The sequence below is a fragment of the Streptomyces sp. NPDC002156 genome (assembly GCF_053593675.1).
On record NZ_JBSFDA010000015.1, the window covers coordinates 23,601 to 81,137 of the forward strand.

A 57,537-nucleotide genomic window follows, 5' to 3' on the forward strand; every position below is an offset into this window, starting at 1 on the left:
ACTCCCGCTGCCGCCGCCCTCGATCTCCAGGCGCTCCGCTGTCCGCTCCGCCGTCCGCCGGGCCCAGCTGCCGGTCGTGACGGCACCCAGGACCAGTACGGCCAGACCGCAGCCCGCGATGATCCACCAGCCGGGCCGCGCCGCGGCGGCGAACACCTCCTTGTACGGACCCGATCCGATGCCCGACGCCAGCGCCGCGCCGATCACCGCGACCCCGAGCGTGCCGCCGGTCTGCCGGCTGGTCGAGGCGATCGCGGCGGCCACCCCGGCCTGGGAACGGGGCATGCCCGAGACGGCCGTGTTGGTGATGGGCGCGTTGACGAAGCCGAAGCCGAGGCCGAACAGGAAGTACCCGATCACCAGCGTCACGTTCGACGTCTCCCCGTCGAACCCCGCGAACAGGACCCCGCTCGCCGTCATCGTGACCCCCGCCGTGAGCAGCGAGAACCGTGGACCCCGGCTGCCGACCAGCCGCCCCGATATCGGCGCGCACACGAAGCACATCACCGCCATCGGCAGCATCCACAGACCGGCGTGCAGCGCGGACAGCCCCCGCACGTTCTGCAGATACAGCGTCGACAGGAACAGGAACCCGCTCAGCGCGGCGAACGCGCTCACCGCGACCACGGTCGCCCCACTGAACGGCACCGACCGGAAGAACCGCAGGTCGATGAGGGGTTCGGTGCGCCGGGGCTCGTAATACAGCAGCCCGAGCAGCGCGGCCAGGGTGACCGCTCCGAAGGCGAGCGTGTGGGTGACGGGCGAGTTGGGCGCCTCGATGATCGCGTACGTCAGTGAGCCGAGCAGCGCGATGACCAGGATCTGGCCGACCGGGTCCGGACGGCGGGCCTTCGGCGCGCGGGACTCGGGGACGTACCGCCAGGTGAGCAGGAGCGCGACGAGGCCCACCGGCAGGTTGAGCCAGAAGATCGAACGCCAGCCGACGGAGTCCACGAGCAGGCCGCCGACGATCGGGCCGGCGGCCATGGATATGCCGACCACCCCGCCCCACACCCCGATCGCCCGGGCCCGCTCGCGCGGGTCGGTGAAGGTGTTGGTGATGATCGACATGGCGACCGGGTTGAGCATCGAGCCGCCGATCGCCTGGATCATGCGGAACACGATGAGCGAGTCGAGGTTCGGGGCGAGCGAGCAGAGCACCGAGCCGAGGGTGAACAGCACCAGCCCGGTCTTGAAGACCCGGCGGCGGCCGATCCGGTCGGCGGTCGAGCCCGCCAGCATCAGCAGCGAGGCCAGCACCAGCGTGTACGCGTCGAGCGCCCACTGCATACCGGCCACGCTCGCGCCCAGGTCCTTCTCCATGGAAGGCAGCGCGACATTGAGCACGGTGACGTCGAGGCTCACGATCAGCAGGCTCATACAGCAGATCGCGAGCACCAGCATGCGGCGGCGGGGACTCAGCTCGGACATGCGAACCATAGTACGCCTAACTAACGACTTTGGCTGTACTCCATTCGGTGCGAGAGAATGGCGCAATGTCCACGCCCGTGACCTCGCCCGCGACCCCGCTCACGACCGCGCCCGCCGGCCTGCTGCGGATCGGTCCGCACACCGTGCAGCCGCCCGTCGTCCTGGCCCCCATGGCCGGGATCACGAACGCGCCCTTCCGCACCCTGTGCAGGCACTTCGCCGGAGGCGAATCAAAGGATGCAGCCAGCGGCGGCAAGGGCCTGTTCGTCAGCGAGATGATCACGACCCGGGCGCTGGTCGAGCGCAACGAGAAGACCATGCAGCTGATCCACTTCGACGCGACGGAGAAGCCGCGTTCGATCCAGCTGTACGGCGTGGACCCGGCGACCGTCGGCAAGGCCGTCCGCATGATCGCGGAGGAGGGCCTGGCCGACCACATCGACCTCAACTTCGGCTGCCCGGTCCCGAAGGTGACGAGGAAGGGCGGCGGGTCCGCCCTCCCGTACAAGCGGAACCTGCTCCGCGCGATCCTGCGCGAGGCGGTGTCCGGCGCCGGGGACATCCCGGTCACGATGAAGATGCGCAAGGGCATCGACGACGACCACATCACCTACCTCGACGCCGGCCGGATCGCGGTCGAGGAGGGCGTGACGGCCATCGCCCTGCACGGCCGCACCGCCGCCCAGCACTACGGCGGCACGGCGGACTGGGACGCGATCGCCCGCCTCAAGGAGCACGTCCCGGAGATCCCCGTACTCGGCAACGGCGACATCTGGTCGGCGGAGGACGCGCTGCGGATGGTCCGGGAGACGGGCTGCGACGGGGTGGTGGTCGGGCGCGGGTGTCTGGGGCGGCCGTGGCTGTTCTCGGACCTGGTGGCCGCGTTCGAGGGGCGTACGGAGGCCATTGCCCGCCCGACGCTCCGCGAGGTCGCCGACATCATGGTTCGGCACGCCACGCTGCTCGGTGAGTGGATCGGGGACGAGGCGCGCGGGGTGATCGACTTCCGCAAGCATGTGGCCTGGTACCTGAAGGGGTTCGCCGTCGGCAGCGAGATGCGGAAGCGCCTTGCGATCACTTCGTCTTTGGAGGAACTCCGGGTTGGCCTGGACGAGTTGGACCTCGACCAGGCCTGGCCCGTCGGTGCGGATGGGCCTCGGGGGCGTACGTCCGGCAACAACCGGGTGGTGTTGCCGGACGGGTGGTTGAAGGATCCGTATGACTGTGCGGGTGTGAGTGAGGATGCGGAGTTGGATACGTCGGGCGGCTGAGTTCTTCGTCTGCGGGCCCGGTGGGGGCTGGTCGCGCAGTTCCCCGCGCCCCTAAAGGCGCCTTCGGCCCTTTACGGGTGGGGCGTTGAGCCGTACGCCGTGAGGAACTTGTCTCGGAACGCGCTCATCTTCCAGACCGGGGCATCGTCGGCGGGGCGGATGCCGTCCGTCCAGTTCCAGTCGGTGATCTTGTCGAGAATCTTCGGGTCCTTGGCCACGACCGACACCGGGACGTCGCGGCTGGCGTTGCTGCCGCTGACTCGGGACATGGGCTGGTGGTCGCCGAGGAAGACGAGGACGGTGTCGTCGGTGCCGTAGCGGGTGAGCCAGTCGATGAGGCTCGTCACCGAGTACTGGATCGACTTGCCGTACTCCTGCTTGGCCGCCGTGCCGTCGTACAGGACGTCCTTGGGGTCCTTGCCCGCTTTCTGGATCGAGTCGAACACCGAGCCGTCGCCGAGCTGGTCCTGCGGGACGGTCGTCGGAAGGGGCGCCCACGGCTGGTGACTTGAGGTCAGGATGATCTCCGACATCAGCGGCTTGGCACTCTTCTTGCCGTGCTCCAGGCGCTGGAAGGCCTCCAGCGTGTACTGGTCCGGCATGGTCGACCAGCTGAACTTCGGTCCCTTGTAGCCGAGATCCCTGGACGAGTAGTTCTTCTCCAGGCCGTAGAACTTCGACTCCGGCCAGCCCTTCTGGACGCCCGGCATCACGCCGACCGTCCGCCAGTCGCCGGTGCGCCGGAAGACCTCGGGGAGGGTGAGACGGTCGCTGTTGACCAGGGTGTTGTAGCGCTGCTGGTTGTTGATCCACAGGCCCGACAGGAACGTGGAGTGGCCGAGCCAGCTGTTGCCGCCGAACGTGGCCGACGTCAGCCAGCCGCTCTTCGCGGCGAAACCGGCGTCCGTCAGGGCCTGGTTGCTGTCGGCGAGGGTCTTGTCGACGCCGGGGGAGATCTCTGGGTCCTCGATCGCGCTGCGGCCGTAGCTCTCGATGAACGTGAAGATGACGTCCTTGCCGCGCAGGTCCGGCACCAGCTGGTCACCGGGCGTCTTGGCGAAGGGGTCGTTCTTGGCGAACTTCTCGAACGCCGCCTCGTCGCGGAAGGTGTCGCTCGCCCGCCGCAGATGCACCTTCACGACTCCGGCGGTGTGGTCCGAGGCGATGGGCACCCCGCCGATGCTGAGGCCGAGGGACATGCAGGTGATCCATACGGTGCCCGCGATGAGCGTGGCCTTGGTGGCGACGGTGTTGTTGCGGGCGAGCAGGTTGCTGAGCCGTACGCACGCGAGGGCCGTGCCGATGGGCAGGAGCAGCGTCAGCAGGATCACGAGGAGGGTGACGGCGATCGACCCCGTCGTACCGATGGCGTCGGAGATGTACGACTGGGCGTCGTCCAGCAGCACCCAGTCCAGCACGACGTTGAAGTGCCGGCCCAGGAACTCGACGAACCCCATGTCCAGCAGGTTCAGCACGGTCAGCGCACCGAGGAACGCGCCGATGCACGCCGCCGTGATCACCCGGGGCCGGCGTGGCATCGCGAGCAGCACGACGGCCGCGACTATCGCCTCCGCGGGGAGTCGCAGGAACTCCGTGATCCGGAAGTTGCCCACGGTGTTCGGCATCTGGAGGGCGAACAGTACGAGGAGGACGGCGAGGGCGGTGGCCGCCCAGCGGAGATTCCGGGCGGCGACTGGGCGACGGGTACGCCAGTCGGGCTTGGGGGTTTGGGCAGGCTTGTCGGCTGAGGTGGCCGAGTCTGCCGGTAGTGGTTGGCTGTCGGCCGTGGGGGCTTCTCGCGCAGTTCCCCGCGCCCCTTTGGGGCGCGTCTCTGTGACCGGGGTTTCCTCAGCAGGCGTCGCCTCAGCCGGCGTATCCGTCGATGGGTTGGTGCGCGTGAACAGAGGCACCCCGAAGGTCCTTCCGTGTGGAGCCCGTGCAGGAGCGGCGGACCCGGGCGCGGGAGCCTGGGTCCGCCACCATCCCGTACGGCGGGCCCTCGGCCTCCGTTCAGCCTCCGCGCCCAAGCACCCGGCAAACACCGGGCAAACGCCTCACCAAGCGACGGACCACACGTCTCCTTCCCGCACCCCTCAGGCGCCCCCGACCGCCGTGAGCAGCGCCAACGGGGCCGCCGCCGAGCGGGATTCGCGTACGCACGCGTGCGGGTACGGCACCGGCTCGCCGTGGGTGTCGCGGCCGTAGCCGGCGAGGACCTCGGGGAGACGGTGACCGGTGGCGGTCGCCGCGTCGACCAGGGCGTGGGCGACCGTACGGGCCTCGTCGTGCAGGCCGTACCGCGAGAGACCCAGCGTGATCAGGGCGTTGTCGTGCGGCCAGACCGAGCCCCGGTGGTAGGAGAGGGGGTGGTAGGCCGACTGGCCCGACGCCAGCGTCCGTACGCCCCAGCCCGAGAAGAAGTCCGGTTCCAGCAGGCGCCGGCCGACCTTCTCCCCGTACTCCTTGTCGAGGAGTCCCGACCAGAGCAGGTGGCCCGCGTCCGAGGCCAGCGCGTCCACCTGGTTGCCCTCGCCGTCGAGCGCCAGCGCCGGGAAGGAGTGCTCCGGCATCCAGAAGTCCCGCTGGAAACGGTCCCGGAGGTCACCGGCCGCCTGTTCGAGGAGGGCGGCGTACGTCTCGTCCTCCCACACCGTGCGCGCGAGCCACGCCGTGCGGCGCAGCGCGTCGTACGCGTACCCCTGGGCCCCCGCCGCCATCACCGGGCCGCTTGCGCGGGTGCCGTCGGCCGAGCAGATGGCGCCGGGGGAGTCCTTCCAGTTCTGGTTGGCGAGGCCGCCCTGGTCGGCCCGGTACACCAGATAGCCACGGGACGTCAGGCCGCCGTGGTCCAGCATCCAGCCGATCGCCGCGCGGGCGTTCCCTTCCAGGCGGCGGGCCAGTGTCGTGTCGCCGGTCTGTTCGACGTACGCGCCGAGGAGCACGAGGAACAGCGGTGTCGCGTCCACCGAGCCGTAGTAACGCCCGTACGGCACCTGCCCGAAGTGCGCCAGCTCGCCGTGCCGTACCTCGTGCACGATCTTGCCCGGCTGGGCCACGGAGTCCGGGCCCACCTCCGTTGCCTGGGTCGCGGCGAGCGCGGGCAATGTGGCGGCGGCCAGTTGGGGGCGGTACGGGAGTGCGAAGAGGGAGGTGAGCAGTGCGTCCCGGCCGAGGAGGGTCAGGAACCAGGGGGCTCCTGCCGCCGGTACGCGCAACTCCTCGCCGTCCGGGCCCGTCGCGGGGACCTGGAGTGCCGCCAGGTCGGAGAGGCCGCGTGCGCAGGCCGCCGCCAACTCCGGCCAGCCGGTGGGGAAGGCGACACCCTCGACGAACTCCCCTTCGAGGGCGAGGAGTTGGTCGTTCGCGGCGGCGGGGGACGCGGGGACCTGCGGTTCCTGGGTCGCGCCGTGCGGGCGGGCCGCCACGCGCAGCGCCAGCTCCGCCGAACCGTGCGGCTCCAACTCCAGTGTCCAGACCAGGCGTCGGGCACCCGTGCCGGTCTCCTCGACGCCGTCGGGGGCGGGCTCCGCGGTGACCGTCGTACACGACCGCCACTCACCGCGCCGGTAGCTGAACTCGACGCCGTCGTCCCGGACTTCACGCTTGCGGACGGCGCCGGACTTGACGTACGTACGGTGGTCGGAGCGCAGCTCGAACTGGTCCGTGAAGTCGGCGTCCGCCGTGACCGCGATCCGGACCGTCGTCGGCACCGGACGGTTGCTGGTCACCCGCAGCGCCTCGACGAACCCGCCGTCCCCGACGGCCTGTTCACGGAAGAGCGTGTACGCGGGCGGCTCCTGCCGGCCCCCGCGCGGTACGAGGATGCAGCGCGCGGTGTCCCCGTCTGCGACCGGGCTGAGCGTCTCGGGCACGGCGCCGTCGACGGTGAGCTGCCAACGGCTCAAGTGCCGTGCGTCGCGTACGAATAACCCGTCGGGGTGGCTGCCGCCGCGTACACCGCTGATGTCCCCGCCGTCGCCGACGGCCGCGAACGTCCCGCCGTGCACGAGCAGATGATGCCGGTCCGTCATCGCCGTTCCCCTCCCTTGTCACTCATGTCGCTCATGTCGAACGCGCCGACGGCACTTATGTCGGCGATGGGCTGCTGGTGGAGCAGATCCAGAGTCAGCGCGGCCGTCCAGCCGAAACCGAGCGCCCCACAGGCCTCTCCGGTGTACGGATCCACGTACTCCGCGAAGTCGGTGGCGTCGGCGGTCTCCAGCAGCGCCGTGCGCAGCGCGTCGGCGTGCGCCCGCTCGCCGTGCTGCCGCAGCCCGCGCTCCACCAGCCACCCGGTGTTGAACCAGGCCGGGCCGCGCCAGTAGCGGTGCGGGTCGAAGGCCTCGCCGAGGAGGTCGTAGGACGGTACGAGGCGGGCGGCGCCGCCCAGCTCGAAGTGCGGCCCGCGCGCCGTACGGACGAGGGTGTCGGCGATGTCCCGGGGGAGCGTGGGGAGGAGGAGCGGGATCAGGCCGGAGACGCTGCGCTCGGGGATGAGGGAGCCGTTCCGTACGTCGCGGCAGAAGAACATGCCCTCCGCCGGGTCCCACAGCCGCTCCACCAGCGCCGCCGTCAGCCGTTCCGCGCGCGCGTGCCGGGCCGTCCCCGTCGCGCCCAGCTCGCGGGCGATCCGGGCCAGGGCGTGCTCGGAAGCGATCAGCAGCGCGTTGAAGGAGGGGTCCTCGACGGCGAACTCGCTCGCGCCGTCCTCGTACCCGCCGTCCCTGTAGTCCGTCGCCAACCGCACGTACCGCCCGTAGTCCAGGTCCGTCGGGCGGTCCTCGGCGGCGCCGTGGTCGAGGTCGGCGCGGCGGAAGGAGCGGGCCGGGGCCGGCGTGATGCGGCTCAGCGGGGCGTCCCAGCAGGGGCTGTTGTCCATACCCTGTTCCCAGGGGTGCACGACCGACGCCAGGCCGCCCCCGCCCAGGTCGCGGCGGTGCAGCAGATAGCGGTGCCAGGCGGCGAGCCGCGGGTAGGCGCGGGCGAGGAAGCCGCGCGAGCGGGACAGCCCGGGGTCGGCCTGGTGCACCAGCCAGACGGCCAGCGCGTGCACCGGTGGCTGCACGATGCCGGACGTCTGTACGGTGCGCGGGGCGCCCGCAGCGCGCCCCGCGGTCGAGGAGCGCCAGAAGTCGGGGCTCGGGAAGTACGCGTCGAGCGGGACGGAGGGATTGAAGACGATGTGCGGGATGCGTCCGTCGTCCCACTGGGCCGACAGCAGCGTCTCCAGCTCCGTCTGCGCGCGCAGGGGTGAGAGATGGCGCAGGCCGATCGCGATGAACGCGGAGTCCCAGGACCACTGGTGCGGATACAGGCCGCGCGAGGGGACCGTCGAACTGCCGGTCCAGTTGGCCTCCAGTACGTCCGCCGCTCTGACGTGCAGGGAATGTGTCGTAACGTCCGGTTCGTATACGACGGAGTGCGTCGCGGCGCGGGCGGTCAACTGGGCAGTGCGATCCACTCGGGGCTCCCCGAAGACGTTCGGCCTGACCAGTTCGGTCGCGGCCACCTTAGAGTTACGTCTATTTAACACGCAGAACTCAATATGTAATGCAAGCTTGAGAAACACAAGGGGGTGCGCATGAGTAGTCGTGCTCAGACGAGCGCGGGCGATCTGCTCGAACTGGTACGCAGTGGGCGCGCCACGACTCGCGGTGCCCTCCAGCAAGTGACGGGTCTCTCACGCGCGACCGTCGGCCACCGTCTGGACAGGCTGTTCCGCGCGGGCTGGCTGCGCGAGGGAGCCTCGGGCCCGGTCGACTCGCCGCTCGGCGGACGCCCCTCGATCACTCTGGAGTTCGACGACGCCCACGCGGTCGTCCTCACCGCCGACCTCGACACCCGTCATGCCCGTGCCGCCGTGCTCACCCTCACGGGTGAACTCCTCGCGGAGCACTCGGGTGTGCTGGCCGTCGACGACGGCCCCGACGTCGTACTCGGCGAGATCGGCCGCTGGTTCGCGGAACTCCTCACGAAGGCCGGCCACGGCCCGTCCGAGGTCTGCGGTATCGGCCTCGCGGTACCGGGCCCGGTCGACACGGACGCAGGGCGCGTCGTCCAGCCGCCGATCATGCCCGGCTGGGACGGCTACGACATACGCACCCGCCTGGCCCGCGCCCTCGCGGAACAGACGGGGGAGCCGACCGCCGCGAACGTCCCGGTCCTGGTCGACAACGACGCCAACCTCATGGCGTACGGCGAACAGCGCACCGGGTACCCGGACTGCTCGGCCTTCGTCCTCGTCAAGGTCTCGACGGGTATCGGCGCGGGGGTCGTGGTGGGCGGTTCGGTCTTCCGGGGCATCGATGGCGGCGCCGGGGACATCGGGCACATCCGGGTTCCGCAGGGCGCCGAGGCGCTGTGCCGGTGCGGGTCGTACGGGTGTCTGGCCGCCGTCGCGAGCGGTGGCGCCGTGGCGCGGCGGCTCGTCGAGACCGGGGTTCCGGCGGCGTCCGGCTCGGACGTACGGGACCTGCTCGCGGCCGGGCATCCGGAGGCCGTCGCGCTTGCGCGGGAGGCGGGCCGGAGCGTGGGGGACGTACTCGCGACGGTGGTGACGCTGCTCAACCCCGGCGTGCTGATGATCGCCGGGGACCTGGCGGGCACACCGTTCCTGACCGGCGTACGGGAGTTGTTGTACCAGCGGGCGCTGCCGCGCTCGACCGCTCATCTGGACGTGGTGACGTCGAGGCTGGGGGAGCGGGCGGGGCTGGTGGGGGCCGGGGCGATGGTCGTCGAGTACCTGTACGCACCTGAGCGGGTGGAGGAGCGCTTGGCGGCCCTCGGCGTGTGAACCGCGTCAACGGCTGAAGGTGCCTGTGACGGGGGTGTTTCCCTTTCGGGTCGGCGTCCGCATGGTGAAATCCCGTTGCTGGATCGTGCGTGATTCTCGCCACCCTTGATAGGGGTTGCGCTCAGATGAGCGGATCATGGGCGGCTGCACTTCTCAAAGGGTGGCACTGAGTGCCACCCTTTGATCGTTCATCGATAAAACTCAGACGTGTTGCCATCTGCTCATGTGAGCGACAAAATGGGCATGTGCCTGCCAGTGTGTTCAAGAAGTGAAAACATGGCGCTTCCACTGCTTGCCAAGCCTTGACTTTGGATCTGCTGGCGGACGGCTGGTTACAGGCGCATGACACGCAAGTGGACGTACCCAGACGCCTTCGATCTGGGTATGTTCCTCGCCGTCAGGGCAGCCACCGCGTCCCGAGGGAGTCGAGACCCGTGTCGGAAAACAAAGAACCCCACGTAGCGAAGTTCGTTTACGACTTCACCGAGGGAAACAGGGACCTCAAGGACCTCCTTGGTGGCAAGGGTGCGAACCTCGCCGAGATGACCAACCTGGGACTCCCCGTTCCCCCCGGCTTCACCATCACGACCGAGGCCTGCAAGACCTACCTCGACAGCGGCGAGGAGCCGGCGGCACTGCGTGACGAGGTGAGCGCGCATCTCGCGGCCCTCGAAGAGGCCATGGGCAAGAAGCTCGGCCAGGCCGACAACCCCCTTCTCGTGTCCGTCCGTTCCGGGGCGAAGTTCTCGATGCCGGGCATGATGGACACGGTGCTGAACATCGGCCTCTCCGACAGGTCGGTGCAGGGCCTCGCCAAGCAGGCAGGCGACGAGCGCTTCGCGTGGGACTCGTACCGCCGCCTCATCCAGATGTTCGGCAAGACGGTCCTCGGCGTCGAGGGCGAGCTGTTCGAGGACGCGCTGGACGCGGCGAAGACGGCGAAGAAGGTCGTGGTCGACACCGAGCTGGAGGCCACGGACCTCAAGAAGCTCGTCACCAAGTTCAAGAAGATCGTCAAGACCGAGGCGGGCCGCGACTTCCCGCAGGACCCGCGCGAGCAGATGGACCTCGCGATCCACGCGGTCTTCGACTCCTGGAACACGGACCGCGCGAAGCTCTACCGCCGCCAGGAGCGCATCCCGCACGACCTCGGTACGGCGGTCAACGTCTGTTCGATGGTCTTCGGCAACCTGGGCCCCGACTCGGGCACGGGAGTCGCCTTCACCCGCGACCCGGCCAGCGGCCACCAGGGCGTGTACGGCGACTACCTGCAGAACGCGCAGGGCGAGGACGTGGTCGCGGGCATCCGCAACACGGTCCCGCTCGCCGAGCTGGAGCAGATCGACAAGAAGTCGTACGACCAGCTGATGAAGATCATGGACACGCTGGAGAACCACTACAAGGATCTCTGCGACATCGAGTTCACCATCGAGCGCGGCCAGTTGTGGATGCTCCAGACCCGCGTCGGCAAGCGCACGGCGGGTGCGGCCTTCCGGATCGCGACGCAGCTGGTCGACCAGGGCCTGATCGACGAGGCGGAGGCGCTCCAGCGCGTCAACGGCGCCCAGCTCGCCCAGCTGATGTTCCCGCGCTTCGACGAGGAGTCGAAGGTCGCGCAGGTCGGCCGTGGCATCGCCGCCTCCCCGGGCGCGGCGGTCGGCAAGGCGGTGTTCGACTCGTACACCGCGGTGAAGTGGTCGCGTTCGGGCGAGAAGGTCATCCTGGTCCGCCGGGAGACCAACCCCGACGACCTCGACGGCATGATCGCGGCGGAGGGCATCCTGACGTCGCGGGGCGGCAAGACGTCCCACGCGGCGGTGGTGGCCCGGGGCATGGGCAAGACGTGTGTGTGCGGCGCGGAGGAGCTGGAGGTCGACACCAAGCGGCGCCGGATGACGGTGCCGGGCGGGCACGTCGTCGAAGAAGGCGACCTGATCTCGATCGACGGTTCGAGCGGCAAGGTCTACCTGGGCGAGGTCCCGGTGGTCCCCTCCCCGGTGGTGGAGTACTTCGAGGGCCGGATGCACGCGGGCGCCAACGACGCCGACGAACTGGTCGAGGCCGTCCACCGGATCATGGCCTTCGCCGACCGGAAGCGCCGCCTGCGGGTCCGGGCCAACGCGGACAACGCCGAGGACGCGATGCGGGCACGGCGGTTCGGCGCGCAGGGCATCGGCCTCTGCCGTACGGAGCACATGTTCCTCGGCGACCGGCGCGAGCTGGTGGAACGCCTGATCCTGGCCGACACGGACACCGAGCGCGAGGAGTCCCTGAAGGCGCTGCTCCCGCTCCAGAAGCAGGACTTCGTAGAACTGTTCTCGGCGATGGACGGCCTCCCGGTGACGGTCCGTCTCCTGGACCCCCCGCTGCACGAGTTCCTGCCGGACATCACGGAGCTGTCGGTACGAGTAGCCCTCGCCGAGTCCCGCAAGGACCCGCACGAGAACGAACTGCGCCTGCTCCAGGCGGTGCACCGGCTGCACGAGCAGAACCCGATGCTGGGCCTGCGCGGTGTACGCCTCGGCCTGGTCATCCCCGGCCTGTTCACGATGCAGGTCCGCGCCATCGCGGAGGCCGCGGCCGAACGCAAGAACGCGAAGGGCGACCCGCGCGCGGAGATCATGATCCCGCTCGTCGGCACCGTCCAGGAGCTGGAGATCGTCCGCGAGGAGGCCGACCAGGTCATCGCCGAGGTCGAGGCGGCGACGGGCACACAGCTGAAGCTCGCCATCGGCACGATGATCGAGCTGCCGCGCGCCGCTCTGACGGCGGGCCAGATCGCGGAAGCGGCGGAGTTCTTCTCGTTCGGCACGAACGACCTGACCCAGACGGTGTGGGGCTTCAGCCGGGACGACGTCGAGGCGTCCTTCTTCACGGCGTACCTGGAGAAGGGCATCTTCGGCGTCTCCCCGTTCGAGACGATCGACCGCGACGGCGTCGGCGCGTTGGTCAAGTCCGCGGTGGAGGCGGGCCGCGCAACCCGCCCCGACCTGAAGCTCGGCGTGTGCGGAGAACACGGCGGCGACCCGGAGTCGGTGCACTTCTTCCACGAGGTCGGCCTGGACTACGTCAGCTGCTCGCCGTTCCGGATTCCGGTGGCGCGGCTGGAAGCGGGGCGGGCGGCGTCCTCTTCGGCGGGGAGCGATCACCGGTAGGCCACAGGGCCTGTGTGCGCGGGCCCGTTGAGCTCCGGAGCTGTCGTCGGTCAACCCGACCCTCAGCGACCTGACGGTGGCTCCGGTGTACGAGAAGAGGCGGCACCCCTGTGCGGGGGGTGCCGCCTCTTTGCGTGGCGGACGCGGGTCCGTGGCACGTCACGGTTCGACGGGGCCCGTGGCTGCCGGGGCGGTGTCGGACGGTTCGGTCGGGCGGCGTTGGGCGGGGAGGGCGGGGGATTCGGTGAGGTGGTGCTGGATGCGGGCGTGGCGGAACTGGTGGACGGGGCCCACCTGACGCAGGACACCCAGTCGGTGGGCGTCCGCCAGGAAGGACTGCAGACGCCAGGGCAGCCGGGTGCGGGCGGCGAGGACCAGTCTGGCCGCGAGGTAGTGCGGCCAGGCGGCGGAGGCAAGGGCCAGGGTCACTCCCAGCAGGCCGACGGAGATGCAGTACGGCTGTACGGCCGTTTCCATGACCGTGAGGAAGTCGGGCGGTACGGGCCTGTTGAGGAAGAGGGTCACGGCGGCGGCGAGGACGCTCAGGAGCAGAGCGGCGTAGGCGCCGTGGAGCAGGGTGATCCGGCGGTCGCCCCGGATCGACGACGGGGGTGTGGTGACGTCGTTGACGGTCACCGAGTTCCTGGTCCACTGCAGGGCGGCCAGTCCGATGCCCACGACGAGGCCGATCGGGAGACTCGCGCTCCAGACGGCGGTCAACGCCGGGCGCTCGTCGTCGAAGAGCCAGTAGACGTTGAACGCCGCGCCGACGAGGAGGGCGATCCCGCAGGTACGGGCGGCGGCGTGGAGGAGCCGGCGGCGCCAGCGGCGGGTGGTGAAGGAAGCCCGGCTCGGGGACGACGGCGGCACGGGCGGGCCGGTGGTCAGGAGCACGACCAGGAACACGAACGTCCCGTCGAACACACCGTCCAGCAGGTCGGAAGGCACGTCGGCGAGCCTGAGGTCACCGGCCGCCATGTACCAGATCTGCAGGACCACAGCGCCGGCCAGGGCCCCGCACGCCGCCGTGACGCATGCCGTCGGGATGCCCCGGCGAGGCAGGGCCGCCGCCACGCACACCATGCAGAACGCCATGGCGGCGAACGTGGAGACGTAGTCCGCACCGGGGAACGGCGCGTTGTCCGTCAGTCCCTCGCTGAACTTCTCGGCCGTGGTCCACAGGAGCGGTACGGCGCTCGCGATCGCCGCCGCCAGGCTCCAGAGGAGCGCCCGGCTCCAGGTTCTGGTCAGTACGGGTACCGAGCGGTACAGCTGCCACCAGGCAAGGTCGTGCGTGCCCTGCGCGGTCAGGTACCGGGCGAGGTGGGTGAGATACCGCTGGGCCCGGTCCGGGTCCCAACGGCGGCTGCCGGGGTCGGCGGCGTGGGCGCGCCCGTAGAGCGCCGGGACGAGTCTGTCGAGGAGGTGGTGCTCGACGGCGGCGGAGGTGGGGAAGCGGGCGGGGTCGGCGAGTTCGGCAGGATCGGCGCCGGCGGCGTCGGCGTACACCGACCGCGCCAGGACGACCATCAGCGGGCTGGTCAGGGCCTGGGCCACCGGGCCTTCGGGGTGGTCCCGCAGATGGTCGGCGAGGATCGTCCAGCGGTGGCCGCGGCCGGGCGGGGCGGCGAGCCGCAGCAGGGCGACCGCGTCGTCGTGGCGGACCGGTGCGGGCTCGATCACGGCGCTGCCCGCCAGCACGCTGGCCTGGGCCACGGCACTGACGTAGTTGGCGGTACGGCAGGTGAGCACCAGCGGGGCGTCCGTGGCGTAGCCGTGGTTCAGCGCCGTGAGAACCGCGGCCTGGCCGGCGGCCGGGAGTTCGTCCAGCCCGTCGAGTACGGGCAGGATCCGGCCGTCGGCCAGCAGATCCCGTACGGCCGTCGGCCCGTAGGCCTCCGTGTCGGCCAACGCCGAGCAGTCCGCCGTCATCCTGCGGCGCAGCCATGCTCCCGGGCCTTCCCGCGCGGGGTCGAACGACGCGAGCGAGAGCAGGACCGGCACCGGGTCGCCCTCCTCGCGGGAACGCAGCAGCCCGAGCGTCAGCAGGACGGCGAAGGTGCTCTTCCCCGACCCGGCCGCACCGATGACGACGAGCCGGCGGCGTGGCAGCGCACGAAACGCGCGGGCCAGGTTCTGCGGTTCGTCCGCCCGGCAGTCGACGGGGTCACCCACCAGCTCCCGGTGGTCCCCCACACCGGGCAACAAGCTGTCGGACCAGGCCACCGGGAGCGGCGCCGGATCGAACAGCTGGCGCAGCGTGGCTTCTTCCTCCCACTGGCGCAGCACCAGCCGCGCCAGATCCTTCGCGGCCTCGTCCACCTGGTCGGCGCCGCTGTGGGCCCGCCCGTTGCGCCGGGCCCACGCCGCCAGCAGCGCGATCACGCCGACGGAGCCCAGCACGGAGGCGGCGTTCCCCGCGTCCGAGACACCCTTCAGCCACCACAGCAGACCGAGCCCGGCGACCAGCCCGGCGCCCAGCACCCACACCAAACCCCAGCGCCACCGCACCCATGCCCCCGTCGTCCACGCACGAACTGCCCCCGCACGAAGACCAACGACCCACCACCTGCACCGGTCACCAGGCGGCCTGACAGCCCCCGCCCTCCCGTCGTGCTACCAGCCGAACTCCGCGGGCCCGACAACGCGCGAGCCGACCTGCGCGGCCAACCAGGCGGGGCGTTCGTCGTCCCCGGGGCGGGCGTGGACGAAGACGGTGTGTTCGGCGGACCACTCCTCGCAGTGGATGGTGTGACTGTTGGCCGCGACCTGCAACTCGGCGTACTTGTACTCCTCGTTCAGCAGCCCGAGCTGTGGCACGGCCGGCCACGTCATGTTGTGCCAGAGGACGTAGCCCCGGCTGATGCCCGCCCAGATGCCGAGGGACTCGCGGGCCTGGGCGATCGAGTCGGCCCCCACACTCAGCAAGGCGGGCAGCCCGACATTGCCCTTCCCGTACCAACTGACCTGAACATCGGGCAGGGCTTCCGTCAGCCGTCGCACTTCGTCGTCACTGTGTGCCCAGGCATCCAGGTAGCAGCCGCTCGGGTCGTACCAGGACGCGACGGACAGCAGTTTCTCCGCGAGGTTCAGTGCCTCGTCCAGGTCCGTGGTCCGCAGGACCGGCCACGCACGTGTGTTCCCCATGTCGGCATCCTGGCAGAGGAGTTGTCCGGGGGCCGTTGAGTTTTTCGCCCGGCGCGAGTCAGGAGATCGCCCGGAGCGTGCCGTGCCGGGAGCTGTGGTGGAGTTGTTCGACGGCCTCGGCGGTCTGGTCGTCCGCGGGCAGGAAGATGATCAACTGTTGGGCCTCCGCGGTGAATTCGAGTGTCTCGCGGAGCAGCCGGAGGTTGTGTCCGGCTGGGTGGTCGATGCGGAGGACGCCGCGCTGTGGGACCACGTGCCGGTTCAGGCGGCGGGTCAGGTCGGGTCCTGCCAGGGGGGTGAGGTCCGAGCGGAACCACTCGGAGTTCTCGGCGGAGGGGGCGAGCCACAGGTCGAAGGCCTGCTCGTCGGCGACCTCGTCCCAGTCGGCGAAGAAGGTGTGGGCGCGGGGGTCCGTGAAGACGTAGCGGGTGATGTTCGGGGCTTCGGCGTCGAGCAGGCCGCTCGCCTTCATCACCGCGTCGTACGCGGGGGTGTGGGCGAGGATGTCGCCCAGCCTGTTGGTCACCACGGCCATGCCTGGTTCCAGGAGGCGGAGTGTCCGCTGGACGGTGGCCCGTACTTGTCGGGACGGGGGTTCGGGGCGGGTGTGCGTGACGCATTCCCCGCCGGAGATCTTCGTGAGGTAGCGCAGATGGGCGCGCTCGGACGGGGAGAGGCTGAGGGCGTCGGCGAGGGCGTTGACCACCGCCACCGAGGGATTGCGGTCACGGCCCTGCTCGATACGGGTCAGGTACTCGACGCTGATGCCCGCGCGCGCCGCGAGATCCTGGCGTCGTAGCCCCGGTGAGCGGCGGCGGCCCCGGTCCGGCAGGCCGAGTGTTGTCGGCTGGATGCTGTCGCGCTTGGCCCGGATGAAGTCCCCCAGCGGCGTACCCATGCCTTCGAGGATAGGGCGGGCCCGGCCGGTCGCGGTGGGCTCAGGCTGGCCCTGCGGGGGCCAGCCTGAGCCCGGTCTGGCTGCGGTCGGGGGGCGCCCCGATCGTGGTGGCCATGGACAACAACGTGGACAACAACAAGGACAGCAGCACGCACATCAACTCGCACAACAACCCGTACAGGCTGGTGATCGTCGTCGGGAGCGTCCGGGAGGGACGGTTCGGGCCCGTCGTGGCCTCCTGGGTCGCCGAACAGGCCCGTCTGCACGGCGGTTTCGACGTGGAGGTCGTCGATCTGGCCGGCTTCGAGATTCCGCTGTCGCTGCCCGCGGCGTCGCCGAAGTACGCCGGCGACGACTACCCGCGCCCGGCCGGGATGCGGCCGCTGACCGCCGCGCTGGAGAGCGCGGACGCGTTCGTCGTGGTCACGCCCGAGTACAACCACAGCTATCCCGCCTCCCTGAAGGCGGCCGTCGACTGGCACTTCACCCAGTGGACGGCCAAGCCCGTCGCCTTCGTCAGCTACGGGGGAGCGGCGGGCGGCCGCCACGCGGTCCTGCACCTGGAGAACGTGCTGACCGAACTGCACGCCGTGACGATCCGCGACGGCCTCGCCTTCCCGAACTACTTCATCGCATGGCAGGACGGCCGTCCGGTCGACCCCGGGACTCCCCGGTACGCCAAGACGTTGCTGGAGCAGCTGGCCTGGTGGGCGGGTGCGCTCAGGACCGCACGGGCGGCCACTCCCTACCCGGCCTGAAAGCGGCCACTCCCTGCCCCGGCTGAAAAGAGCCCCGGCTGAAAAGAGTGGGGTCAGTGGCCGTCCACGAACGTCACCGTCTCGTCCAGCGGTGCCCGGCCCGTGCGCGGCTGGTCCACCGTCGCGTCCTCGAAGCCGATCGACATGCCGCAGAAGAGCAGCAGCTCCTGCGGCGGTGACACGACCTCCGCGACGGTCCTGTGGTACTTCGCCCACGCCATCTGCGTACAGCTGTGCAGCCCCTCGGCGCGCAGCAGCAGCATCACCGTCTGCAGGTACATGCCGACGTCGGACCACTGGGCCGGGCCCATGTCGCGGTCGATGTAGCAGAACAGGGCGGCGGGCGCGCCGAAGCAGTCCCAGTTCGCGGAGGCCGCCCGCTGGCGTGCCTCCAGGTCGCCGCGCGGGATGCCGAGTGCGCCGTAGCGCTGCTCGCCGAAGGCGGAACGGCGGTCGCGGTACGGGGACTTCAGCTCGGGCGGGTACTGCTCGTACTCCGGCTCGTCCCACGGGTCGCCCGAGGCCACGCGTTCGCCGGCGCGCTTCTTGAGTTCGGCCAGGGGCGCGTCGGTCGCCACGTAGACGTGCCACGGCTGGAGGTTCGACGCGGACGGGGCCCAGGCCGCGTCGGTCATGACGCGCTCCAGCACCTCCCTCGGGACCGGCCGGTCGGTGAATCCGCGTACCGCTCGTCGGCTGCTGACCGCCTCATGGACGTCCATGATCGTCTGCCTCTCGTTTGCTCGACGTGTTCAGCTCCGTTGCGATCGCGACGGTATCATTCGATACCTTTCTTGTGTTTAACTATGGGTGAGAACAAGTCACATCGCCTATCCGCAGGAGAAAGTCATGGCCACGCTGCTGCACATCGACTCGTCCGTGTTCCCGGGCGAGGCGTCCTCGTCCCGTTCGGTCGCGGCCGCCTTCCGGGAGGTCTGGGAGGAGCAGCACCCGGGCGGCACGGTGATCTACCGCGACCTCGCCGCCGACCCGGTCCCGCACATCACCGCCGACGCCTGGAGCGCCGGTTTCGCCGCGCCGGCCGCGCGTACGCCGGAGCAGGCCGCCGCGTTCGCCGTGCGCGAGACGCTCATCGGGGAACTGGAGGGGGCGGACGCCGTCCTGATCGGCGCCCCCATGCACAACTTCTCGATCCCGTCGACCCTCAAGGCGTGGGTGGACAACGTGTACATGGTCGGCCGCACCGCCGGCGAGACCCCGTCCGCCAAGGGCACCCCGGTCGTCGTCGTCGCCAGCCGGGGCGGCTCCTACGCGCCCGGCACGCCGCGCGAGGGCTTCGAGTTCGTACAGAACTACCTGGAGGCCGTCCTCCGTGACACCTTCGGCCTGGACCTCGAGTTCATCGTCCCGGAACTCACCCTGTCCACCCGCGTCCCGGCCATGTCCGACCTGATCCCGCTGTACGAGGCCTCCCGTGAGCGCGCCTTCGAGGAGGCCGCGAAGAAGGCCAAGGAGGTCGCGGAGCGCGTCGCCGCCGCCTAGGGCGTGTCGGGCGGATCACCGCAGACGGGCTCGCCCTCGGCGTCATGCCGAGGGTGAGCCCGTCTGCGGTGGTGACGGCGGTCAGGAGCCGGCCGCCGCGTCCCACAGGTCGCAGTTGTGCGCCTTCCCGGTTTCCGAGGTGGCCGAGTTGCCGCCCCGCGAGGCCGTGCGCAGCTGAAGCACGGTGCCCGGGGCGGACTTCTGGTCCGGCATGACGGGCTGGCCGGGGGCGCTCGGGGCCGAGCCGTGGATGAAGGACGCCCAGTAGGCGGTCATCTGGTCGGCGAGCGCGCGCTGTTCGGCGTCGAGGCGGGCGCTGATGCCGTACGGCTTGAACAGGTAGTTCAGTTCGGCCGCGTGCGTGGCGCCGAAGTCGAAGTCGGCGTCCTGGGGGAGGGACGCGAACAGGGGCGAGGTGCGGTCGGCGAACTCGTACGAGTAGACACGGCCGCGCTGGGCGAGGCGGGTGTCGGCGCGCAGGGCGGGGCAGGCGAAGAGGTAGTCGCCGTAGGCCGCGGCATAGGCGTAGCCGGGGCGTTCGTAGGTGCTGAGGGGGTAGCGGGCCAGGGCCTTGGCGCCGATCGTGTCGCCGAAGGCCGAGGTCAGCGCCTTGGGGTAGGCGTCCGCGGTCAGTGCGTTGCCCCAGCGGTCGAAGCTGTCGTACGCGAAGACCAGACCCTCGTCGCTGGTGGCGCCGTTCATCACGGGGACGCGGGACGCCTGGCCGGAGGTGAACGCCTCGGCGGGCTGCACGGGCAGTTCACGGCCTCCGACGGTCGGGTTCCAGGTCTCGGGACCGGTTCCGTTCTGGGCGTCGAGGATCGCCTTGGCCGGCTTGGCCCGCAGACAGGCGGCCGCGGTGGCGGCATCGGTGCAGCCGAGCTTCTTGGCGAAGGCCAGCCCGGTGGTCTCGGCCTGGGCGCGGGTGCTGCCCCCGCAGTCGAAGTAGGCGCCGCTCTCGATGATCGCCGCCCGGAACAGGCCCCGGCCGGCGGGGGAGGCGAGCTGGGCGCAGACCGCGCTGCCGCCGGCCGACTGACCGGCCAGCGTGACCCGGCCCGCGTCTCCGCCGAAGGCCCCGATGTTCGAGCGCACCCAGCGCAGCGCCTGCTGCTGGTCGAGGAGCGCGAAGTTGCCGGTCGTACCGGGCAGCGTCAGGAAGCCGAAGGCACCGATCCGGTAGTCGACCGTCACCACGATGCTGTTCGTGCGGCGGGCGAAGGTGTCGGGGACGATGTCGCGGGCGTCCCCGCCGATGTTGGCGCCGCCGTGGATCCAGACCAGGACGGGCAGCCTGGCCGCGAGCGAGGCCGTGCGTGAGGTGGCGGGCGGGGTGTAGACGTTGACGTCCAGGCAGTCCTCGGTGGTGTGCTGGGTGCTGTAGCCGGGGGCCCAGTAGGTGTTCTGCGCGCAGTAGTCGCCGTATTCGGTGGCGTCCCGGACGCCGCGCCAGTCGGCCGCGCGGCGGGGGGCCTGCCAGCGCAGGGCGCCGGTGGGCGACTGGGCGTAGGGGATGCCGAGGAACTGCCGTCCCTCGGTGGTGGCGGCCCCGCGCACCACGCCGTTGGCGGTGCGGACGAGGAGGGAGTGGGCGGAGCCCGCCGTGGATTGGGGATGGCCGACGGTGCTCGCCTGTGCGGAGGTGAAGGCGACCGCCAGGGCGGTGACGGTGACGGGGATCAGAGTCCAGCGCACCGCGCGCAGGAGTCTTCGGGCATGGGACATAGGGTCTCCCGGGAATGGGCGGCCCGGCGGGACGACTCGGGCACCATGGAGACTAGGGGCAAAGTGCCATAGGTGACTAGTGGCATATGTTTCGGCGAGGGAAAGGTGGCGGAGCCGGCACATGAAGCTGGAGCACGTACTGCTCGGAATGGTGGCCATGCGCCCCTGCACGGGGTACGACCTGAAGCGGTGGCTGGACAGCGAGATGGGCCGCATGGTCCGCCTGCGCACCCAGCAGAGCCAGGTCTACCGAACGCTCAACCGCATGTGCGCCGACGGCTGGGTCAGCTTCACCGTGCAGCACAACGAAGGCCGCCCCGACGCCAAGGTGTACGTCGCCACCGACGCCGGCGAGCGTGAACTGCGGGACCGCCTGGCCGTGCCGTACGCGCCGTCGCCCGACTTCAGCGACCCCGAGTTCCTGATCCGCTGCACCCTCGCGATCTTCCTGGAGCCGGAGGAGCACGTCCGGCTCGTGCAGATCGAACTCGACGCCCGCCGCGCCCAGTTGGACCGGTTCCGGGCCCGGGAGATCCGTGAGGAGCCCTGGCTGTCCGGGATCGACCAGGCCCGGATGTCACAGATCCTCGACCACGTCCACGACTACAAGGACCGGGCTCTGGAAACGCATGTGCGCTGGCTGGAACAGGTGCTGGCCGAACTCGCCGGGACCAGTCACTGATCCTCGCCTACGCCTCGCCGCCCGAGGGGTGCGCGAACCGGGTCAGCAGATCCGCCAGTTGCTCGGCCTCGCCGGCCCCCAGCTCCGCGACCATGCGCTCGGCCAGCGGCTGCGCCGCCACATGGGCCGCGTCGAAGAGTTCGACGCCCTGGGGCGTGATCTCCACCGCCCGTACCCGCCGGTCGCCCGGGACGGACTTCCGTACGGCCAGCCCCTTGCGCTCCAGGTCGTCCACGACCCGCATGATCCCCGCCTTGTCCGAGCCCGTCGCCGCCACCAGGTCCCGCTGGACCGTGGGGCCGCGGTCGGCCAGCACGATCAGTACGGCGAAGTGCCGCAGCTCGATGCCGAGCGGCCGGAGCGCCTCCTCCATCACCGAGGCCGCCCGCCAGTGCGCCCGGCGCAGCAACAGGCCGAGCGCGAAAGGCGAGGCGTCCCCGGGGCGGTCGGTCACCCGCGAGGGGGAGGAGGCGGTTCCGTGGGGAGCGTCGGCGGTCATGGGGTCACATTACAGCCAATCGGCTCATTCGATACGGTCTCGTTTGAAATGAAATGACTGGCGGGAAGGATGGGGTCGGCGGGTGGGTCCGGCGGGTGTGATCGGTGGGGTGGACAGGACACCGATCGCGTCCCCTCCCCTCCTCCCCTCAACAGCAGTCCGGCAGCGCACCTCCGCTCGTGCCGCAATGAGGCGGCCACGTTCAAGGAGCACCGACGTGAGACAACAGCACCCCGCAGCCCTGCTACTGGCGGCCGCCGCCCTGGTCGTCACGGCGATCCCGGCCTCGTCGGCCGTCGCCGAGCCCGGCGCCTCGGCCACTGCCCTCAGCGGTACGCGGCCCTATCTCGACTCCCGGCTGCCGGTGAAGCAGCGGGTCGCCGATCTGCTGGGCCGGATGACCCTCGCGGAGAAGGTCGGCCAGATGACCCAGGCCGAGCGGGGGTCGGTCGAGAACGACCAGACGCAGATCACCAGCCTCGCCCTGGGCTCGCTGCTGTCCGGCGGCGGCTCGGTCCCCACGCCCAACACCCCCGAGGCGTGGGCGGACATGGTCGACGGCTACCAGTCGCACGCGCTCGCGAGCCGGCTGCGCATCCCGATCCTGTACGGCGTCGACTCCGTGCACGGCCACGGCAACCTGGTCGGCGCCACGATCTTCCCGCACAACATCGGCATGGGTGCCACCCGCGACCCGGCACTGGTCCGCGAGGCGGCCCACATCACCGCCACCGAGACCCGCGCCACCGGCCCGCAGTGGGTCTTCGCGCCCTGTGTCTGTGTCACCCGCGACGAACGTTGGGGCCGTTCCTACGAGAGCTTCGGCGAGGATCCGCGGCTCGTCTCCCGGATGACCACCGCCGTCGAGGGCTTGCAGGGCCGCAGCACCAAGGACCTCGCCCGGAACGACCGCGTCCTGGCCACCGTCAAGCACTACGCGGGCGACGGCGACACCACCTACGGCACGTCGACCACCGGCGACTACATCATCGACCGCGGCATCACGAGGACCAGCCACAAGCGCTTCGCCGAGATCGACCTGGCCCCCTACGTGACCGCCGTCCAGGTCCACGACGTCGGCAGCGTCATGCCCTCGTACTCCTCGGTCCAGTGGACCGACGTGCCCGGCAGCGAGCCGATCAGGATGAGCGCGCACAAGGAACTGCTCACCGACGTCCTGAAGCAGAAGATCGGCTTCGACGGCTTCCTCATCAGCGACTGGGACGCCATCGGCGAGATCCCCGGCGACTTCGCCACCCAGGTCCGCACCTCCGTCAACGCGGGCATGGACATGTTCATGCAGCCGTACAACGCGCCCCAGTTCATCCAGGCCCTCACCGCCGAGGTGCAGGCAGGGCGCGTCAAGATGTCCCGGATCGACGACGCGGTCTCCCGCATCCTGAAGGCCAAGTTCGAACTCGGCCTGTTCGAGCACCCGTACACGGACCGCTCCCACATCGACACCATCGGCTCGGCCGCCCACCGTGCCGTGGCCCGCCGTGCGGTCGCCGAGTCGCAGGTGCTGCTCAAGAACGACGGCAAGGCGCTGCCGCTCAAGTCCTCGCAGCGGCTCTACGTCGCCGGCGTCAACGCCAATGACCTCGGCAACCAGGCCGGCGGCTGGACCGTCACCTGGCAGGGGCAGTCCGGCAACACCGCCTTCCCCGGCACCACCATCCTCCAGGGCATCCGGAAGACCGCGAAGAACGTCACCTACAGCGCGGACGCCAGTGCCCCCACCGCCGGCCACGACGTCGGCGTCGTCGTCATCGGCGAGACCCCCTACGCCGAGGGTGTCGGAGACGTGGGCGTCGGCGGCCACACGCTGAACCTCTCCGCGACCGACAAGGCGAACATCGACCGCGTCTGCTCCGCCATCAGGACCTGCGTCGTCCTCGACGTGGCAGGGCGCACCCAGATCGTCACCGACCAACTGCCCAAGACCGACGCCTTCGTGATGTCGTGGCTCCCCGGCAGCGAGGGCGACGGGGTCGCCGACGTCCTCTTCGGCAAACGCCCCTTCACCGGGAAACTCCCTGTCAGCTGGCCCCGCAGCGAGGCCCAGGAACCGATCAACGTCGGCGACCGGAACTACAACCCGCTCTTCCCCTACGGATACGGCCTGACGACCCGTTAGGAGTAGATCATCGGACATCCGCGTCTGAGTGAGTGCTGTGCCGCACGGAGGTACAGCGCCACGTAGAAGGACGCGTCCAGATCCTCGCTCCAGGGGCCCGGCGCGGCGGCGGACAGTTCCTTCGCCGCGCCGTCCAGGAACCAGCCGGTCAGCTCCAGGTTGTCGCACATCTCCGGGACCTCGGACAGCGGCAGCGCGACCGCCGCCGCCAGCTTCTCGGCGATCACCAGCACCTGCGGGGCGCCGGCTATCACCGTCGACTCGGAGTACGACGACTCGACCGGCAGCTCGATCTCCTCGTCCAGGGACACCGGCACCAGCACGGACCAGCCGCAGAGCAGCTCTGTCTCTGCGTCCGAGAGCTGCGCCTGGCACAGCGCCAGGAAACTCTCCATCGACGGGACCATCTTCTCCTCGAAGGACTGGCCCGAACCACGTACGAACTCCGCCGCCACCGGCACGGACTCGTACGGTGGCAGCCCACGCCGGACCAACTCCGCGTTCAGCCCCGTGGCGATCTCCGCCCGCCCCTCCTCACCCTCACCGAACCATGCCTCCGCACCGACATCGACCAGGTAAATGCCCATGACCGCAACGTACTGCGCACCACTGACAACGCCGGTGCGCAGTACGAAACGTATGAACGTATGACCAGCGGCTATGACCGGAACGGGCCCGTCACCTCGTACGTGATCCCGCCCGAGGAGCTGCCGCTGGTGCCCCGCTGGCTGGAGAAGTACAGGCGGCTGCCGTTCGGGGAGAACGCCGGGCCCGTGATCTCCGAGCCCGACTGGCCGTCGATGCGCAGGAACGGGGCGATCACGTCGTCCGGCGTGATCACACAGATCTCCATGTTGCCACCGTCCTCGGCCACGAACAGGTCGCCGGAGGACGTACCCGTGATGTTGTCGACGCCGGTCAGCGGGGCCGTGCCCGAGGTGACGAGGGAGTCGTCGTACGCCAACTCGTAGGTGTTCGTGAGGAGGTTGAGCTGCCAGACCCTGTTGTCGCCCTTGGTGGTGAACCAGACCTTGTCGTCGGCGTAGTGGCAACCCTCGCCGCCGTTGAAGGACTTGGAGCCGGAGACCTGGGTGCGGGTGGTCGTCGGGGAGCCGTCCGGGTCGGGGATCGTCGTCCAGGTGTACGAGCCCGAGGTCGCCGTGCCGGCCACCAGGACCTGGAGGGTACCGGCCGACAGATCGCCCCAAGTCGTGGGAACGAAGCGGTAGAAGCGGCCGTTCGTCTCGTCCTCCGTGAGGTAGACGACCTTGCGCACCGGGTCCGCTGCCGCCGCCTCGTGCTTGAAACGGCCCATCGCCGCGCGCTGCGTCGCCGCGTTCGTGCCCCACGGGTCGGTCTCGTAGACGTACCCCAGCGACACCTCCTCGCAGGACAGCCAGGTGTTCCAAGGGGTGCGTCCACCCGCGCAGTTCTGGCGCGTGCCGGAGAGGATGCGGTACGCGGAGGTGACGGCGCCGGTGGAGGAGAACTTGACGGCGCTCGCGCCGCCCGACGGGTTGATCTCCGAGTTGGAGACGTAGATCCAGCCCGTGCCGTCGGCGTAACAGGCGCCGCCGTCAGGGGCGTTGTGCCAGGTGTACGACGTTCCGGTGACCGTCTGGCCCGAGCGGGCGATCACCCGGCTGGTGAAGCCAGCGGGCAGTCTGATGCCGTTGGCGTCGGGCGCGGCGAGCGCTCCGTACGGGCCGGTGCCCGGCTGGGCGGGGGCCGCGTGGGCGGCGCCGCGCCACAGGGTGCCGCCGAAGACGGCCGCCGAACCGCCGACGACGGCGGCGCGCAGGAGGGTACGGCGTTCCACGTGTGCGTTGACTCGTGCGTCCACTCTCGCTCCAAGGGGGGTGGCGTGACGTGCCGTGACGTCAGGGACCCTAGGGCGACGGGATGGAATTGTCATGTACGCGTGATGTCTCGTCGGTGGTCGTACGGGACGCTCCGGCCGCCGGGAGTTCGCCTCGAGGGAGGTGTCCGGCGGGGTTCGGTCCGGCGGGGTTCGTCCTACGCCCGCAGTGCCGACGTCTGCCGTCGCCGTACCCCCGCCCCCGAATCCCTGCCGCCGAACGCCTGCCCCTGCATGGCGTGTTGGGCCGACGGCAGCCGAACCACCGCGTCCAGGCCGCCCGTTGCCGCCGCCCGCAGACTCGCCTCCCCGCCGCTCGCCAGCGCGAGCCGCTGTACGAGGGCCAGGCCCAGGCCCGTACCGCCCTTGGGGGCGCCGGGCGCACGCCAGAAACGGTCGAAGGCGCGGGCGCGTTGGTCCGCCGTCATGCCAGGGCCCTCGTCCGTGATGTGCAGGTCGATCCAAGCGGCCCGGTTCTCACGGTGGTTGAGATGGTTCAGGTGGGGACGGCGAGGGTGGGGCGGCGCGACGGAACGCAGTTCCATCGCCACCGTGCTGTTCGAGGGCGAGACCCGCAGGGCGTTCGACAGGAGATTGTCGACGATCTGCTCGACCGCCCCCGGCAGCGCCAGCGCCGGACCCACCGGTCCCGTACCGCCCGTGAACAGGACCAGTGACACGCCCTGTTGCTCGAACAGCGGAGCCCAGGTGCCGTGCCGCTCCGCGCAGATGCCGGCCAGGTCGACCGGGCCGGGCGGCGCCGCGTCCTCCTCCAGACGGGCCATCGCGAGCAACCCCTCGACCATCCTGGCCAGCCGGTCCGTCTCCGTCATCGCGGCGGTCAGACTGCCCCGGGCGTGCTGGGCGATGTCCGGCTCAAGATTCTCCAGGCGCAGCCGCAGCGCGGCCAGCGGAGTCTTCAGCTGGTGCGAGGCCTCGCCCGCGAACGCCCGCTGCGAGGCCAGGAGATGGGCGAGCCGGGCGGCCGTACGGTTGAACGCGGCTGCCAGACTGCGGACTTCGGGCGGACCCGACGTCACCGCGACCGGCGTCGCCGCACCGCCGTCCGCCAACTCGTGTGTGGCCCGCTCCAGTTCACGGATCGGGCGCCCCGCCCAACGCGCGCACGCGAACGCCACGACGGCCACGGCCGCCAGGACCGCGAGCCCGACCGCCGCCAGCAGCAGCCACACCTGGTGGACCCGGGACTGCACCATCTCCGTGGGCAGCGTGATCCGTACCGCGCCCTTCACCTGGCCGGCCCCGTGCCCGACCGGCGACGCCACGGACAGATACCGCACCCCGCCGATCGTGGACGTACTGACATGGGTGGTCGCCGTGCCGTCGAGCGCGGCCGTCACCTCCGGGCGCGAGGTCAGCTCCTGCTGCTCGGCGCCCGTCAACTGGTGCGATGCGGCGATGAGTTGGCCGCGCGCGTCGACGATGAACACCTGACCGCCGATCCGGCGTGCGCAGTGCGCGGCGCGGGCCGCCAACTCGTCCGGACGCCCCGACGCCAGGGACAGCGCGGCGTACGCCGACACCGACTCGGCCTCCTCGTTGGCGGAGTTGACGATCCGCTCCCGCTCGGCCCGTGAGTAGACGAAGCCCAGCGGGATCTCCAGGCCGAGCAGGACGAGGGCGGCCAGACTGAGGTAACTCAGCAGCAGACGGCGGGTCATGAGGCCGCGGCCCTGGGTGCGCCCGGGGTGCGTACGGCGAGCCGGAAACCGACTCCGCGCAGCGTCTGGATCCACGCCGGGTCGCCCAACTTCCGCCGCAGCGTGGCGACATGGACGTCCAGGGTCTTGGTCGGCCCCTGGTAGTGGGTGTCCCAGACCCGGGTGAGGATCTCCCGCCGCGAGTACACGGCACCCGGGTCCTCCGAGAGCAGTGCCAGCAGCTCGAACTCCTTGGGCGTGAGCGCGACGGGCACGTCGCCGACCCACACCTGACGGGTACGGCGGTCGACCACGAGGGGGCCGGGGGCTGGGGTGGGGGTGGCGGTGACAGGGGTCGGCTCGGGTGCGTGGGGCGCGTCCTGAGAGACGTACGAAGCGTGCGAGGTATGCGAGTTGTGCGAGGCGGACGAGGCGTATGAGTCGAACGATTCGTAGGCCTCGTAGGAGGTCGACGCGGGAGTGGGGGCGGGGGGTGCGGGAGGCACGTACACGGGGGCCTCGTAGGTGACGGCCGGTTCCTGAGCCGTGGCGTACGCGTACGACTCGTACGCCTGCGCGGGATCCGGACGTCGCACGCGCCGTGTCACCGCCCGTACCCGGGCGACCAGTTCGCGCAGGCTGAAAGGTTTCGCCAGGTAGTCGTCGGCGCCCAGTTCCAGGCCCAGGACGCGGTCGGCCTCCTCGCCGCGCGCGCTGAGGATGATGATCGGGACCTCGGAGGTCTGACGGATGCCCCGGCACACGTCGATGCCGTCCATGTCCGGCAGGCCCAGGTCGAGCAGGACGACGTCGCCGTGCGGTCCTCTCAGGCCCTCGGCACCGGTGGCGACGTGCACGACCGTCAGCCCGAAGTTCCGCAGGCCCTCGGCCAGCGGTTCGGCGATCGTCTCGTCGTCCTCGATGAGCAGCACCCGTACGCCCATACGTCCTGTCTCCCACTCCCACGGCGTCCATGAATTCCTGAAGTCGACACGCTGTGATGACACGTTACAAGACGTTCGAATGCCCTGCCGAGCGAATCCAGGTCAATGTGAAAAGCCCCTCACGATAACCCGGTCCCGAAACCTGGCCTCGATTTAGTGTTCCTCTAACCTTCCGCTGGCCGTCCCCTGGGCAGCGCTCCTCTAGCGTTCTTGGTGGCAGGAGTAACCCCATGTCAAGCACCATCTGGAGGGGTCATGAAGGCATTGCTGGACCGCGCCCGGTCGTTCAAGCGGCATGTGGATTTCGAGAGCGGCGAATACCGGAAACTGGCCCAGGGGCAATGTCCGGAGGCATTGTTCATCACCTGCTCGGACTCGCGGGTGATACCCGCTCTGATCACCGGGGCACGGCCCGGCGAGATATTCGAGCTGCGGAATGCGGGCAATATCGTCCCGCCGCACAGCGCGTACGGGGCGGCTTCCGGTGAGGCCGCCACCATCGAGTACGCACTGGAGGTGCTCGGCGTTCAGCATCTCGTCGTGTGCGGCCACTCCCACTGCGGGGCGATGGGCGCACTGAAGTCCGGCGACGACCTGTCCGCGCTGCCCGGCGTGGACGCCTGGCTGGAGCTGGCCCGCCCGGAACTGGCCCCCGTGCTCACCAAGTCCTCCGACGACCCGGCGACACTGCCCGAGGTGGCACAGCGCAACGTCGTCAACCAGCTTGCCGTGCTGGGCAGTTACCCGGTGGTGCGGCAACGGCTCGACTCGGGCCGGCTGTGGCTGCACGGCTGGTACTACGAGGTCGACACCGGCCGGGTGTACGAGCTGGACGAGGACGACCGCTTCCGGGTGCACGCGGCATGAGCGGCCAGCACGCACGCCACGCACAGGGCACCCGTACGCGTCCGAAGGCCGCGGTCCCCACCACACCGCTGCGCAAGCCGACTTCGGCCCCGGGACGCACCAAAGGCGGCGATGCCGGACCTACCAAAGGCGGCGGTACCGGCCGCGCCAACCTCGCCACGGAGATCACCGCCTCCCTCGTCGTCTTCCTCGTGGCGCTGCCGCTCTGTATCGGTGTCGCCGTCGCGTCCGGGGTGCCCGCCGAACTCGGCATCATCTCCGGGGTCATCGGCGGACTGGTCGTCGGGGCGGCCCGGGGCAGCACCCTCCAGGTCAGCGGGCCCGCCGCCGGACTCGCCGCCCTGGTCGCGGAGACCGTCCTGGAGTACGGCGTCGCCTCGCTCGGCGTGATCGTCCTCGGCTCCGGGATCCTGCAGATCATCCTCGGCCTCGTACGGCTCGGCCGGATGTTCCAGGCCATCTCGCTCGCCGTCGTCCAGGGCATGCTGGCCGGCATCGGACTCCCGCTGATCTTCAGCCAGTTGTACCCGATGTCCGACTCAAAGGCCCCCGGCACCCCGCTGGAGAACATCGCCGGCGTGCCCGGACTGCTCGCCGCCACCCTGGCCGACCGTCAGGCGATGACCGCGGCCCTGCTCGGTGTCGTCACCATCGTGCTCAGCTTCCTGTGGAAGAAGATGCCGGGCCCGGTGAAGAAGATCCCGGCCGCGCTGGTCGCCGTGGGGATCGGGATCGGTGTCGCGGCGATGCCCGGCGTGGACGTGAAGACGCTCCAGGTGGGCAACCTGCTGGCCTCCGTGGACGTGCCGGGGCCCGAACAGTTGGCGGGACTTGCCGACGTGGGGATCCTGACCGCGATCCTCACCTTCACCGTGATCGCCTCGGCCGAGAGCCTGTTCACGGCGGCGGCCGTCGACCGGATGCACAGCGGTCCGCGCACCCGCTACAACGCCGAACTCGTCGCGCAGGGCGCGGGGAACACGGTCGCCGGGCTCCTCGGCGCACTGCCCATCACGGCGGTGGTGGCGCGCAGTTCGGCCAACGTGCAGGCGGGCGCGAAGACCCGTATCTCCCGTACGCTGCACGGCCTTTGGCTGCTCGCGTTCGCGCTGCTGCTGCCGCAGGTGCTTGCGCTGATCCCGATCTCGGTGCTCGCGGGAGTCCTCGTACACAGCGGCTGGAAGCTGTTCGCGCCCGAGGAGTTCCCGAAGATGTGGCGCCAGGACCGGGGCGAGTTCGCGGTCATGACGGTCACCACGCTGGTCATCGTGGCGACCGCGCTGCTCGAAGGCGTCCTCATCGGGCTGGCCGCCGGGGTCGTCCTGGCCGCCCTGCGCATGTCCCGGACGGTCATCCGCCAGGACGTCGAAGGCGATGCCGACGTCGCCCAGGTCGTCATGGCGGGCAACGCGACCTTCCTGCGGTTGCCGCAGGTCATCGAGGCACTGGAGGCGTCCGCCGCGTCGGGCAAGCCGCGCATCCGCCTCGACCTGACCGGCGTGACCCACCTGGACCACGCCTGCCGCAGCCAGGTCGAGGAGTTCACCGCGCAGCAGCGGGGCCTGGGGACGGAGGTGGAACTGCTGATGCCGGGCGCGGAGACGCCGCCGATCACGCAGACGGCCTCCCCGGAACGCATGGAGGAGGCTCTGGAGGGGAAGCTGATGCCGCCGGTGCCGGGGCCCGACGCCGAGTGGTTCTACCTGGACACGGGACCGGTCCCGGACAGGTACGCACCGCTCGTGCGCTGAGAACGGCGTATGGCCAGAACCCTACGGTGCGTGAACGCGGATCTTCACAACTCCCGGGCGGAGTCCATGAGTTGACCTACGTTGGTCCCTGATGATCAGCACCGGAACACAGGAGGCCCTGCCGTGTCAGACGACGACCCCACGCCCTCGACAGGTACGGGCGCCCGCCCCCGCACCCGTATCGACACCACCAAGCCGCACTCGGCCCGCTTCTGGAACTACTTCGTCGGCGGCAAGGACAACTACGAGGTCGACCGGGAGATCGGGGACCACATCAAGGAGATCTTCCCGGGTCTCGTCGACGTGGCCGTCACCAGTCGGCACTTCTTAGGCCGGGCCGTCCGCTACCTCGCCGACGAGCAGGGCGTACGACAGTTCCTGGACGTCGGCACCGGCCTGCCGACCGCCGACAACACCCACGAGGTCGCCCAGCGCGCCGCCCCCGACGCCAGGATCGTGTACGTCGACAACGACCCCATCGTGCTGGCCCACGCGGACGCCCTGCTCGCCAGCACCCCCGAGGGCCGCACGGTCTATCTGAACGCCGACCTCTACGCCCCCGAGACCATCCTGGAGGCGGCGGCCGACACACTCGACCTCTCCAAGCCGGTCGCCCTGATGATCCTCAACACCCTCGGCCATGTCGCCGACCACGACCAGGCCCGCGACCTGGTGAGCCGGCTGATGGCGGGCCTGCCGTCGGGCAGCCACCTGGTCATCAGCGACAGCACCGCCACCAGCGAGGGCATGATCGCCGCGTCGGAGGCGTACAACGCGAGCGGCGCCGTGCCGTACTACGTCCGCAGCATCGGCGAGATCGCCGGCTTCTTCGACGGCCTCGACCTGGTGGACCCGGGCATCGTCCAGGTACCCGAGTGGCGCCCCGACCTCAGGGACCCGGCCGCCCCCACCTCGGCTGTCGACGCCTACTGCGGGGTGGGGCGCAAGCCCTGACATGCGGGGCGTGGAACTGGCCATCGGGGCACTTCCGGCGCACTCTGGGACTCAGGCCTGGATCTACCGGGCACGACGAGATCCGCCAGACTCGCCAATGGAGGGACCCGGACATGTCGGGCTGGAACACGCGGGACATCCCCGATCAGAGCGGTCGTACGGCCGTCGTCACCGGTGCCAACAGCGGGCTCGGGTACGTCACCGCGCGGGAGCTGGCGCGCAAGGGGGCCCGGGTCGTGCTCGCGTGCCGGAGCGAGGTGCGGGGGGACGAGGCGGTCGGGCGGCTGCTCGGTGAAGTGCCGGACGCCATCGCCGAGTTCTGGCGGCTTGACCTCGGAGACCTGGGCTCCGTACGGGAGTTCGCGGCCGGGCTGCCGTACGAGCGGATCGATCTGCTCGTCAACAACGCGGGCGTGATGGCGCTGCCGTACGGGACGACGGCCGACGGGTTCGAGACGCAGTTCGGGGTCAACCACCTCGGGCACTTCGCGCTCACCGGGCTGCTCTTCCCGGCACTGCTCGGTACGCCCGGCGCCCGGATCGTGAACCTCTCCAGCGGTACCCACGCGTACGCCAACATCGACATCGACGACCTCAACAGCGAGCGGAACTACCGGCGTTGGATCGCGTACGGGCGGTCCAAGACGGCCAACCTGCTCTTCACGCACGAGCTGGCGCGGAGGCTGGCCGCGATCGGTTCCGGTGTCGTGGTGGCCGCCGCGCATCCCGGGTACGCCGCCACCAACCTCCAGGCCGCCGCGCCGAAGATGCAGGGCCGCAAGGGCGCCGAGCGGTTCATGGAGATCGGCAACCGGTACTTCGCCCAGTCCGCCGAGGCGGGCGCCCTGCCCACGCTGTACGCGGCCACGGCCCCCGACGTGCGGCCCGACGCGTTCATCGGCCCCAGGTTCCTGGGCTGGCGCGGTGCGCCCGCGAAGTCCTGGCGGGCCTCCTGGACGCTCAACGACCGTGCTGGGGAACGGCTTTGGGTCGCGTCCGAGCAACTCACCGGGGTGACGTACGAGGGCCTGAAGGCGTGAGGGGCGCCCCGGCCGATGGCTGGGGCGCCCCTCACGGACATCGGCCGGGTGCGTCAGGCGGCGGTACGCACCTCGTACACCGTCACACTCACCGTCTCGTCGTCCAGGCACTGGCCCGACTGCAGGTCGAAGCGCTGCTTCAGGAGCGGGGAGGCGACGAACGGGCGGCCCTGGTGGGTGCCGGTGAGGCCGCGGGAGAGGACGGCGGCGCCGCCGAACGGGTCGCGGTTGTCGATCGCGTACAGGGTGCCCGCGCGGTCGCGGAAGATGGCCGCCTGCCGGCCGTCCGGCAGCAGGGCCGCCACGCCGCGGCCCGGGAGCAGGACGTTCAGGTCGCAGACCGTGAACCAGCCGTCGGCGCTGTCGTCGATGCGGAGTTGGATCTTCAGGTCGGTGGTCTCGGGTGCCAGGGTCATCGCTGGGCGGATCCTTCCAGGACGTCGTCGGCGGGGCGGAGGCCGATGGACAGCAGCGGCAGGTCGGGCTTGATCTGGTCGCGCTCGGGGACGAAGCCGACGACCGGGTCGGGGGTGTCCGGCGCGTTCACGAAGGACACGAACCGGGCGAGCTTCTCGGGGTCGTTGATGGTGTCGGACCACTCGTCGCGGTAGTGCGCGACATGCGCGGTCATCAGCGACTCCAGCTCCTCGCAGATACCGAGGGAGTCCTCCACGACCACGTCGCGTACGTGGTCCAGGCCGCCGGGGATGCGCTCCAGCCAGGTCGACGTGCGCTCCAGACGGTCCGCCGTACGGATGTAGAACATCAGGAACCGGTCGATGAGCTTGATGAGTTCGGCGTCGTTCAGGTCCTGGGCCAGCAGGTCCGCGTGGCGCGGGGTCGCGCCGCCGTTGCCGCCGACGTACAGGTTCCAGCCGCCCGAGGTGGCGATGATGCCGAAGTCCTTGGACTGGGCCTCGGCGCACTCACGGGCACAGCCCGACACCGCCGACTTCAGCTTGTGCGGCGACCGCAGCCCCCGGTAGCGCAGCTCCAGGTCGATCGCCATCCGCACGGAGTCCTGGACGCCGTAGCGGCACCAGGTCTGGCCCACACAGGACTTCACCGTACGGAGGGACTTGCCGTAGGCGTGGCCCGACTCGAAGCCCGCGTCCACCAACCGGGTCCAGATCAGCGGGAGTTGTTCGACGCGGGCGCCGAACATGTCGATGCGCTGACCGCCGGTGATCTTCGTGTAGAGGCCGAAGTCGCGGGCGATCTCACCGATGACGATCAGGCCCTCGGGGGTGATCTCACCGCCGGGGATGCGCGGGACGACCGAGTACGAGCCGTTCTTCTGCAGGTTGGCGAGGAAGTGGTCGTTGGTGTCCTGCAGGGTGGCCTGCTCGCCGTCCAGGACGTAGACGTCGGCGCCGATCGTCGGGGCCAGGGAGGCGATGATCGAGGCCACCGCCGGCTTGCAGATCTCGCAGCCGTCACCGCCCCGGGCGTCCTCACGGCCGTAACGGTCCAGCAGGTCCTGGTACTTGTTGATGCGCAGGGCGAGGACGATCTCGTACAGCTCCTCGCGGGTCTGCGAGAAGCAGCCGCACAAACCCTTGTCGACGACGACACCGCTGGCCTCCAGCTCGGCGGTGACGAGCTGGCCGAGCACCTTGACGCAACTGCCGCACGTCGTACCGGCCTTGGTGCACTTCTTGACCTCGGGCACGGTCGTGCAGTTGTGCTCGGTGACCGCGCCGCGGATCGTGCCCTTGCGGACGTTGTTGCAGGAGCAGATGATCGCGTCGTCCGGCAGCGCGGACGGGCCGAGCTGGACCGACTCCCCGGCGCCGGCCGGCAGGACGAGGGACTCGGGGGAGACGGGCGGCACCGAACCGGTGAACGCCTTCAGCGTGCCGTAGGCCTCCGCGTCGCCGACGAGGATGCCGCCGAGCAGCGTCCCGTCGCGGCCGATGACCAGCTTCTTGTACAGGCCCGAACGGGAGTCGGAGTAGACGACGTCCAGGCAGTCGGCGGTCGCGCCGTGCGCGTCGCCGAAGGACGCCACGTCGACGCCGAGCAGCTTCAGCTTGGTGGAGAGGTCGGCACCCGTGAACGACAGCTGCTCGGCCTCGTCGGCGGCGATGGTCGCGGCGGCCGTCTCGGCCTGCTCGTAACCGGGGGCGACCAGGCCGTACACCCGGCCGTCGGAGGCCAGCGCGCACTCGCCGATCGCGAAGACGTGCGGGTCGTTGACCGTACGGCACTGATCGTCGACCGCGATGCCACCGCGCTCACCGACGGACAGGCCGCAGTCCCGGGCGAGTTGGTCCCTCGGCCGGACACCGGCGCTGAACACCACCAGTTCGGTGGCGAGTTCGGAACCGTCGGACAGCTTCATCCCGGTGACCGCGCCGTCCTCGTCGACGACGATCTCCTGCGTGCCCACACCGGTGTGGACGGACAGGCCCATCTCCTGGATGGTCCGCAGCAGCGCCGCGCCACCGCCGTCGTCGACCTGCACCGGCATCAGCCGCGGCGCGAACTCGACGATGTGGGAGGTGAGTCCGAGGCCCTTGAGCGCACCGGCCGCTTCCAGCCCGAGCAGCCCACCGCCGACAACGGCACCCGTCGTACGCGTGCTGGCGTACTCCTCGATCGCGAGGAGATCCTCGATCGTGCGGTAGACGAAGCAGCCCTTGGCGTCCTTGTTGGGGACCGGCGGCACGAAGGGGTAGGAGCCGGTGGCGAGGACGAGGATGTCGTAGTCGACGACCATGCCCGAGCGGGCGGTGACTCGCTTCGCCTCGCGGTCGATGGTCTCCGCCGGGTCACCGACGTACAGCTCGATGCCCTCCTTCTCGATGAACTCCATGTCGGTCATCGAGAGGTCCTCGGGCGTCTTGCCCGAGAAGTACGAGGTCAGCGCCACGCGGTCGTATGCCGGACGCGGCTCCTCGCACAGCACGACCACGCGGTGCGCGGCGGTCAGACCACGGTCCGCGAGGGCTTCCAGGAAGCGCTGGCCGACCATGCCGTGGCCGACGAGGACGATCGTGGGGGTGGCCCCATCAGTGGCGGGCATTAGGAGCCTCCATCGTTGGTGAGCAGGTGGAGCAGCGGGCCGCCGTCAGTGGGGAGCGGCTCTGCTCCCTCCCAGGCGCGCGCGAGGGCGCCGACGGTGCCGAGTTCGCCGACGAGCACTCCGCCGACCAGCCGGTCGTCACGGACGACGACCTTGCGGTAGGTGCCCCGGGTCGCGTCGGCGAGCTGGATGACGTCGTCGCCGGGGCGGGGGGTGGTCTCGCCGAAGGCGGCGAGATCGAAGGGGTTGCCGACGCCCCCGTTGTTGCCGGTGTCGCCGGTTTCGGCGGTGAAGTCGGTGAGGGTGAGCCGGGTGAGGGCGCGGGTGCCGGTGTAACGGGCGCCCGAGTCGCCACCCTCGTTGCCCTCGTGGGCGATCAACTCGGCCAGGACCTCGGCCTGTTCGAGGGCAGGGGTGGCCAGACCGTAGACCGTTCCCTGGTGCTGGGCGCAGTCCCCGAGGGCCCGGATGTGCGGGTCGGAGGTGCGCAGTTCGTCGTCGACGAGGATGCCCTTGTGCACGGCGAGCCCGGCATCGCGCGCGAGCCCGACCCGGGGGTGGACCCCGCAGGCCAGGACGACGAGGTCCGCGTCGAGGGCGTAGTGGTCGGCCAGTTCGACGGACCGGACCTTGCCGCCCACGCAGCGCACATTCCGTACCCGGCACTCGGTGTGCACCTCGACGCCCAGCTCCTTGAGGTGCCGCAGCACCAACTCCGACGCTCCCGGGTCGAGCTGACGTTCCATCAGCCGCTCGCCCTGCTGGGCGAGCACGACCTGTGCACCGCGTACGGCGAGGGCACGCGCGGCGGAGACACCGAGCAGCCCGCCGCCGATGACGACGGCCCGCGCCCCCGGACGTACGTCCTTGGACAGGCCGAGGCAGTCGTCCATGGTCCGGAACGCGTGGACGCCCAGCGGGAGTTCATGATCCGGAGTGAACAGCCCACGCAGGGGCGGGAGCACGGGGTTCGACCCGGTGGCGAGAACCAGCGTGTCGTATGCGATCGAGGACCCGTCGGAGCAGTGCACGACGCGCGCGGCACGGTCGACGGACTCGGCCCGGGCCCTGACCAGCCGGTCCGGCGACGGCAGAGCGATCACCTCGGGGGCGTACCGCCCGGCGAGGACTTCGGCGAGCAGCACCCTGTTGTACGGGCGGTGCTCCTCCTCACCGACGAGCACGACGTCCGAGGGGGACATACCGAGCTCGCCGAGCCGCCGGGCGAGCCGTACGCCCGCGAGCCCGGCGCCGATCACCACCACACGCGCATTCGAGGTCATGTACGGCAGCGTGCGTTGCCGGTGTTACCCGGCCGCATCACGTCTGTTTCCCGGGGGGCACGCTTCCCTCAGCGGGGGCGGGAAGTGGGTGTGAGGGTTCGGTGGGCGTGCGGGGGATGCCTGTGAGGTGCGTGAACGATACGGCGGATGGGCGCCCGCCCGCTACTGCCACCATCACCCCGGTTCCCACGGTCGCCACGGTGAGCTGCGGAACCTCTGAAGATCCTCAAGGTTCCGGAAATCCTTGGTGTCGGCACCTATCGCCTCCATAGGCTCGCGATCATGCCCGACATATCTCTGCCCCTGATCGCCGCCCTCTGCGCCGCCGCCCTCGCGGCGGGCTGGATCGACGCGGTCGTGGGAGGTGGCGGTCTGCTGATGATGCCGGTCCTGCTGCTGGGGCTGCCGGACACCTCGTCGGCGGCGCAGTACGCGCTCGGCACCAACAAGGCCATGGCGATCGTCGGCACAACGGGCGCGGCCGTGACGTACACGCGCAAGACACCGGTCGACGTACGCCTGGCGGTACGCGTCGGGCTGGCGGCGGTCGCCGGGTCGACGGCCGGGGCGTTCGTCGCCGCGGGCATGAGCACGGACACCCTCAAGCCGGTCATCATGGTCGTCCTGCTCGGCGTCGGCGCCTTCGTGATCTTCCGGCCCGCCTTCGGTACGGCCCCGGCGACCACCCCGGTCTCCGCCCGCCGCGTCCTCGCCGCGATCGGACTCGCCGGCCTGGGCATCGGCTTCTACGACGGCCTCATCGGCCCCGGCACGGGTACGTTCCTCGTCCTCGCGCTCACCGCACTGCTCCACCTCGACCTGGTGACCGCCTCCGCCACCGCCAAGATCGTCAACTGCTGCACCAACGCGGGCGCCCTCGCGATCTTCGCCTGGCAGGGCACGGTGTACTGGCAGCTGGGCGCCCTGCTGGCCGGGTTCAACCTGGTCGGCGGGACGGTCGGGGCGCACACGGCGCTGAAGAAGGGGAGCGGGTTCGTACGGGTGGTGCTGCTGGTGGTGGTGTTCACGCTGGTGGCGAATCTGGCGTATCAGCAGTGGGTGGCGTAGGCGGCGGGGTCGGCCTGTCCGGCCTGTCCCACTCGTCCGTCCTGTCCGGCCGGGGGGTTTCAGGAGAGCGGCGGCCAGTTGCGCAGGGCTGCGTCCGCCATCGTCTGGAGTTCGGCGCGGCCGATGCCGCTCGCGGCCTGCACGGAGATGCCGAAGGCCATGGTGGTGAGGTAGCGGGCCAGTAGCCCGGGATCGGCCTCCGGAGGCAGGTCGCCCTCGTCGACGGCTCGCTGGAACCGCTCCTGGATGCTGGCGCAGCCGTTGTTGCGCCAGGCGGCGAGGAGGTCGCGGACCGCCTGTCCGGCGTCGCTGGTGGTCAGGGCACCCTGGACGCCCAGGCATCCGTGGGGGTGGGCCGGGCGGGTGGTGGTCCGGACGGCACCGGTCAGGATCGCGGTGGCGACGCCATGGGCGGTCGGCTCGTCCAGGGCCCGGGTCACGTAGGCGCTCGGGCCTTCGGTGTAGCGCTCCAGGGCCTTGCGGAACAGCTCCTCCTTGTTGCCGAAGGCCGCGTACATGCTGGTCGTGGAGATGCCCATCGCGCTGGTCAGGCTCGCCAGGCTGGCGCCTTCGTAGCCGTGCTCCCAGAAGAGCAGCATGGCGCGTTCGAGAGCCTCGTCGGCGTCGAAGCCTCGCGGTCGGCCGATCGGGCCGTTCTGTTTGGTGCCCACTCCCGCAGTCTATCCCTTCCGCATCGATCGATACGGAAGTGCTAGTGTTCGAATTCCGCATCGATCGATGCGGAAATCGGAGGAGGTTGTTCGCATGGGACTGGCACAAGGACTCGGACTGCTTGAGGGGAAGACCGCTCTCGTCACCGGCGGCGGCACCGGAATCGGCCTGGCCAGTGCCGTACGGCTGGCCGCCGAGGGTGCGCATGTGTTCATCACCGGCCGGCGCAAGGCCGAACTCGACGCGGCCGTCGAGACGATCGGTGCTTCGGCGGCCACCGGGGTGATCGGCGACATCGCGGACCTGGCCGACCTGGACCGGCTCTACGAGACGATCGGCAGCCGGGGGCAGGGCCTGGACGTCCTGTTCGCGAACGCCTCCGTCGGCGAGTTCGTGACGCTCGATCAGGTCACCGAGGAGCACTTCGACACCCTCTTCGGGATCAACGTCCGGGGCACGCTGTTCACCGTCCAGAAGGCGCTGCCCCTGCTCAACGACGGTGCCTCGGTCATCCTGAACGGTTCCACCACCGTGGACGCCGGCACGGAGGCGTTCGGTGTGTACGCGGCGACCAAGGCCGCCACCCGGTCGTTCGCCCGGACCTGGGCCAACGAACTCAAGGGCCGCGGTATCCGGGTCAACACCATCACGCCCGGCCCGACCGACACCCCTGGCCTGTCGGGGCTCGCCCCCGACGAGGAGCAGGCGGCCGGTCTCAGGCGGCAACTGGCCGCGCAGGTACCCCTGGGCCGCCTCGCGCGCCCGGAGGAGATCGCCGCCGCCGTGACCTTCCTCGCCTCCGGGCAGAGCAGCTTCATCACCGGTTCGAGCCTGTACGCCGACGGCGGCCTGAACCAGATCTGATCGACGGCGGGCGGCGCCTCAACGGCCGCTGGGGCCGCTGCCGGTCAGGTGGGCGAAGACGACGACGTTCCCCTCGTACCCCGTCCCCGGCGTGTAACCGCCGCCGCACGTGATGACGCGCAACTCGGGCCGGGGCGCGGCGCCGTACACCTTCTCGTCCGGGAAGCGGTCCGCGTCGTACACCTCGACGGCGTCGACGGTGAAGCGGGCGGTGGTCCCGTCGCGCCGTTCGACCTCGATCGCGCCGCCCTTGCGCAGAGCGCCGAGGCGGTAGAAGACGGAGGGGCCGTCGGCGTTGTCGACATGCCCGGCGACGATCGCCGTGCCCGTCTCACCGGGGGCCGTCCCGGCCTCGTACCAGCCGGCGAGGTTCTCGCGCTCGGGGGGCGGTACGTCCAGGCTGCCGGTGGGGGTGAGGCCGAGGCCCATCAGCGGGGCGTCCACGCGGATGGCGGGGATGCGGATACGGAGGGGAGGGGAGGGCGGGAGCGCGGGGGACTCCGGTTCGGCGGACTCGGGGCGGTTCGTTTCCGTACGGGCCTGGGCGGGGGAGGGCTGCGGCGGGGCGTGCGTCTCACCGCCGCTGCGCACCAGCCAGGCGCCGGAGAGGAGGGCGGCGAGGGTGAGGGCGGCTATGACGAGGTTGCTGAATCTGCGCACGTGGGCCTCCGCGCCGGTGACACCTGATGACCTGCTTTTCTGTTGGGGGTCCGGGGGTCCGGGGGCCCGCGGCGGAGCCGCTGGTGTCACAGCCCCGGGAGAACGCGGCACCCCGGCCCCCCTCCGGGCCGCGAGGGGCGTCGGACCCGGAGGGGAGGGGGACATGCGGTACCGGCGGACGGACGGCGGAGGGTGTCCGTCAGATCCCGTCGCCTCTCGCCCGGCGATGCAGGAGCCAGGTACCGCCCGCGGCGGCGACGGCGAGAGCCGCCACACCGGCCGCGGTCTGCACGGGGTCGGGACCGAGCGCGCCACCGACCCCCGTCTTCACACTCCCCCTGGGACGCTCGGCGGGCGGCCGGGTCGAGGTGAGAGTGACGACAAGATCCCCACTCACCCGCCGCTCGTCCCCGGCCGTGTCCCCGTCACACCGGGCGACGATCTCGTACGTCCCCGGCTGCGCGCCCGGCGGCACCCGGAACTGCCCGACGGCGACCTCCTCGTGCGTGGTGGGCGCGAGGACGAAGGCCCCGGCGCCCACCGCACTGGCGTCACCCGCGGCGGTACCGCCCGCACCGCAGGCCGTCGTGTTGACGGTGACCTGGGAACCGGGGGTGACGGCCGCCGGGTACACCTCGAGGGAACCGCCGGTCCCCGCGTGAGCGGGCCCGGCGAGGGCGACGGCGAGCGCGGTACCGGTCAGCAGACGGGCGGCGGCGGTACGTCGCATCGGGCTTGCTCCTCCGAGAGCTTGCGAACGGGGTGGTCTGCTTCCGAGGTAAGTGCCACGGGGCGGGGAGCGCTTCCTGAGGGCCCGTCAGAAATACGGTGAACGGGTGGCCGGAGGCCGCGTGAGGCGCGGGGCGCGTCGACATTCCGGCAGGTCATGGCCGTACAGCCGATGACTCGCGGAAAAGAACCCGATGGGCGGGGGCCGGAGGTGTGAACGGGTGACCGGAAAAGGTCGCCCGGGCCCGACAGGGCTCGCCCGGGGGTGATCACACCGGCCAGGCTCGCGCCGGGCGCGCGCGTCACCTTCCGTCACCGGTGCCCCGGCGTATCCGCCCCATCGCGACATTGACGATGGCGATCTCCGTCGCCTCTCACTCTCCGTCGTTTCGGGCTTCCGGCGGTGGTGGTGCGGTGAGCGCGCTCCGTGGCTCAATATCACTTTCCTGATTCAGCCATCACTTTTCCAAGATCGACGTCCCGGTTAGCATCATGGTGGCCGACGGGCTGAGGGGGAACGGGGGGCGTGAGCGTGCCGCAAAGAAATAATCTGGGGGTATTTTCTCTCAGCTGGCCAATCTTTCTCCAGCTGACCTGTACGTATTTCATGGGGCTGGTCGACGTATGGACATTGGGCCGTATTTCCGATGATGCCGCGGGAGCGGTCGGTTCTGTCAGCACGCTGGTGACGTTCGTCCTGATGATGTTCTCCTTCATGGGGCAGGGCGGCAGTCTCGTGTACGCCCGCTCGCTCGGCCAGGGAAATACCGCGAAGGTTCAGGAGTACTACTTCGTCGCCCTGCTGCTGCACATCGCCCTGGGTGCCGTCGTCGGCGTCGTGCTCTATGTCTTCGCGGAGGACGCGGCTCGCCTGATGGGGCTGGACGGGCGGCTGCTCTCCTACGGGACGGTCTTCCTGGAGGTTGTCGCCGCGGGGGCCCTTCTGCACTCGGTCACGGCGATGTTCGGCGGGGTGATGGCGGCCAACGGGTTCACGCTGCAGGCCATGTTCGCCGCGGTCCTCGCCAACATCGTCAACATCGTGCTGATCTACGTCCTGGTGCTGTCGCACTCCGGGCCGCGCTGGGGCGTTCATGGCGTCGCGCTCTCCACCGTGCTCGCCACCGCGGCCGGCCTGCTCTACAGCGTCCGGCTGGTGTTCTTCCGCATCGGGATCAGATTCCGCAGGCCGGCGAGCATGCGGGAGCTGCGCGTCCACTGCGCGCTGCTCATGGCTTTCACGCTGCCCACCATGCTGGAACCGGCCTTCTGGCAGGCCGCGCAGGTAGCCACCACCCGGATCATCGCGGCCGTGGGCACCGAGGAACTCGCCGCCCGGATGTACACCCTGAGCATCACCAACATGATCGGAATGTTCTCGTCCGCGCTCTCCCAGGGCCTGCAGATCTCCCTCGGGCATCTCGCCGGTGCCGGTGACCTCGACGGCATCAGGCGCCGCGCCCGCGGCGCCCGCCTCGCCGGCGCGGCGACCGCGCTCGTCCTGGCGCTGGTCACGGCACTCTGCGGCGACTGGATCATGGGCCGGTTCACGAGTGATCCGCAAGTGGTCGACGCCGGGAAGCTGCTGCTGTGGTGCGGTCTGCTCTACCTTCCCGCCTCCGCTCTGATCATGACCACGGCGAGCACCTTGCGGGCCGTCGGCCATGTCACCTATCCGGCCGTGGTCGGGATTCTCGTCCTGTGGGGCGTCTTCGTACCCCTGGCCTATCTGCTCTCCATACCGCTCGGTCTTGCCATTCTCGGCGTGATGATCGCCATGGCCGTGGACGAGAATCTCCGAGCCCTGCTGCTCGGTTTCCGCTGGCGTTATCTTTCCGCGCCGGAGCGGGCCCACCGCATCGTCAAACAGCCGGAAAAAGATCCTGTGCCTGAATTCTGATGAGGCAGTGTCATGCCGTGAACAAGACTGAACATCAAATTCTCCGGAGCTCATTGTGAAAGCAAGCCTGGTCGTTCCCACCTACAATTCCAGGGAACTCCTCGCCCCCTGTCTGATCTCGCTCAACCACCAGCGCCTCGACCCGTTAGACGAATTCGAGGTGGTCCTGGTCGACGACGGATCGACCGACGGCACAGGGGACATGGTGGACGCGCTCCCCCTCAAGTATCCGGTGCGCCGTCTCCGTATTCCGCGCACCGAGGAATCCTGCCGTTCGGCGGCACGGAACGCCGGAATCCAGGCGGCGGAAGGCGAACTGATCGTCTTCGCGGACGGTGACCAGATCATCGACCCGCTCTTCCTCCGGGAGCACATCCGGTGCCACCGTGACCGGCCCGGGATCGTGGCCGTCGGGTTCCGCGACTATCTCGCCCCCGGCCCGGTGGACCTGGAGCGGCTGCGGTCCTCCTTCGACCCCGAGGCCTTCCCCGGGTCCGCCGCGCCGGACGAACGGGCGGAGGTCACGGACCTGCTGTCGGAGAACCTGGCCAATCTGGCGACCTGCTGGCACTTCCTCTACGGCTGCAACGTCTCCGTGCGCAAGGAGAACCTGCTGGCCGTCGGCGCGTTCGACGTGAACATCAGGAGATGGAGCTTCGAGGACGTCGAGCTGGGTTACCGCCTCCACCGGCACGGCCTCACCTTCGTACACACACCGTTCGCCCGCGTCCACCATCAGCACCACGCGGAGTCCCAGCGCGAGCGGCACGCCGACTGGCGGGAGAACTTCGCCTACTTCACCGAGAAGCACCCGGAGCTCGACGTCCGGCTCCAGTGGATCCTCGACAGCTACTTCGACCCCGCGCGCGACGACGGTCCCAGCTGGTTCGAGGCCTACCTCCGACTCGAGTTCGCCTGCCGCGCGCTGGCCGGCCGACTGCCCCTCGGGGAGCCGTACGAGGTGCTGGTGGTCGAGGACCGCGACCTGGCCGGAGCCGAGCGGCGGATCGCCGAGGCCGGTGCGACGGCCGATCTGATCGTGGTCGACATGACCGACGACCGGGATCTGCCCCTCGCCGTGCAGACGCTGCGCACCGGACGCGAACTGCTGTACTTCAAGCGGCCCGGCCGACGCGTGCTGGAGCGGGCGGCGAAGACCTTCGGGTGCCCCGCGCTCGCCGACCGGGCGGTGGAGGCGTGACCGTTGTGACGGGCCGGCCCCCGAGTCCCGCGGCACAGCCGTTCACCGGAGACAGCCACAGCATCCATCGGCTGGTGCTCGACGTGCGGCGCGGTGAGATCCCGGCGTACGCCTCGACCACGGCCGTCGCTCACCGCACACTGGCCGGCCTGCTCGACGAACGGAGCACGCGGCTGTTCCCGTCCGCACCGGACTCCGTCTTCGCCCGGGAACCTCTGTCGGCCGGACAGGGGCGACCGGCGGTGCCGTTCCTGCCCAGGGCGCGTCTGCTGGGGCCGGAGGGGCAACGGACCGCCGTCGAGCACTTCGCCCGTGCGCTGGCGGCGGGTGAGCTGACGAGTGGGCCCGCCGTGACCGAGTTCGAGCAGGCGCTCGCCGAATTCCTCGGGCTGCCCCACGCCGTCGCCACGAGCAGCGGCACGGATGCCCTGGTGATCGCCCTGCGCGCGGTCGGAGTGGGTCCGGACGACGAGGTGATCATGCCCGCCAACAGTTTCGCGGCGACCGAGAACGCCGTGTTCGCGTGCGGAGCCGTCCCCGTCCTCGTCGACGTGGACCCCGAGCGGTACACCCTGGATCCCGCGCTGGTCGGGGCTGCCGTCACCGCCAGGACCCGGGCGGTCCTGCCCGTCCATCTGCACGGGCGGCTCGCCGACGCCGCCGGTGTGCACCGGGTCGCCCGGGAACACGGTCTGCGCGTGGTGGAGGACGCCTGCCAGGCGATCGGGGTCACGGGCGTCGGCCGGTACGCGGACGCCACCGTCCTGAGTTTCAACCCGTACAAGAACTTCGGGCTGACCGGGAAGGCGGGAGCCGTCCTCACCGGTGACGGCGAACTCCACGCACGCATGGAGAGATTCGCCTACCACGGCTTCGCCCCGGGAGAGAAGAACGTCAAGGCCGATGTCTGGGGCCTCAACGCGAAGATCGACAACTCGACGGCCGCCGTGGCCACGGGACTGCTGCCGGGGCTCACGCTGAACAACTACCGTCGTGCCTTCCTGGCCCACCGCTACGTCGACGCGCTGACGGACCTGGACGTGGCCGGACAACTGGTCGTGCCCGCCTTCGTCGAGGATCACGCCTGGCATCTCTTCCCGGTGCGGGCGGCGGCCGGAGGGGCCGCCCGGGACGCGGTCCGCGCCGGCCTGCACTCGGCCGGGGTGGAGACGGACGTCTACTACCCCGTACTCACCCATCACCAACGGACCCCGCTGCGCGAGAAGCTCTTCGCGGGCGTGTCCCTGCCCCGCGCCGAGGAGCTGAACGCGACCGTGTTCCACCTTCCGCTGCACAACGGACTGTCCCTCACCGAACAGGACCGAGTGATCGAGGCACTGCATGCCGCCGTCCATGCCACCGCGCACTGAGGCCGCCGTCCTTCCGTTGCCCCGTCCGGTGCGGACCGTGGCCTTCTCCGACTTCGACGAGACCTATCTGGCGCATTCCGCGACCGAGCGCGAGAGGGCCTGCCGGGAGGCGCTGGAGGACTACCTCGTGGAGGCGGGCGAACAGCACGGGCTGCTGTTCGGCTGGGTGACGGGCAGTTCACTGCCCTCCGTGCTGCGCAAGGTCCGTGCGCACGGGCTGCGTACACTGCCGCACTTCGTCGCCTGCTCGCTCGGCACCGAACTGCTGCTGTCCGACGCGGGAGAGTTCCGCCCGGACACCGGCTGGCAGCGGCGGCTGCCCGACGCCGAGAGCTTCACACGGAGTGCCGGGACCGTCGTACGAGAACTGTCGGGCACCGGGACGAGCCTTGAACCGCAGCCCGGCCGTGCCCCGGACAGCCTGGTGAAGAGTTACTACTACCGCTCCCGTGACCCCAGGACCGACGCGCGGAACCTGGCCGCCGTCAGGGACGCGGCCGCGCGCGGTGCGCTGGGGGTGAACGTGAGCCGCTGCAATCCCGCGAACGGGGACCCGGCGGACTGCTACGACGTCGACCTCCTTCCGCGCACCTGCGGAAAGAGACAGGTCGTCCGGTACGTCTGCCGGAAGTACGGCATCGACCCCGCGGACGCGTTCGCCTTCGGTGACAGCGGCAACGACCTCGAGATGCTGGCCGCCGTGGGGCACGGAGTCCTGGTCGGGAACTGCACGGAGGAGGCCCGCGGCCGCCATCCGCGCGTGTCCGACCGGTGCCATTCGGACGCCGTCCTCACCACGCTGTGCACGGGGCTGCGAGCGGGACGGTGACAACAACCGCCACGGCGATCACAGGAGGGCTTTTACCGATGCGGGTGGGAATCATCGGCGCAGGGGGCATCGGCCGGACGCACGCGCGCGCGGTACTGGCCGGCGAGGGCACCCTGCTGGCCGGTCTGTACGACGTGGACAAGGCCAGGGCCGCATCGGCCGCCGACGACCTGGGCGTACGCGCCTTCACCTCCCTGGACGAGTTCTACGAGGCGGTCGACGCGGTCGTCGTCGCCTCCCCCAACCGCACCCACGCCGCGTACGCCTGCGAGGCCGTCGACCGCGGGCGGCACGTGCTGTGCGAGAAGCCGATGGCCGTCGACCTCGAGGAGACCGCCGCCATGCGGGACCGCGCGGCAGGCGCAGCCGTCGTCTGCTGCGTGGGCTTCAACTACCGCTATCTCGGGGTGGTGCAGGAGATCCGCAGACAGCTCCACGACGGCGTACTGGGCCAGGTGCTCCACGTCGACCTCGCCTTCAGACGTGGCAGCGCACTGACCCGTAAGACCTTCACCTGGCGGGACGACGCCGGGGAACGGTTCACCAGCGGGGCGCTCGGTGATCTGGGCGTGCATCTCATCGACCTGCTGCACCACCTCTTCGACGGTCCGGTCGACACCGCCGGCTGCCAGGTCGGGCTCCGGACCAAGGTGGCCGCCAAGGAGGGGCGCCGGGTACGCGTCGACGACCACGCCTTCGTGAGCGGCCGGCTGGCGACCGGACCGCACTTCACCCTGACCGCGTCCAAGTCGTCCACGCCCGACGACGTGGGCTTCCGGGTCTCCGTCACCGGCAGCCACGGCGAACTCCTCTACCGCTCGCAGGACGGCCCCGTCCTGCATGTGCGCACCGGTGTCGAGTGGGAGCCCGTGAAGGTCCTCGGTGCCACGCGGCTGGAGGACCCGCCCGGCGAGGTCCCCGGCTGGGCCGACTCGTTCGTGGCCCAGCTCCACGACTGGACGGCTACCGTTGCCGGTGCTGAACGCCTCGGGGCCCTGGCGGGCTTCGACGACGGGCACCGGGCCCAACAGGTCCTGGACGAACTGCTGCGCAAGGGAGAGGTCAGTTGACCGACCGGACCGGTGTCCACCGCCCCACGCTGGAAGCTGTGGCCAGGAAGGCGGGAGTGTCGCGGTCCACCGTCTCCAGGGTGATCAACGGTCAGCCGAAGGTGCGTGCCGAGGTCGTCGAGCGGGTCCAGGAGGTGGTGACGGAGCTCGGCTATGTGCCCAACCAGATAGCCAGAAGCCTGGTCACCCGGCGCAACAACGCGGTCGCCGTCGTGATCACCGAACCGCAGAACCGGCTTTTCGTCGACCCGTTCTTCGCCCTGCAACTGCACGGCATACGGCGGGAACTCGTCGAGCAGGGCTCACAGCCGGTGCTGCTCTTCATCGAGGAGCCCGACGACTACGCGCGCGTCGGCGACTTCCTCGGCGGCGGTCACGTCGACGGGGCGCTGCTGTTCTCGCTGCACGCCGACGACCCCCTGCCGGCCATGACGGACCGGCTCGGGCTGCCCGCCGTCTTCGGGGGCCGGCCGGTGGCCGGGCCGGCCGAACGGTCCCGCGGCTACCTCTACGTGGACTCGGACAACCGGGGCGGTGCCCGGGAAGCGGTGCGCCATCTCGTCGGGCTGGGCCGCCAGTGCGTCGGGACGGTCACCGGACCGCTGGACCAGGCCGCCGCGGTGGACCGGCTGGACGGCTATCGCGACGTGTTCCCGGACGCCGCGCCGCAGTTGGTCGTCGAGGGCGACTTCACGCAGGAGGGAGGCGCCGAGGCGATGCGCCGCCTGCTGGACGGGTGCCCCGGTCTGGACGCGGTGTTCGTCGCCTCGGACCTCATGGCGGCCGGCGCGCTGCGCGTTCTGCGGGAACGCGGACGGCGGGTGCCCGAGGACGTGGCCGTCGTGGGCTTCGACGACCTCCCCGCCATCGCACCGACCACCGATCCGCCGCTGACCACGGTGCATCAGGACGTCGAGGGGATGGGGCGGCTGATGGCCCGTCTGCTGCTGGCCCGTTCCTTCGGCGAGCAGGGCGGACCGGCCGTCGGCGCCGACTCCGTCCTCCCGGTGATCAGGCCGACCCGCCTCGTGGTGCGCGGCTCGGCCTGATCCGGGTGCCGGTCAGCCGCGGGCGGCCGGCGCGGGGCGCCCCAGCGGGGCGAGCGCGTCGAGTTCGGCCCGGATCTCCTTCGGCAGCTTCAGGGCGATCCCGTCCAGCGCCTCGTCCAGCTGGGCCACGCTGCTCACGCCCAGCACCGGCATGACCGGCGCCGGGCCGCCGGTCATCCACGCCAGCGCGAGCTGGTTCGCGGTGACCCCCAGCCGGGCGGCCAGCTCCCGCAGCAGTACCACCCGCCGCTCGTTCTCCGGGGACCGGTACTCGGGGCTCAGTTCCCGGTCGGCGCGGGTCAACGCGCCCTGGAGCAGCGGCGAGTAGCCCTGGAGCACGGCGCGGTGCTCGGCGGCGTACCCGGCCAGGGCGTGGTCCAGCGGCAGCTGCGGGCGGATGTCGTGCCCCGGGTCGGGCCACAGGTAGGAGTGCCGCACCTGAACGACGCGGGGCAGCGCGATCGCGTCGTCCGAGGACGCCAGCCCGGCCGCCTCCCGCAGCCGGGCCGCGTCCGGGTTGCTCGCGCCGACGACGGCGACGCGCTGGGAGGCGACCAGTTCGGAGAGGGCGCCCAGGGTGTCGGCGAGCGGGGTGGACGGATCGTCGGCGTGGGTGAGGTACAGGTCGACCGAGGGGCAGCCCAGCCGCTCCGAGCTGCGCTCGAACTGCTTGAGCACGACCTCGGGGCGTAACCCCTCCGCGGACTCCGGGAAGGGGCCGTCCAGCGGATCGGGCAGACAGCCCACCTTGGTGGCGATCAGGGTCTCGTCGCGGGCACCGGTGGCTGCCAGCCAGCGTCCGATGACCCGTTCCGACTCCTCACCGGTGCCGCCGGGGGCCCAGAAGGCGTAGCAGTTGGCGGTGTCCAGCAGCCGGCCGCCACGTTCGACGAAGCGGTCCATGAGCGCCCGGGAGGTCGCCTCGTCGACGGTGGTGCCGAAGTACATGGTGCCGAGGGCGACTTCGGTGGTACGGAGTCGGTCCATGACCGATTCTCCGTAGGCCGTAGTCAACATGTGTGCGGGTCCTTTCGCGGAGGGAGCGGGGCGAGCGAGCTGTCGGATGTCGGTGACAGGGGCCGGGGTTCAGAGGTCAGGGTCAGTTCGATGAGGTATCAGATGTGACGGGTGAAGCGGAAGCGTGCGCCGGGATCCGGCCCTCGGCCGGTGAGCCGGCCCGGCGCGCCGCCAGGCTGCCGTACCCGAAGGCGAGGACGTCCGCCGCGGCGAGCGCCAGCCGGCTGGCCGCCGCCGCGACGGCCGCCTCGGCCGGGGGAAGCACGGAGGCCAGGGACACCGCGAGCAGCGCCTCGCGCACCCCCAGTCCGTCCGGGACGACCACCACCAGGCTGCTCAGCGAGGTGGCCACCGCGAACCCGCAGACGCAGGGCAGCAGCGAGTCGAGCGGATCGGCGCCCAGCGCCACGGCGAACAGCCACAGATGGCCGCCGGTCACCGCCCAGGACAGCGCGCAGAGCCACACCGAGCGCCGCAGTACTCCGGAGGGGACCGGCGCGAGCCTGCGGTCCAGCGCCTTGACCGTCCTGAGCAGCCGCATCGCCGTGACCAGCAGCCGGGGCAGCATTCCCAGCACCACCGGGACGAGCACCGCCGCCGCCACCGCGGCTCCGGTGCCGTGGACGTACCCGGCCAGGGAGGGCAGCCCGAGCACCGCGCCGGTGCCGAGGGACACGGCGGCGTAGAGGCCGAACGCGGCGGTGAACTGGAACACCGTGATCCCGGAGCCCGCGGCGAGACGGGTCTGGAGCACGATCGACCACATCACTCCGGGGATGTACTTGCCCAGCGAGCCCGCCGCGAAGAGCCGTACCGCGAACGCGCCGCGCATCGGGGCCGACAGGGCCTGGAGCGGTTCGCGCCAGGACAGCGCCGTCAGCCACAGTCCGGCCACCGTCGGGACCAGGGACAGCGGGAACAGCGGCCCGAGCTGCCCCAGCGCCTCGCCGGTGGCCGCCCGGTCCCGGGCGAGCGACCGCAGCAGGAAACCGGCACACAGCACCAGCACCGCCACGGTGAGCGCACCCCGCACCCAGGGACGCCGAGCGAAGGAGCACAGTCCGGCCCACCTCCGAGGGGCACCCCGCCGGCCCGGCGCCTTGCCGGCCGGGGCCCGCTCGGTGCCGGGCCCCGCGGGCGGGCGGTCGTTTCGGCGGTGGGGCGTCTTGTCGGCCGGGGCCGGCTTGGTGTCGGGTTCCGGGGGCGGGCGGTCGTTTCGGTGGTCGGGCGTTTTGTCGGCCGGGGCCGGCTTGGTGTCGGGCCTCGCGGGCGGGCGGTCGTCCCGGTGGCCGGGGGGAGGAACGTCCGGAGACCTAGCCATGCCCCGTGGCTCCCGTCGTGCCGCCGGTGCCGCTCGCCTCGGCGACGGCCGGTGTCCGGCTGTAGCGGCGCCGGAAGGACGACGAGCCCGCCCAGCGGACGGCTCCCACCGCCGCGGCGACGCCTGTGGTGGCCGTCATCAGCAGGTGCAGTCCCGCCATCATCGGCAGCTCGCGTGTGCCCGCCGTGGACCGCAGGAACCGCAGCAGCCCGCGTTCCTCCGCGGCGAACGCGCCCAGACCGGCGACGGCCGCCGCAGTACCGGCCACCGGCCACAGGGGCGCGGCGGTGAGTCCGGCCAGCGCCAGGGACACACCGGCCACGGCCGTCGGCCGGTAGGCGGTGTCCGACAGCTGCGGACGGCCCCGGCCCCGGCTGCGGTCGGCGAAGAGCGACACCAGGGGCACCGAACGCCGGTACTGCTTCCTCAGCAGCACCCGGAGGCGGTCGTCGTCGTCATGGCGCCCCACGATCCGGGGGTCGAGCAGCACCGACGACACGGCCGCGAGCCGGGCGCCGTACTCCACGTCCTCGGTGTCCCGCAGGGACTCGTCCAGCGGGCCCACCTGTTCGTAGGCGGTGCGGGGCATCGCGCCCAGCGAGAAGTACGCGGCCTTGATGGGCCCGGCGGTGCGCCGGCGCCAGTAGTGCCCGTGGAGGACCTTGTAGCGCTCGACGGCACCGTCGTCGATGAGCGGCACGGAGTCGTAGATGCCGCAGACGAATCCGACCCGGGGATCGGACTGCAGGACGTCCACGGCGATGCGGACGGCGTCGGGGCGCAGCGCGATGTCGGAGTCGAGGAAGAACAGGATCTCACCGGTGCTGTCGCGGACCCCGGTGTTGCGGGCGGCGGACACCCCGCCGTTCGCGGTGCGCACCAGCCGGACGGGGTACTCCTCGGCGATGCGCGGTGAGTCGTCGGTGCTGCCGTCGTCGACGACGACGATCTCGACGTGCGGATACGTCTGGGCCACCACGGACTCCAGGCACTGCCGCAGTGTCCGCGCGTAGTTGTAGTTGGGGATGACGACGGAGACGGTGGGTGGTCGCATCGGTGAACCTCACAGAAGACGGCCGACGGCCAGAGCGGCCAGCCACAGAACGGCGTTGATCACGAGGGGGGTGTCCGTGAGCACGTCCCGGCCCGGTTCCCCGCCGCTGCGCCGCATCGTCACCAGTTGCGCGTAGCGGCACGAGGCGAAGACGGCGAAGGGCGTGGTCACGACGGCCAGCGCGGAGGCGTGCGGATGCGTCGCGGAGAGGCAGAACAGCAGGTAGCTGATCAGCGTGGCTGCCAGCAGCACGGCCATGAGCTGGTCGAGCAGAGCCACCGAGTACCCGGCGAGGGAGGGCCGTTGCTCGGCCGCCTCCCCGCGCAGGCCGACCGCCTCCAGCTCGTGCCTCCGTTTGCCGAGCGACAACAGCAGGCACGTGCAGTACACGCAGATGATCAGCGCGGGGTTGAAAGGCGCCGCCACCGCCGCGCATCCGGCGACCGCCCTGAGGACGAAGCCGACCGCCACCAGGCTGACGTCGACCAGGGAGTAGTGCTTCAGGGCCAGGCAGTACGCCAGGTTCAGCACCAGATATCCGGCAACCGCGGCCGTCACCCCGGGAGGCAGCAGTGCCGCCCCGGCCACCGGCACGGCCAGACAGCCCGCGCCCAGCAGCAGGGCGCCGAGCGGGCCGACCCGGCCGTCGGCGAGCGGCCGGTGCCGTTTGACCGGGTGCAGCCGGTCCCGCTCCCGGTCGAGCCAGTCGTTGAGGACGTAGACGGCCGCGGATGCCGCCGTGAAGGCGGCCACGGTGAGCAGTGCCCGCCCCGTGTGGTGCAGCAAGGACGCCGGGTCCACGGCCAGCGGGACGAGCAGGACGAAGACGTTCTTCATCCACTGGCGGGGGCGCAGCAGCACCAGCCAGGCCGGGAGTCGCGAACGCCGGGGGACGATACGGGGGGCCAGGCCCTGCCGGGGCTGGCCGTGCGCCTCACCGGTGGTGCGCGGCTGCTCGCGCGGGGTCGTCGCGGGTCCCGGGGAGGGAGCGGCGCCCCGGTGGCCGGGCAGCTTGGTCGCGGCCAGGACGTCTCCGTCGTCCAGGGTTTCTTCTCCGCCCAGCGGTTTCACGGCCGGGCACCCGTCAGGATCCGCCGGAACGCCTCTTCGTGGGCGGCGAGGAAGGCCTCGCCGCCGAAGAGCTTCGTGGCCGTCTCCTTGCCGGCCTTCCGGTCCTCCTCGGGCAGCGCGGCCAGATCCAGCAGCGCCTCGCGCAGCGCGGCCGGGTCCCGGGCCGGGACCAGCCGCCCGAAGCCGGTGGCCTCCACGGGGTACCGGGAGCCGGGCAGGTTCGTGGACACCGGCGGGATGCCCGCCATCATGGCCTCGACCTGGACGATGCCGAAGGACTCCGAGATCGAGGGCAGTGCGAAGACGTCGATGGACGCGTAGAAGTCCCGTACGGCCTCACCGCGCAGCAGGCCCGTGAACCGGATCCGCGGATCACCGGCGGCCTCCCGGCGCAACTCGTCGATGTTGCTGCCGCCGGCCACGGTCGTGTAGTCGCCCGCGATCAGCAGACGGGCCCGGGGATCGTCGAGGGATCTGAAGGCCCGTATGAGGTATTCGATGCCCTTGTCCACGGTGATGCGGCCCATGAAGCCGATGTGCAGGCCGTCCCCGTCGCGCAGCCGCGGTGCGCCTCCGTTGCGGTCGACGCACGGGGAGGGGATGGGTTCCAGACGGCGGCGCCGGATCGTGGGCCAGATGCGGGAGCCGCGCGCCTGGTCCTCGCTGTTGGTGATGACCAGGTCCGCCCGGCGCACGGCCGCCTTGCACATCTCGTCGACGGCCCGCATCCCGAAGCGGTTGACCGGGCTGTCGGGCAGGAACACGTCGATGTGGTACGTCACCACCAGCCGGGCGTGTCCCTTGAGAGCGGCGATCAGAGCGGCCTCGGGGTTGGGCAGATGCATGTGGACGATGTCCGAACGCGCCGCCAGACGCCGCGCCAGCAGGGGCAGGGCCGGGGAGACGAAGCCCCGGCTGATCCGGGCGAGCACGGGTGCCCTGAAGACGTGGACACCGTTGATGACCTCGTGGCGGGGCAGTGCGGGGTCGTGCTGGGCGCAGACCACCGCGATGCGCCAGCCGCGGGCGGCGAGTCCCTCGGCGGTCAGTCGCGCGGCCTCGGTGAGGCCGCTGATGTACGGGGCGTAGTAGTCGAGCATCACCGTCACGTGGAACCTGTCGGGTTGCAGCACGTTGCGTCCCTTCTCACGTTTCTCGGGCTGTGCTTCGTCTCTCCGGGGGTGTCCGGGGGTGTCCCGGGTGTGCTCCGGGCCGGGTCAGTGCGTGGTGTCCGGGACCACGACGCGGATCTCCTGCGCCGCGTGGTCGGAGAAGTCTCCGCCTTCGCCGAACCGGTATCCGGACACGGCCAGGTCGCCGTCGGTGAACAGCCAGTCCAGCCGCCACAGCCGGGGCAGTGGGTAGTCGGAGACCGGCCAGGAGCGGGCGGGCAGCAGGGAGGCGGCGGGGCTGTGCAGTCGGGTGCCGGCTCCGAGCGGGGTCAGTTTCATCCAGGGCGAGTTGAAGTCGCCGGCCACTACAGCCGGACGGGAGTTGCCCGTCAGGTCCGCGCGCAGCTTGCGCAGTTCGCGGTTCCGCCAGTCGGACTGGTCCTTCATGAAGTCGTAGAAACGACCGCTCAGGGGGTTGTCACCGACCCGGAAGGGCACCGCTAGGTGCACGTTGTAGAAGGAAACGACGCTCCCGCCGACCCGGATGTCCGTGCGCTGGGCCTTGGTTCCCTTCCAGTACCAGTCCGTGGCGGTGCCGGCCACGTGGTCGTCGTACTCCGTGACGACGGGCAGCCGGGACAGGGTGAGCAGTTCGCCCGCGACGGAGATCCGGTAGCCGGGGAACTCGGCGCGCAGCCGCGCCGAGTCGTCGATGCGGACCGGCTGGTCCCCCTCCCAGTACAGGTACTCCTGGAGGAGGTACACGTCGGCGTCCTGCCGGCGCAGGAACGCGTAGAAGGCGTCCTTGTCGTCGGTCATCTGCCAGTAGTCCGTGGACCAGGCGAAGACCTTGACCTCCGTCCCCCGGGGGGTTTCGGTGGCGCTGCCCCATCCGGGTCCGTAGCCGGCCAGATGGGCCCCGGCCAGGAGCAGGACGACCAGGACCACGGACAGCCGGCGGCGCACCGGCCGGGCCGGCGGGGCGAGGGCGAGGAGCAGCAGCGGCACCGCCACCAGGGTCAGCGGCGGGGTGGCCTCGACGACGACCCACACCCACCAGCGACCGGCGAGCAGCAGGTGCAGGGCGAGCAGCAGCGCCCATACCGCCGTGGCCGCCACCAGCAGCCGGGTGCCGAGGCACCAGCGCCGGGCAGCCGGGGCGTCCTGCTCGTCCCGGGTGTCGTGCCGGGGCGTCTCGTCGGCGGCCGGTGGTTGTGACGGTCCGCCGCCCGCGGGAACGTCCGCCGGTGTGCCGCCGTCCAGCCCCTCTTCCTTCTCTTCTGTCGAGGACATGTCAGAAGAAGACCTTCGCGAGACCCAGCACTCCCTGCCGCCAGGGGTCCCGGCTGGTCTGACCGCCACCCTTGCCGGGAGTGACGGGCGCCGCCGTCGCACGCTGCGCGCGCCACCACTCGTACGTCCCGAGAATGGCCTCCTGATTGGACAGCCGGGGGTGGAAGCCTAGCCGTTCCCGGGCCTTGTCGACGCTGACGTAGGAGTCGGCGAGCAGCTTGGACAGCAGTCTGCCGTACACGGGGGACAGCTTGGTCCGCTCCAGCGCGCGCAGCACCGCCACCGCGGGCCGGCCCGGCACCGAGACCACGCGCCGGCCGTGCCCGGCCGCGTCCAGCACCGACTGGAAGTCCTGCCGCAGGGTGCCGAACTCGGCGGCGCCGATGTTGTACGTGTCGCAGGCCACCTCGTCCGGGGCGCGCAGCACGGTCGCCACGGCCTCCACGAGGTCCTCCAGTGCCAGCATCTGGATGCGGACGTCACCGCGGCCGAGCACGGGGAAGTTGCGGCCTTCCTCGGCCCACTGGAACAGCATGTCGAACAGCCCCATCCGGCGCGGCCCGAGGAAGGTCTTGGGCCGCAGCACCGGCAGGCACATCCCCGCCGCCCGGAACCGCTCGGTGACCTTCTCCGCCTCCGCCTTCGCCGAGCTGTACGGATCCACCGGCGTATGCGGATAGTCCTCGGGCGTCGGCACCAGCCGGGGCAGTCCGTAGACGGCGGTGGAGGAGATGTGCACCACCCGGGGCACGTCGGCGGCACGGGCCGCCTCCAGCACGGTCGTCGTGCCCTCGACGACGATCGACCTGATGTCGGCCACGGGGTAACTGGGCAGCGCGGACGCGCAGTGGACCACGGCGTCGACGTCCCCGAGCGCCTCGATGACGGCTCGAGGGTCCCGGATGTCCCCGGTGAACTGCGTCAGCCCGGGGGCCGCGGGCACCGGTCGCAGATCGAACGCGCTGACCTGGCTGCCCGACCGCAGCAGGTGGTCCACCAGGTGCGAGCCGAGCACCCCGGCGGCACCGGTCACGGCGACGCGGGCGGGCAGCGGGGCCCGGTTCTCCCGCTGTGTGAGCCGCTCCGTCCCGTGCGCGCTGTCGTCGCGCGGTGCCTGCGAGGCGTCGGTCACCACAGCGAACTCACCCGCTCCCGTACGAACCGGCCGAGCAGGCGCTTCATGCCCTCGGCCAGCGTGGCGTCCAGGGCGGTGAGGAACCGCTCGACCTCCTCCGGCCCCGCCACCAACGGTGGACTCACCACCAGCGGACTGCGGCCGTTGAGCGTGTTGTACGTGTAGACGTCGTGCTTGCGGTACAGCGTGTCGATGACCGCAGCGGTGATGATCTTCGTACGGATCAGCGGGTCCTTGGCCGGACCGGTCGCCGGCAGTTTGCCGATGAGGTCCAGGATCCTGGGTCCGCCGGAGAGGAAGATCCCGAAGAGGGCGCCGGATCCGCGCACGTCGTCGATCACGTCCGGGTACTTGTCGCGGATGCGCTCCAGCCCCGGCCCGAGCACCGCCCCGATGGCCCGGGCCCGCGCCGGATAGTCGTCCTCGACCGCGACGGAGATCGCCTCGATGGCTGTCGCGGTCTCCTCGCCGAAGCCGTAGTACGTCGTACTCGTGCTCTGCATCATCGCGTCCGTCATGTTGTCGTACGCCTTGTGGAAGACCGGTTCGCGCGCCACGTAGGCGGAGACGGACGACTTGCCGCCGCCGAAGGACTTCGAGGTCGTCACCACATCCGGCACGAGCCCTTCGTACCGCGTGAAGTGGAACATGCTGCCGGTCTTGCCCCACCCGGTGTAGATCTCGTCGAAGATCAGCACGATGTCCTCGGCGGTGCACAGTTCGCGCAGGCCGCGCAG

General features: G+C 70.7%; 47 protein-coding genes (1 of these 47 cut by a window edge). 19 read left to right on the forward strand and 28 right to left on the reverse strand.

What is annotated here, in order from left to right:
- Positions 1-1,431 (reverse strand): MFS transporter (locus ACWCRB_RS09590; RefSeq protein ID WP_450995504.1); only part of this gene is annotated, 1,431 nt, incomplete at its 3' end.
- Between the two features lie 65 nt (positions 1,432-1,496).
- On the opposite strand from ACWCRB_RS09590, the gene dusB reads away from it, so the two are divergent.
- Positions 1,497-2,702, forward strand: a complete 1,206-nt coding sequence (dusB, locus tag ACWCRB_RS09595; protein WP_450995505.1) for a tRNA dihydrouridine synthase DusB — start codon at positions 1,497-1,499, stop codon at positions 2,700-2,702.
- Positions 2,703-2,773: 71 nt separating this feature from the next.
- On the opposite strand, the gene ACWCRB_RS09600 is transcribed toward dusB, so the two are convergent.
- From ACWCRB_RS09600 to ACWCRB_RS09610, 3 genes are all read right to left on the reverse strand, one after another.
- On the reverse strand, positions 2,774-4,327 hold the full coding sequence (locus tag ACWCRB_RS09600; RefSeq protein WP_450995506.1) for a CDP-alcohol phosphatidyltransferase: 1,554 nt from the start codon (positions 4,325-4,327) through the stop codon (positions 2,774-2,776).
- 468 nt (positions 4,328-4,795) lie between these two features.
- Entirely contained in the window at positions 4,796-6,733 is a 1,938-nt protein-coding gene (locus ACWCRB_RS09605) for an amylo-alpha-1,6-glucosidase (protein ID WP_450995507.1), read from the reverse strand.
- Positions 6,730-8,163: an amylo-alpha-1,6-glucosidase gene (locus ACWCRB_RS09610; protein ID WP_450995508.1), complete on the reverse strand. Its 1,434-nt coding sequence runs from the start codon at positions 8,161-8,163 to the stop codon at positions 6,730-6,732. Before ACWCRB_RS09610 ends, ACWCRB_RS09605 begins: the two co-directional genes overlap by 4 nt.
- Positions 8,164-8,283: 120 nt before the next feature.
- On the opposite strand from ACWCRB_RS09610, the gene ACWCRB_RS09615 reads away from it, so the two are divergent.
- Together ACWCRB_RS09615 and ppdK are read left to right on the forward strand one after the other, a co-directional pair.
- On the forward strand, positions 8,284-9,495 hold the full coding sequence (locus ACWCRB_RS09615) for an ROK family protein (protein ID WP_450995509.1): 1,212 nt from the start codon (positions 8,284-8,286) through the stop codon (positions 9,493-9,495).
- A gap of 434 nt (positions 9,496-9,929) precedes the next feature.
- A complete protein-coding gene (gene ppdK, locus ACWCRB_RS09620; protein WP_450995510.1) occupies positions 9,930-12,650 on the forward strand; it encodes a pyruvate, phosphate dikinase in 2,721 nt (906 codons plus the stop codon).
- A gap of 159 nt (positions 12,651-12,809) precedes the next feature.
- On the opposite strand, the gene ACWCRB_RS09625 is transcribed toward ppdK, so the two are convergent.
- From ACWCRB_RS09625 to ACWCRB_RS09635, 3 genes are all read right to left on the reverse strand, one after another.
- On the reverse strand, positions 12,810-15,161 hold the full coding sequence (locus ACWCRB_RS09625) for an NACHT domain-containing protein (protein WP_450995511.1): 2,352 nt from the start codon (positions 15,159-15,161) through the stop codon (positions 12,810-12,812).
- Between the two features lie 105 nt (positions 15,162-15,266).
- Positions 15,267-15,797, reverse strand: a complete 531-nt coding sequence (locus tag ACWCRB_RS09630; RefSeq protein ID WP_450995512.1) for a hypothetical protein — start codon at positions 15,795-15,797, stop codon at positions 15,267-15,269.
- A gap of 58 nt (positions 15,798-15,855) precedes the next feature.
- The gene (locus ACWCRB_RS09635) at positions 15,856-16,695 is read right to left on the reverse strand and encodes a helix-turn-helix domain-containing protein (RefSeq protein ID WP_450995513.1); all 840 of its coding nucleotides are present in this window, start codon (positions 16,693-16,695) and stop codon (positions 15,856-15,858) included.
- Between the two features lie 113 nt (positions 16,696-16,808).
- Here ACWCRB_RS09635 and ACWCRB_RS09640 point away from each other — a divergent pair, with 113 nt between their 5' ends.
- Complete coding sequence (locus tag ACWCRB_RS09640) at positions 16,809-17,453, forward strand: NADPH-dependent FMN reductase (RefSeq protein ID WP_450995514.1); 645 nt, start codon at positions 16,809-16,811, stop codon at positions 17,451-17,453.
- Positions 17,454-17,506: 53 nt separating this feature from the next.
- Here ACWCRB_RS09640 and ACWCRB_RS09645 read toward each other — a convergent pair whose 3' ends face one another.
- Positions 17,507-18,175 (reverse strand): nitroreductase, encoded by a 669-nt coding sequence (locus ACWCRB_RS09645; RefSeq protein WP_450995515.1) that lies wholly within the window; start codon positions 18,173-18,175, stop codon positions 17,507-17,509.
- Between the two features lie 127 nt (positions 18,176-18,302).
- Here ACWCRB_RS09645 and ACWCRB_RS09650 point away from each other — a divergent pair, with 127 nt between their 5' ends.
- A complete protein-coding gene (locus tag ACWCRB_RS09650) occupies positions 18,303-18,956 on the forward strand; it encodes an FMN-dependent NADH-azoreductase (RefSeq protein WP_450995516.1) in 654 nt (217 codons plus the stop codon).
- A gap of 81 nt (positions 18,957-19,037) precedes the next feature.
- Here ACWCRB_RS09650 and ACWCRB_RS09655 read toward each other — a convergent pair whose 3' ends face one another.
- Complete coding sequence (locus ACWCRB_RS09655) at positions 19,038-20,681, reverse strand: carboxylesterase/lipase family protein (protein ID WP_450995517.1); 1,644 nt, start codon at positions 20,679-20,681, stop codon at positions 19,038-19,040.
- Between the two features lie 121 nt (positions 20,682-20,802).
- Here ACWCRB_RS09655 and ACWCRB_RS09660 point away from each other — a divergent pair, with 121 nt between their 5' ends.
- Complete coding sequence (locus ACWCRB_RS09660; RefSeq protein ID WP_450995518.1) at positions 20,803-21,363, forward strand: PadR family transcriptional regulator; 561 nt, start codon at positions 20,803-20,805, stop codon at positions 21,361-21,363.
- 7 nt (positions 21,364-21,370) lie between these two features.
- On the opposite strand, the gene ACWCRB_RS09665 is transcribed toward ACWCRB_RS09660, so the two are convergent.
- A complete protein-coding gene (locus ACWCRB_RS09665; RefSeq protein ID WP_405537774.1) occupies positions 21,371-21,862 on the reverse strand; it encodes a MarR family winged helix-turn-helix transcriptional regulator in 492 nt (163 codons plus the stop codon).
- Positions 21,863-22,049: 187 nt separating this feature from the next.
- Between ACWCRB_RS09665 and ACWCRB_RS09670 the strand changes: the two genes are divergently transcribed.
- Positions 22,050-23,999, forward strand: coding sequence for a glycoside hydrolase family 3 protein (locus tag ACWCRB_RS09670; protein ID WP_450995519.1), 1,950 nt, complete (start codon positions 22,050-22,052; stop codon positions 23,997-23,999).
- Here the strand turns inward: ACWCRB_RS09670 and ACWCRB_RS09675 are convergent.
- The 4 genes from ACWCRB_RS09675 to ACWCRB_RS09690 all read right to left on the reverse strand — a co-directional run bounded on the left by ACWCRB_RS09675 (position 23,996) and on the right by ACWCRB_RS09690 (position 28,462).
- Positions 23,996-24,586, reverse strand: coding sequence for a hypothetical protein (locus tag ACWCRB_RS09675; RefSeq protein WP_450995520.1), 591 nt, complete (start codon positions 24,584-24,586; stop codon positions 23,996-23,998). The two genes, ACWCRB_RS09670 and ACWCRB_RS09675, sit on opposite strands and share 4 nt — an antisense overlap.
- A 71-nt stretch (positions 24,587-24,657) precedes the next feature.
- A complete protein-coding gene (locus ACWCRB_RS09680) occupies positions 24,658-25,818 on the reverse strand; it encodes an alkaline phosphatase PhoX (RefSeq protein ID WP_450995568.1) in 1,161 nt (386 codons plus the stop codon).
- A gap of 197 nt (positions 25,819-26,015) precedes the next feature.
- Entirely contained in the window at positions 26,016-27,539 is a 1,524-nt protein-coding gene (locus tag ACWCRB_RS09685) for a sensor histidine kinase (RefSeq protein WP_450995521.1), read from the reverse strand.
- A complete protein-coding gene (locus ACWCRB_RS09690) occupies positions 27,536-28,462 on the reverse strand; it encodes a response regulator transcription factor (RefSeq protein ID WP_450995569.1) in 927 nt (308 codons plus the stop codon). Before ACWCRB_RS09690 ends, ACWCRB_RS09685 begins: the two co-directional genes overlap by 4 nt.
- A gap of 255 nt (positions 28,463-28,717) precedes the next feature.
- On the opposite strand from ACWCRB_RS09690, the gene ACWCRB_RS09695 reads away from it, so the two are divergent.
- From ACWCRB_RS09695 to ACWCRB_RS09710, 4 genes are all read left to right on the forward strand, one after another.
- Positions 28,718-29,329 (forward strand): carbonic anhydrase, encoded by a 612-nt coding sequence (locus tag ACWCRB_RS09695; RefSeq protein ID WP_450995522.1) that lies wholly within the window; start codon positions 28,718-28,720, stop codon positions 29,327-29,329.
- Positions 29,326-31,080, forward strand: coding sequence for a SulP family inorganic anion transporter (locus tag ACWCRB_RS09700; RefSeq protein WP_450995523.1), 1,755 nt, complete (start codon positions 29,326-29,328; stop codon positions 31,078-31,080). Before ACWCRB_RS09695 ends, ACWCRB_RS09700 begins: the two co-directional genes overlap by 4 nt.
- A 123-nt stretch (positions 31,081-31,203) precedes the next feature.
- Positions 31,204-32,034, forward strand: coding sequence for an SAM-dependent methyltransferase (locus ACWCRB_RS09705; protein WP_450995524.1), 831 nt, complete (start codon positions 31,204-31,206; stop codon positions 32,032-32,034).
- Positions 32,035-32,147: 113 nt separating this feature from the next.
- Positions 32,148-33,074 carry an oxidoreductase gene (locus tag ACWCRB_RS09710; RefSeq protein ID WP_450995525.1) on the forward strand — a complete coding sequence of 309 codons (927 nt, stop codon included), beginning with the start codon at positions 32,148-32,150 and terminating at the stop codon, positions 33,072-33,074.
- A 53-nt stretch (positions 33,075-33,127) separates the two neighbouring features.
- On the opposite strand, the gene nirD is transcribed toward ACWCRB_RS09710, so the two are convergent.
- From nirD to ACWCRB_RS09725, 3 genes are read right to left on the reverse strand one after another with little or no spacing between them, the layout of a single operon-like run.
- Positions 33,128-33,490 carry a nitrite reductase small subunit NirD gene (gene nirD, locus ACWCRB_RS09715; RefSeq protein WP_450995526.1) on the reverse strand — a complete coding sequence of 121 codons (363 nt, stop codon included), beginning with the start codon at positions 33,488-33,490 and terminating at the stop codon, positions 33,128-33,130.
- Positions 33,487-36,102 (reverse strand): nitrite reductase large subunit NirB, encoded by a 2,616-nt coding sequence (nirB, locus tag ACWCRB_RS09720; RefSeq protein ID WP_450995527.1) that lies wholly within the window; start codon positions 36,100-36,102, stop codon positions 33,487-33,489. The genes nirD and nirB overlap by 4 nt, the downstream gene beginning before the upstream one ends.
- Positions 36,102-37,385, reverse strand: a complete 1,284-nt coding sequence (locus ACWCRB_RS09725) for an NAD(P)/FAD-dependent oxidoreductase (RefSeq protein WP_450995528.1) — start codon at positions 37,383-37,385, stop codon at positions 36,102-36,104. Before ACWCRB_RS09725 ends, nirB begins: the two co-directional genes overlap by 1 nt.
- Positions 37,386-37,667: 282 nt before the next feature.
- On the opposite strand from ACWCRB_RS09725, the gene ACWCRB_RS09730 reads away from it, so the two are divergent.
- Entirely contained in the window at positions 37,668-38,453 is a 786-nt protein-coding gene (locus ACWCRB_RS09730) for a sulfite exporter TauE/SafE family protein (protein ID WP_235479289.1), read from the forward strand.
- A 59-nt stretch (positions 38,454-38,512) separates the two neighbouring features.
- Here ACWCRB_RS09730 and ACWCRB_RS09735 read toward each other — a convergent pair whose 3' ends face one another.
- Positions 38,513-39,124, reverse strand: a complete 612-nt coding sequence (locus ACWCRB_RS09735) for a TetR/AcrR family transcriptional regulator (RefSeq protein WP_450995529.1) — start codon at positions 39,122-39,124, stop codon at positions 38,513-38,515.
- Positions 39,125-39,218: 94 nt separating this feature from the next.
- Here ACWCRB_RS09735 and ACWCRB_RS09740 point away from each other — a divergent pair, with 94 nt between their 5' ends.
- Positions 39,219-39,989 carry an SDR family oxidoreductase gene (locus ACWCRB_RS09740; RefSeq protein WP_450995530.1) on the forward strand — a complete coding sequence of 257 codons (771 nt, stop codon included), beginning with the start codon at positions 39,219-39,221 and terminating at the stop codon, positions 39,987-39,989.
- Between the two features lie 18 nt (positions 39,990-40,007).
- Here ACWCRB_RS09740 and ACWCRB_RS09745 read toward each other — a convergent pair whose 3' ends face one another.
- Positions 40,008-40,649 (reverse strand): class F sortase, encoded by a 642-nt coding sequence (locus ACWCRB_RS09745; RefSeq protein ID WP_450995531.1) that lies wholly within the window; start codon positions 40,647-40,649, stop codon positions 40,008-40,010.
- A 199-nt stretch (positions 40,650-40,848) separates the two neighbouring features.
- Positions 40,849-41,379 carry a hypothetical protein gene (locus ACWCRB_RS09750; protein WP_450995532.1) on the reverse strand — a complete coding sequence of 177 codons (531 nt, stop codon included), beginning with the start codon at positions 41,377-41,379 and terminating at the stop codon, positions 40,849-40,851.
- A 525-nt stretch (positions 41,380-41,904) separates the two neighbouring features.
- Here ACWCRB_RS09750 and ACWCRB_RS09755 point away from each other — a divergent pair.
- Genes ACWCRB_RS09755 through ACWCRB_RS09780 form a run of 6 tightly spaced genes read left to right on the forward strand, consistent with a single transcriptional unit; the run spans position 41,905 to position 48,797 of the window.
- The gene (locus ACWCRB_RS09755; RefSeq protein ID WP_450995533.1) at positions 41,905-43,278 is read left to right on the forward strand and encodes an MATE family efflux transporter; all 1,374 of its coding nucleotides are present in this window, start codon (positions 41,905-41,907) and stop codon (positions 43,276-43,278) included.
- Between the two features lie 55 nt (positions 43,279-43,333).
- Entirely contained in the window at positions 43,334-44,479 is a 1,146-nt protein-coding gene (locus ACWCRB_RS09760; protein WP_450995534.1) for a glycosyltransferase family 2 protein, read from the forward strand.
- On the forward strand, positions 44,476-45,849 hold the full coding sequence (locus ACWCRB_RS09765) for a DegT/DnrJ/EryC1/StrS family aminotransferase (RefSeq protein ID WP_450995535.1): 1,374 nt from the start codon (positions 44,476-44,478) through the stop codon (positions 45,847-45,849). The genes ACWCRB_RS09760 and ACWCRB_RS09765 overlap by 4 nt, the downstream gene beginning before the upstream one ends.
- On the forward strand, positions 45,833-46,678 hold the full coding sequence (locus tag ACWCRB_RS09770) for an HAD-IIB family hydrolase (protein ID WP_450995536.1): 846 nt from the start codon (positions 45,833-45,835) through the stop codon (positions 46,676-46,678). Before ACWCRB_RS09765 ends, ACWCRB_RS09770 begins: the two co-directional genes overlap by 17 nt.
- 38 nt (positions 46,679-46,716) lie before the next feature.
- Complete coding sequence (locus tag ACWCRB_RS09775; protein ID WP_450995537.1) at positions 46,717-47,748, forward strand: Gfo/Idh/MocA family protein; 1,032 nt, start codon at positions 46,717-46,719, stop codon at positions 47,746-47,748.
- Positions 47,745-48,797 carry a LacI family DNA-binding transcriptional regulator gene (locus tag ACWCRB_RS09780; protein WP_450995538.1) on the forward strand — a complete coding sequence of 351 codons (1,053 nt, stop codon included), beginning with the start codon at positions 47,745-47,747 and terminating at the stop codon, positions 48,795-48,797. The genes ACWCRB_RS09775 and ACWCRB_RS09780 overlap by 4 nt, the downstream gene beginning before the upstream one ends.
- A gap of 12 nt (positions 48,798-48,809) precedes the next feature.
- On the opposite strand, the gene ACWCRB_RS09785 is transcribed toward ACWCRB_RS09780, so the two are convergent.
- The 8 genes from ACWCRB_RS09785 to ACWCRB_RS09820 form a co-directional block, all read right to left on the reverse strand.
- Positions 48,810-49,784, reverse strand: a complete 975-nt coding sequence (locus ACWCRB_RS09785) for an aldo/keto reductase (RefSeq protein WP_450995539.1) — start codon at positions 49,782-49,784, stop codon at positions 48,810-48,812.
- A gap of 112 nt (positions 49,785-49,896) precedes the next feature.
- Positions 49,897-51,135: a hypothetical protein gene (locus ACWCRB_RS09790; protein ID WP_450995540.1), complete on the reverse strand. Its 1,239-nt coding sequence runs from the start codon at positions 51,133-51,135 to the stop codon at positions 49,897-49,899.
- Complete coding sequence (locus tag ACWCRB_RS09795; RefSeq protein ID WP_450995541.1) at positions 51,128-52,189, reverse strand: glycosyltransferase family 2 protein; 1,062 nt, start codon at positions 52,187-52,189, stop codon at positions 51,128-51,130. The genes ACWCRB_RS09790 and ACWCRB_RS09795 overlap by 8 nt, the downstream gene beginning before the upstream one ends.
- A 9-nt stretch (positions 52,190-52,198) precedes the next feature.
- The gene (locus tag ACWCRB_RS09800) at positions 52,199-53,260 is read right to left on the reverse strand and encodes a UbiA prenyltransferase family protein (RefSeq protein WP_450995542.1); all 1,062 of its coding nucleotides are present in this window, start codon (positions 53,258-53,260) and stop codon (positions 52,199-52,201) included.
- Complete coding sequence (locus ACWCRB_RS09805) at positions 53,257-54,393, reverse strand: glycosyltransferase family 4 protein (protein WP_450995543.1); 1,137 nt, start codon at positions 54,391-54,393, stop codon at positions 53,257-53,259. The genes ACWCRB_RS09800 and ACWCRB_RS09805 overlap by 4 nt, the downstream gene beginning before the upstream one ends.
- 84 nt (positions 54,394-54,477) lie before the next feature.
- Positions 54,478-55,665, reverse strand: coding sequence for an endonuclease/exonuclease/phosphatase family protein (locus ACWCRB_RS09810; protein WP_450995544.1), 1,188 nt, complete (start codon positions 55,663-55,665; stop codon positions 54,478-54,480).
- 1 nt (position 55,666) lies between these two features.
- A complete protein-coding gene (locus tag ACWCRB_RS09815; RefSeq protein ID WP_450995570.1) occupies positions 55,667-56,716 on the reverse strand; it encodes an NAD-dependent epimerase/dehydratase family protein in 1,050 nt (349 codons plus the stop codon).
- A 77-nt stretch (positions 56,717-56,793) separates the two neighbouring features.
- On the reverse strand, positions 56,794-57,537 hold the 3' portion of the coding sequence (locus ACWCRB_RS09820; protein WP_450995545.1) for an aspartate aminotransferase family protein. Its footprint extends 687 nt past the window's final position; 744 of the gene's 1,431 nt are visible here — the last part of the coding sequence; its start codon lies off the right edge, out of view; its stop codon occupies positions 56,794-56,796.

Excerpts from the sequence above, each read along its gene's own strand:
- dusB (WP_450995505.1), top strand. The coding sequence starts at position 1,497 with ATGTCCACGCCCGTGACCTCGCCCGCGACCCCGCTCACGACCGCGCCC.
- ACWCRB_RS09600 (WP_450995506.1), bottom strand. The coding sequence starts at position 4,327 with ATGCCGAACACCGTGGGCAACTTCCGGATCACGGAGTTCCTGCGACTC.
- ACWCRB_RS09605 (WP_450995507.1), bottom strand. The coding sequence starts at position 6,733 with ATGACGGACCGGCATCATCTGCTCGTGCACGGCGGGACGTTCGCGGCC.
- ACWCRB_RS09615 (WP_450995509.1), top strand. The coding sequence starts at position 8,284 with ATGAGTAGTCGTGCTCAGACGAGCGCGGGCGATCTGCTCGAACTGGTA.
- ACWCRB_RS09630 (WP_450995512.1), bottom strand. The coding sequence starts at position 15,797 with ATGGGGAACACACGTGCGTGGCCGGTCCTGCGGACCACGGACCTGGAC.
- ACWCRB_RS09635 (WP_450995513.1), bottom strand. The coding sequence starts at position 16,695 with ATGGGTACGCCGCTGGGGGACTTCATCCGGGCCAAGCGCGACAGCATC.
- ACWCRB_RS09640 (WP_450995514.1), top strand. The coding sequence starts at position 16,809 with ATGGACAACAACGTGGACAACAACAAGGACAGCAGCACGCACATCAAC.
- ACWCRB_RS09645 (WP_450995515.1), bottom strand. The coding sequence starts at position 18,175 with ATGGACGTCCATGAGGCGGTCAGCAGCCGACGAGCGGTACGCGGATTC.
- ACWCRB_RS09650 (WP_450995516.1), top strand. The coding sequence starts at position 18,303 with ATGGCCACGCTGCTGCACATCGACTCGTCCGTGTTCCCGGGCGAGGCG.
- ACWCRB_RS09655 (WP_450995517.1), bottom strand. The coding sequence starts at position 20,681 with ATGTCCCATGCCCGAAGACTCCTGCGCGCGGTGCGCTGGACTCTGATC.
- ACWCRB_RS09660 (WP_450995518.1), top strand. The coding sequence starts at position 20,803 with ATGAAGCTGGAGCACGTACTGCTCGGAATGGTGGCCATGCGCCCCTGC.
- ACWCRB_RS09665 (WP_405537774.1), bottom strand. The coding sequence starts at position 21,862 with ATGACCGCCGACGCTCCCCACGGAACCGCCTCCTCCCCCTCGCGGGTG.
- ACWCRB_RS09670 (WP_450995519.1), top strand. The coding sequence starts at position 22,050 with ATGAGGCGGCCACGTTCAAGGAGCACCGACGTGAGACAACAGCACCCC.
- ACWCRB_RS09675 (WP_450995520.1), bottom strand. The coding sequence starts at position 24,586 with ATGGGCATTTACCTGGTCGATGTCGGTGCGGAGGCATGGTTCGGTGAG.
- ACWCRB_RS09685 (WP_450995521.1), bottom strand. The coding sequence starts at position 27,539 with ATGACCCGCCGTCTGCTGCTGAGTTACCTCAGTCTGGCCGCCCTCGTC.
- ACWCRB_RS09690 (WP_450995569.1), bottom strand. The coding sequence starts at position 28,462 with ATGGGCGTACGGGTGCTGCTCATCGAGGACGACGAGACGATCGCCGAA.
- ACWCRB_RS09695 (WP_450995522.1), top strand. The coding sequence starts at position 28,718 with ATGAAGGCATTGCTGGACCGCGCCCGGTCGTTCAAGCGGCATGTGGAT.
- ACWCRB_RS09700 (WP_450995523.1), top strand. The coding sequence starts at position 29,326 with ATGAGCGGCCAGCACGCACGCCACGCACAGGGCACCCGTACGCGTCCG.
- ACWCRB_RS09710 (WP_450995525.1), top strand. The coding sequence starts at position 32,148 with ATGTCGGGCTGGAACACGCGGGACATCCCCGATCAGAGCGGTCGTACG.
- nirD (WP_450995526.1), bottom strand. The coding sequence starts at position 33,490 with ATGACCCTGGCACCCGAGACCACCGACCTGAAGATCCAACTCCGCATC.
- nirB (WP_450995527.1), bottom strand. The coding sequence starts at position 36,102 with ATGCCCGCCACTGATGGGGCCACCCCCACGATCGTCCTCGTCGGCCAC.
- ACWCRB_RS09725 (WP_450995528.1), bottom strand. The coding sequence starts at position 37,385 with ATGACCTCGAATGCGCGTGTGGTGGTGATCGGCGCCGGGCTCGCGGGC.
- ACWCRB_RS09730 (WP_235479289.1), top strand. The coding sequence starts at position 37,668 with ATGCCCGACATATCTCTGCCCCTGATCGCCGCCCTCTGCGCCGCCGCC.
- ACWCRB_RS09740 (WP_450995530.1), top strand. The coding sequence starts at position 39,219 with ATGGGACTGGCACAAGGACTCGGACTGCTTGAGGGGAAGACCGCTCTC.
- ACWCRB_RS09750 (WP_450995532.1), bottom strand. The coding sequence starts at position 41,379 with ATGCGACGTACCGCCGCCGCCCGTCTGCTGACCGGTACCGCGCTCGCC.
- ACWCRB_RS09770 (WP_450995536.1), top strand. The coding sequence starts at position 45,833 with ATGCCACCGCGCACTGAGGCCGCCGTCCTTCCGTTGCCCCGTCCGGTG.
- ACWCRB_RS09775 (WP_450995537.1), top strand. The coding sequence starts at position 46,717 with ATGCGGGTGGGAATCATCGGCGCAGGGGGCATCGGCCGGACGCACGCG.
- ACWCRB_RS09785 (WP_450995539.1), bottom strand. The coding sequence starts at position 49,784 with ATGGACCGACTCCGTACCACCGAAGTCGCCCTCGGCACCATGTACTTC.
- ACWCRB_RS09790 (WP_450995540.1), bottom strand. The coding sequence starts at position 51,135 with ATGGCTAGGTCTCCGGACGTTCCTCCCCCCGGCCACCGGGACGACCGC.
- ACWCRB_RS09795 (WP_450995541.1), bottom strand. The coding sequence starts at position 52,189 with ATGCGACCACCCACCGTCTCCGTCGTCATCCCCAACTACAACTACGCG.
- ACWCRB_RS09810 (WP_450995544.1), bottom strand. The coding sequence starts at position 55,665 with ATGTCCTCGACAGAAGAGAAGGAAGAGGGGCTGGACGGCGGCACACCG.